Below are 55,304 nucleotides of genomic sequence, written 5' to 3'. Positions count from 1 at the left end.
TGGTGGCGCGCATCGTCGAGGCCGTGCGCCATCCCGAAGCGGACCGCCTGCAGGTCTGCCGGGTCGATGCCGGGCAGGGCGAGCTGCTGCAGATCGTCTGCGGCGCACCGAACGCACGTCCGGGCCTGTTCGCGCCGCTGGCGATGGTCGGTGCGCAGATCGGCGAACTGAAGATCAAGCCGGCCAAGCTGCGGGGTGTCGAGTCCAACGGCATGCTGTGCTCGGCGAAGGAGCTGGGCCTGGACAACGATGCTTCCGGCCTGCTGGAACTGCCCGCGGATGCCCCGGCCGGCCAGACCCTGGTCGACTACCTGGGCCTGCCCGATGCCAGCATCGAGATCAAGCTGACCCCGAACCGTGCCGACTGTTTCAGCGTGCGCGGCATCGCCTACGACGTGGCGGCCGCCACCCGCAGCCAGGTGCTGGACTTCGCTGCAGCACCGGTCGCCGCCGTCGGCAGCCGAGAGCTGTCGATCCGGCTCGACGCCGGCGCCGAGGCGCCGCGTTACCTGGGGCGCGTCATCGAGGGCCTGAACCCTGCGGCGAAGACCCCGCTGTGGATGGCCGAGCGCCTGCGCCGCAGTGGCGTGCGTCCGGTGTCGCTGCTGGTCGACATCACCCAGTACGTGATGCTGGAACTGGGTCAGCCGATGCATGCCTATGACCTGGGCACCCTGCAGGGCAGCATCGCCGTGCGACGCGCACGCGCAGGCGAGAACCTGAAGCTGCTCGATGGCCGCGATGCCGTGCTGGACGACAGTTTCCTGGTCGTGACCGATGCTGATCGCGCGGTGGGCCTGGCGGGTCTGATGGGGGGCTTCGACTCCCGTGTGACCGACGCGACCACCAGCGTGTTCCTGGAGGCTGCGCACTTCGCGCCGGCAGCGATCATGGGCCGTGGCCGCAAGCTGGGCCTGCACACCGATGCCGGCCACCGCTTCGAGCGCGGCGTCGATCCGGCGCTGCCGCGCACCGCCATCGAGTACGCCACCCGCCTGGTGCTGGACCTGGCCGGCGGCACCCCGGCACCGGTCACCGAGGCCGTGCGCGAGGCTGACCTGCCCCGGCCGGCCACCATCGCGCTGCGCCGCGCGCGCATTACCCGCGTGCTCGGCATCACCATCGAGGATGCCGAAGTGGAGCGCATCCTGCGCGCGCTGGGCATGGAGGTGGTCGCCACGGCGGACGGCTGGCAGGTCACCGCACCGAGCCGCCGTTTCGATATCGCCATCGAAGAGGACCTGATCGAAGAGCTGGCCCGCATCCATGGCTACGAGCAGATTCCCACCACCCTGCCGGGCGGTGCCGCGCGCGTGGCGATGCCGAGCGAGACCCGGCTCGACACCCTCAGCGTGCGTCGCCAGCTGATCGCGCGCGACCTGCAGGAAACCCTCAATTTCGCCTTCGTCGACGATGCGCTGCTGACCCAGTGGCAACTGCGCGACGATCTGGTGCCGCTGGCCAATCCACTGTCGGCCGAACTGGCGGTGATGCGCCCGTCGCTGCTGCCGGGCCTGGTGGCCACGCTGGGCCGCAATGCCGCGCGCCAGCTGGGCCGGGTGCGCCTGTTCGAGATCGGCCGCGTGTTCGCCCGCCAGGCCGGGGAGGGCCAGCCGGCGCCGCTGGAAACTCCGCGTGTTGCTGCCGCGGTGTGCGGCGATGCGCAGGCGGTGCAGTGGGGACTGCCTTCCCGCAAGGTCGATTTCCATGACCTGAAGGGTGATCTGGAGTCCCTGGCTGCTGCCAGTGGTGCCTCGCTGGAGTTCCGCCCGTCGAGCCGTGCGCATGGCCACCCGGCGCGCTCGGCCGAGGTGTTCCGCGACGGCGTTGCGATCGGCTGGATCGGCCAGATCCACCCGCGCCTGGCCAAGGCGATGGACATCGAGGCCGATGTCTACGCCTTCGAGCTGGACCTGGAGCCGCTGTCGGCGCGCCGCCTGCCGCGTGCCGGCGAGCTGTCGCGCTTCCCGGCGGTGCGACGCGACCTGGCGTTCCTGGTGCCGGAGCAGGTGGCCTGGAGCGATCTGGCCGCGACGGTCCGCCAGGCCGCCGGCCCGCTCCTGCGCGAGCTGAACCTGTTCGACCGCTATGTGGGCCAGGGGGTCGAGCCGGGATTCAAGAGTCTCGCTATGGGCTTGATTTTGCAGGACAAGTCGCGCACTCTGACGGACCGCGACGTGGATGCGGTGGTGGCCGAGGCGGTCACCGCCATCGAGCGTGAACACCACGCCCGGATCCGCGGCTGAGCGGGCAGCACTCGGGGGTAGCAGGCAATGGCATTGACCAAGGCGGAGATGGCGGAAAAGCTGTTCGACGAAGTCGGTCTGAACAAGCGTGAAGCCAAGGAATTCGTCGACGCGTTTTTCGATGTGCTGCGTGAAGCATTGGAACAGGGACGTCAGGTGAAGCTGTCGGGCTTCGGCAATTTCGACCTGCGGCGCAAGAACCAGCGTCCGGGCCGCAATCCGAAGACCGGCGAGGAAATTCCGATTTCCGCCCGTACGGTGGTCACCTTCCGTCCGGGCCAGAAGCTCAAGGAAAGGGTGGAAGCTTATGCTGGATCCGGGCAGTAACCGCGAACTACCGCCGATCCCGGCCAAGCGCTACTTCACCATCGGTGAGGTGAGCGAGCTGTGCGACGTCAAGCCGCACGTGCTGCGCTACTGGGAAACCGAGTTTCCCAGCCTTGAGCCGGCCAAGCGCCGCGGCAACCGCCGCTACTACCAGCGCCATGACGTGCTGATGGTGCGGCAGATCCGCAGCCTGCTGTACGAACAGGGCTACACGATCGGCGGTGCCCGCCTGCGTCTGGAGGGCCCCGATGCCCGCGAGGAATCGGCGCTGAGCAACCAGATCATCAAGCAGGTGCGGATGGAGCTGGAAGAAGTGCTGCAATTGCTTCGCCGGTGACCCAAATCCCGCGTGATCCGCTATACTTCACGCCCCGCCGCACTGGCGGGAACATCGCAGCATCAGTCGGGGCGTAGCGCAGCCTGGTAGCGCATCTGCCTGGGGGGCAGAGGGTCGTCGGTTCGAATCCGGCCGTCCCGACCACTGTGATGGAACAGAAGGCCCGCGCAGCGATGCGTGGGCTTTTTTGTGGGTGAACCGATGGGCGATGCGGCCGCGTACGCCGGCCCATGCGTGACCGACATCCCGTATCATCGCTGCACATCCGATCGCATCGGTTTCTCCTTCCGTCTCTCTTCCGCGTCCGCTGGCGCAGCATGTGGCTGCGGTCATGGGCGTGCAGCGGGTCCGTGGAGGTGGATGCGCGGACCACGACGACCACAGGGGGTTGCGTTGATCAGCAGTACCGTCATTCATCGCTCGGCTGAGGCAGGTGCCGCCGAGGTGCAGGTCCTGGACACCACGTTCAAGGGCAAGCACGTCTTTGTCAGCTGGGGCCTGCGTGGGCCCGAGTTGACCCGCAGTGCCGACCCGGCCGCAACGGTGGCCGCGCGCCGCGCATTGCAGACCGTTTCCCGGCACAACGAGGGGCCGCGCAGCCCCGAGGTGTTCATCGCCAACCAGTCGGCGGTGGCGATCACGGTCTATCGCTTGTTGACCGAGGCCCGGTCCGGCGATGCGATCTTCTTTCTGTGCGACTCGCAGGCGGTGGTGGATTGGCTGGTCACGGCGCTGGAAGTGCAGGGGGCGGAGTGATCGCGTCCATGCCGGCCGTCTATCCCGCCAGCGCGGCGTCAACCGCTGCCTGGGCGTGCAGGCTGGTGGTGTCGAACAGCGGCACCGCACTGTCCTGCGGACGTACCAGCAGCATGATTTCGGTACAGCCGAGAATGATCGCTTCGGCACCACGCGCCACCAGCCGCGCGATCACGTCTGCGTAGACCTGTCGCGAGCGCTCGCTGACCACGCCGGCGATCAGCTCCTGGTAGATGATGTCGTGGACCTGCTGGCGATCTTCGGCGTCGGGTACCAGCACTTCCAGCCCGAAGCGACCGGCCAGGCGTCCCCGGTAGAAGTCCTGTTCCATTGTGAAAGCAGTACCGAGCAGGCCCACCCTGCGCCAACCGGCCGCCACGATGGCGGTGGCGGTCGGGTCGGCGATGTGCAGCAGCGGCAGCGGGCAGGCTGCTTCGATCTGTGCGGTCAGCGCGTGCATCGTGTTGGTGCAGATCAGCAGTACATCGGCGCCGCCCGCCTGCAACCGCTCTGCCGCATCCACCATGTGCCGCGCAAGCGCATCCCAGTCGCCGTCGTGCTGCAACTGCTTGATCGGAGCGAAATCCACCGACCACATCAGCAGCTGCGCCGAGTGCGCGGCCCCCAGGCGACGGCGCACCTCTTCGTTGATGAGGCGGTAGTACTGCGCCGAACTCTCCCAGCTCATGCCGCCGATCAGGCCCAGGGTCTTCATGTGCCGCTCCAGGTGGGGAGGCGCCATTGCAGCACAGGCGGGCGGCGATGTCGCCGCGACCGCTGACAGGCGCGATAATGCGGCCATCGATGATCGAGGGCAGGGTGATGGGCGAATGCTGTGGCTGCGGCAGGACGATGGACCTGGCGGCGATGCAGGCGCGTCACCGCCGCGTGCTGCGGATCGTGCTGCTGGTCAACCTTGCCACGTTCGCGATGATGGTGCTGGCCGCCTGGTACAGCCATTCTTCGTCACTGCTGTCCGGTGCGCTGGATAATCTGGGCGACGCGGCCACCTATGCGCTCAGCCTCGCGGTGGTGGGTGCGGGCATCGTCGCCAAGGCACGTGTGGCGCTGTTCAAGGGGCTGCTGATCCTTGCCGCAGCGGTGGCCGTGGCGGTGCAGATCGGTTGGCGCCTGCTGCATCCGGAGGTGCCGCTGTTCGCCAGCATGGGCTTGGCCGCCCTGCTCAATCTGGCAGCCAATGCACTGTGCCTGTGGCTGCTCACACCCTATCGCAACGATGACGTCAACCTGGCGTCCGCCTGGGAGTGCTCGCGCAACGATCTGTACGAGGGCTCGGCGGTGCTGCTGGCTGCAGGGCTGGTGGCGCTGTTCGGTGCGGGCTGGCCCGATCTGCTGGTGGCGGCCGCACTGCTGGTGCTGTTTCTGCGGTCGGCGATGCGCGTGCTGGGTACGGCGTGGTCGGAGCTGCGCGCGGCACGGCAGGTTCATGCGTGAGTGGCCGCCTGTAACCGTCGCATCGGCATCGCGCTGTATGTGACGTCGCGGTGAGCCACCGCCTATGCTGGGACGGTTCTCTTTCGTGGATGGCCGAATGTCCCTGCAGACCTGGTGGTGGTTCCTGGCTACGGTGTTCGTGCTGTGTGGCACCCCTGGACCGAACATGCTGCATATCCTCGGACGCAGCGTCGGCCTGGGATTCCGCGCCAGCCTCCCGGCCATGGCCGGCTGCCTGCTGGCCATGCTGGCGGTACTGGCGGCCTCCGCCGCCGGGTTGAGCGCACTGCTGCACTCCTCACCCATGCTGTTTGAAGTGCTGCGCTATCTGGGCGTGGCCTACCTGGCCTGGCTGGGCCTGAAAGCGTGGCGCGACAGCAGCCGGCCGGCAGCGCCGGTGGACGTTGAGGCCCCGGCGACGGTGCTGCCAGCGGACGGAGCCTGGGCGGTATTCCGCGGCGGCCTGCTGGTGGGCCTGAGCAATCCCAAGCTGCTGCTGTTCGCCACGGCGTTCCTGCCGCAGTTCGTCGATCCCGCGCGGGGTCAGGCCGTGCAGTACAGCGTCCTGGTGGCAACCTTCGCCAGCTGCGAGCTGTTCTGGTACGTGATGTATGCCGCCGGTGGCCATGGCCTGCGCCGTTGGCTCGGCCGGCCGTTCGCCCGGCGCTGGTTCGAGCGGCTGGTGGGCAGCGTGTTCCTGGCGTTCGCGGTGGCCCTGCTGCGCTTCCGGCCCCGTTGATCCGTATGCGGCTTCACGCCGCACGCGCGGCTCCCTCACGAGGCTGGCATCGGCTGCGGCCTAGGCTGATCGCACTGTTTTCAGTCCCTGTGGGGAAAGGATCGACATGATCAAGTGGGCCATCATCTTCGCCATCATCGGTGTGATCGCCGGCGTGCTCGGCTTCGGCGGAATCGCGGGTGCCGCGGTGGGTATCGCCAAGTTCCTGTTCTGGGCCGGCATCATCATTGCCGTGGTGCTGTTCCTGCTGGGCATGACCGTCGCGAAGAAGGTCAGCTAGCGGCTGCCTGCGTGGCAGCGCGCGCAGGCGTGCGCTGCCACGCGAGACGCGCAGTCTTCAGTCTTCGATACGTGCGAAACGAGGCTGTGGGCCAAGTGCGCCCGGTACCTGTTCTACGAACATGGCGTACGGTCGCACCCACAATCCGCCTTCGCCATACAGTGCGCGGTACAGCACCATCGGCTGCAGGGTCTCGCTGCTGCGCACGATGTCGATCACTTCATACTCGCCGCCCTTGAAATGGCGATAGCGGCCGCGCGCAAGCGTGGGCAGGGGACTGAGCGCCGTCATGGAGGCGGCACTCATCTGCGCGCCGGCTGTGCCGGCATCGCGCAGTAGGCGTCGATCGCCTCGGCGGTGTTGGCCAGGCCCTGCGCCTGGGCCAGTTCCCAGGGGCGCTCGCAGCGCTGGCTGCGCTCGCACCACTGGTAGCCAGCCGAGCCGATGCAGCCATGGGCATCGCGATCACCGCCGACTACGGGTGCGGAAGTGGCTGCCGCTTCGCGCACGGGCGTCTGTTGCGGTGCCGCGCAGGCGGCCAGGGCCAGCAGCATCGGCGCCAGCATGAGGGCTTTCATCGAGGACACTCCGTGGCCTAAACCACCAGTGTGCGGCGGGCCAGCAGCAGCGGCAAGCACTCAACTCATCGACGCGCGGATCAGTTCCTCGATCAGGACCAGGTAGCAGGCTGCGAAGTAGAACTTCAGCAGCGTCGAGCGCTGCGGCGGTTGGAAGGTGCGCATGTGGAAGGGGCCCCTGTTGGTGACGATAGTGTGAAGCCAAGCTGACTTCGTGACAAGAATCACGAAAGTCATGGGGTGAACGGGCTCAGGGATGTGACGAAGCGCGAATTCCGATCCGCCGGCGGGGATTTTTCGGACAAATCTGATAGGCCCTGCCTGAAGCGCTCGCTAGCCTGAACAGGTATCGGCGCTCTCACCTCATCCCGGCGCCGCGTCCATTCCCTCCGTTGGAGTCGATCATGGTGTTTACCGTCCACTGCAATGCCCAGCACTGGTTCGTGCTGGACCCCGAGGCGCGCACCACCGCCTCGTTCGCCCGCGGCGCCGACGCGTTCGATGTCGCCACCGAACTGGCCCAGGAACATCACCGCCGCACGGGCCAGCACTGCATCGTGCGTGTGGAGGCACTGGGGGGTGCCGTAGATGTACTGCGGATCGGTACCTAGCGGCCGACCCTGCGGCGCAGTCAGCCGCGGTTGAGCTGTTTGAATGGGGAAAGAACCGACGGTACGTTGCCCTCTGTGCGCCGCGCCGCGAATCCCGGATGCTTGCCGCCACGCATTCATCTGGAGATCTCGATGGGCAACGCACTCACCTGGCGCACCCTGGCCTGCGCACTGCTGCCGATGCTGGCCGCCGCCGGGGGCGCGCAGGCGCAGAACTATGGTTATGACGACGATCGCCATGGCGGCCGCGACGGCAGCGGCATCGTGCGATGCGAATCGGTCAAGAACCGCAGCAATGAGTGCCGCCTTGAAGGGCGGCCCCGGCTGATCCGCCAGTTGTCCGGCTCGCCGTGCGTGGAGGGCGAGACCTGGGGCCAGTCACGCTCCGGCGTGTGGGTGACCCGGGGCTGCCGGGCCGAGTTCGTCGGCGAGTCGCGTCGTGGCGGCGGCTGGGGTGGTGGATGGGGCAACGGCAATGGCCGCGGTGGCGAAGTCATCGCCTGTCATTCCAACGGCCATCGACAGGAATACTGTGACACCCGCGTCCGCCGCAGCGTACGCCTGATCCGGCAGGACTCCCGCAGTGCCTGTATCGAGGGCCGGACCTGGGGCTGGGACCGCCGCGGCATCTGGGTCAGTGATGGTTGCCGCGCCCAGTTCCAGGTGAACTGATCCTTCTGGCCATCTGCGTCAAAATCAGAAAAATCTGATATTGCTCACAGTTTGAACGCCGTATCGTCTGCGATCAGGGCACGGGTGGCCTGATCGCATCGGCAATCCGTGCCGGCACTGATGCACGCCTTCCGCCTTCATCGATACGCTGCCTCAAGGAGTGAGCTGCATGTTGATCCGCCTTCAGTGCGAACAGCGCCAATGGCGCGTTCTGCACCCGGATAGACCGGAGCCGATCGAGTTCCGCGACGGCGCCCGGGCCTTTGATTTCGCCCAGGCCCTGGCCAGGCTGCACTTCGTGGACACCGGGCAGCGCGCCGCCGTGCGCGTGGAAGCCAGCGGCGCGTTCGTGGAAGCGATCAGCTACGGTTGAACAGGGACCGCGCGTCGTTCCGCAGCAGGCGCGGGGAAACCGGGCGCCTGCCCGGTTCCACCCGGAACGGTCAGCCTGCCGCGCTCAGCGGCGGAGTGGTGGCAGCCAGCTGCGGCCAGCGCTTGAGCACGGCCGCGCGGATCCCGGCGGCATCGATGCCGGCTTCAGCCAGCAGGTCCTCGCGGCTGGCATGATGCTGGTAGGCATCGGGCAGGCCGAGATGCAGGATCGGTCGCAGCACCGCTTCGGCGTTGAGCAGCTCGGCCACGCCGGAACCGGCGCCACCGGCCACCACGTTGTCTTCGATGGTCACCAGGCCTTCGTGCTGGGCGGCCATTGCCAGCACCAGGTCGCGGTCCAGCGGCTTGATGAAGCGCATGTTGACCACGCTCAGGCCCAACTCGCGGCCGACCTGTTCGGCGGCGGCAACGGTACTGCCGAACGCCAGCAGGGCGATGTGGCTGCCCTGCACGCGCAGCTCGCCCTTGCCGATCGGCAGCGTGGACAGGTCGCTGCCGGCGGCGACGCCGGTACCGCTGCCACGCGGATAACGCACCGCAGCCGGACCGGCGTACTGCAGGCCGGTGCTGAGCATCTGCCTGCACTCTGCCTCGTTCGACGGGGCCATCACCACCATGTTCGGCACGCAGCGCAGGAAGCTCAGGTCGAGGTTGCCGGCATGGGTCGCTCCATCCGGTCCGACCACACCGGCGCGATCAATCGCGAACAGCACGTCGAGGTCCTGGATGGCCACGTCATGCACCAGCTGGTCGTACGCGCGCTGCAGGAAGGTGGAATAGATCGCCACCACCGGCTTGCCGCCCTGGGTGGCCATGCCGGCGGCCAGGGTGACCGCGTGCTGCTCGGCGATCGCCACGTCGAAGTAGCGCTGCGGGTATTCCCTGCTGAAGCGCACCAGGCCGGAGCCTTCGCGCATCGCCGGGGTGATGCCGTACAGGCGTGGCTCCGCGGCGGCAGCGTCGCACAGCCAGTCGCCGAACACGTCGGTGTAGGTCGGCTTCTTGGCGCCGGTCTTGGCCACCAGGCCCTTGTCGGGATCGAACGGGCCCACTGCGTGATAACCGATCTGGTCGCCTTCGGCAGGCTCGTAGCCCTTGCCCTTGGTGGTCATCACGTGCAGCAGCTTGGGGCCCTTGGAGGCGCGCAGCGTCTTCAGCGTGGACAGCAGGGCGGGCAGGTCATGGCCGTCGATCGGGCCGGTGTAGTGGAAGCCCATCTCCTCGAACATCGTGGAGGGCACGAACATGCCTTTCCAGTGCTCTTCCCAGCGCTTCACGAAGCGCGCCGGATTGTTCTTCTTGTCGCCCAGGATCTTCTTGCCGCCTTCGCGCAGTGCATTGAGCGTGCGGCTGCCGGTGGCGCGGCCGAGCATCTTGGTCAGCCCGCCGACGGCCTCGGAGATCGACATGTTATTGTCGTTGAGGATCACCAGCAGATTCGGCTCCGGCTCCATGCCGCCCGCGTGCATCAGCGCCTCGAAGGCCATGCCGGCGGTCATCGCGCCGTCACCGATCACTGCCACGATCTTGCGGTCGTCGCCCTGTGACTGGCGGGCGATGGCCATGCCCAGTGCGGCGGAGATCGAGGTCGAGGAGTGACCGACCCCAAAGGTGTCGAACTCGCTTTCCTCGCGCTTGGGGAACGGCGCCACGCCGTCCTTCTGCTTGACGGTGTGGATCTCGTCACGGCGGCCGGTGAGGATCTTGTGCGGGTAGGTCTGATGGCCCACATCCCAGACCAGCTGGTCATGCGGGGTCTGGTACAGGTAGTGAAGGGCGACGGTGAGTTCGATCACGCCCAGGCCGGCGGCGAAATGTCCGCCGCTCTTGCCCACCGATTCGATGAGGTAGGCGCGCAGTTCGTCGGCGACCGCCCTCAGCTCGGATTCGTCGAACGTGCGCAGGTCATCCGGCGTCTGGATGTGCGCGAGGCGGGGATAGCGGGCAGAGTCGATCATCATGTTCGCACGTGTTCTGAACGACCATTTTCGCCCTCAAACGGGGGTGGGGCAAGCAAACGCCGCCGTCCGTGACAGGACGGTGAGGGTTGCCGGCCGGCAGGTTCAGGTGCTGAGCTTGGAACGCTTGGGCAGCTGCGCTTTCAGGAACGCCATCTGGTCGGCCAGGATGTTGCGGTTGGACAGGATCAGGTGCTCGATCCAGCTGGGCCGGTAGGGCACCGCCAGCAGCGGCATGCCGGCCTGCTGGGGGGTACGGTCACTCTTGCGCGAGTTGCAGTGGAAGCAGGCGGTGACTACGTTTTCCCAGCAGTCCAGCCCGCCCTTGGACAGCGGCATGACGTGGTCGCGGGTCAGCGAGGGACGGTTGAACTGCTGGCCGCAATACAGGCACAGGTGCGAATCGCGGGCGAACAGGGCCGGGTTGGTCAGGTTCGGGGTAGGGTCGATGGCACGGGATCGCGCGTGGCCGCGCGCGGCGATGATCGGATGCAGGTCCAGGCCACTCTGCAGGCCGCTGAACCGGTTGGTTCCGCCGTGGATGTGCAGGCAGGGGTCGCCAAGGGTCCAGGCGACGGCCTCGCGGGCGTAGAGGCAGGCGGCATCCTGCCAGGTGATCCAGTCCAGTACGCGTCCGTGGGCGTCGAGCGAGAGCAGCCGGACCGAACCGGGGCGGTGCAACGTCGTGACGTTGGGCGATGCTTCGACGCCCGGAGCAGAAAGCGGGGCTCCGGCTTCGATCAGACCCAAGCGTGTAGTGTCTGTCTCCATCGGGAGAACAGCTTATACCTGAATGTTGACGATTTGTGTATCGCCCGTCGGCGATACGCAAATCGCAAGATTCAGGTCCGCGCATTCCTCCTGTCTCCCGCGCCGTTGGCGCGCCCCCCTTAACAAAGGGGGGCTTTTCTCCAGAGGGATGATCGAGGGCGGTCAGGCCGGGGTCGGATCCCTTTCCGAAGGAAAGGGCTCTGACCCCTCATCCACGCATGGCGTGGATCTACCGGCGGGATGGGCTCAGGCGCCGAAGCGCTCGTCGTCCATCGCCATCAGCGGCGCGGCACCGGCCTGGATCGCGGCAGCATGGCTGAGCGTACGCGGCAGCACCCGGGCGAAGTAGAAGCGCGCAGTCTCGCGCTTGCCCTGCGCGAATGCCGCGCCGTGCGCACTGGCGTCGGCGGCGGCGACACTGCGTGCCCACCAGTACGCCAGCACCACGTAGCCGGAATAGAACAGGTAGTCGTAGCTGGCCGCACCCAGCTCGTCCGGGTTGCCGGCGGCGCGCTGCAGCACGTCCATGGTCAGCTTGCCCCATTCGGCGGCCTTGGCGCGCAGTGGGCCGATGAACTCGGCCAGCGCTTCGTTGCCCTCGTGTTCCCTGGCGAAGGCCTCGATCTCGGCCAGCATCAGCTTGAGGCCGGCCCCCTGGCTGGAGGCGGTCTTGCGGCCGATCAGGTCCAGGGCCTGGATGCCGGTGGTGCCTTCATACAGCGTGGTGATGCGTGCATCGCGCGCCAGCTGCTCCATGCCGTGTTCGCGGATGTAGCCGTGGCCACCGAAGCACTGCAGGGCGTTGTAGGTGTTCTCGATGCCCCATTCGGTCTGGCAGGCCTTGGAGATCGGGGTCAGGAAGCTCACCAGGGTGTCGGCGCGCTCGCGCTCGGCAGCGTCGTCGGCGCGGTGGGCGATGTCGATCAGGGTGGCCGCGTGCAGGGCCAGCAGGCGGCTGCCTTCCACCAGTGACTTCACCGTCAGCAGCATGCGACGCACGTCCGGATGGACCAGGATCGGGTCGGCCGGCCTGTCCGGGAACTTCGCGCCGCTCAGGGCGCGCGACTGCAGGCGCTCACGGCTGTACTTGAGCGCGTTCTGATAGGCGCGTTCGGACAGGCCGATGCCCTGCAGGCCGACGCCCAGGCGCGCAGTGTTCATCATGGTGAACATTGCCTGCAGGCCCTTGTGCGGCTGGCCGACCAGATAGCCCTGCGCGCCGTCGAAGTTCATCACGCAGGTGACCGAGCCCTTGATGCCCATCTTGTGCTCGATGGAGCCGCAGCGCAGCGCGTTGCGCTCGCCGACGTTGCCCTCGCGGTCGACCTTGAACTTCGGGGTGACGAACAGCGAGATTCCCTTTGCACCCGGCGGCGCGTCGGGCAGCTTGGCCAGCACCAGGTGCACGATGTTGCCGGTCAGGTCGTGCTCGCCGGCAGTGATGAAGATCTTGGTGCCGGTGATCGCGTAGCTGCCATCGGCGTTCGGCTCGGCCTTGGTCTTGAGCAGGCCCAGGTCGGTACCGCAGTGGGGTTCGGTCAGGCACATGGTGCCGGTCCAGCGGCCTTCGATCAGGGGCTTCAGGAAGGCGTCGTGCTGCCACGCTTCGCCGTGCTGCTTGAGCGCTTCAATGGCGCCGTGCGAGAGCAGCGGGAAATTGCCCCACGCCAGATTGGCAGCGTTGATCATTTCATTCAGCGGCACGCCCAGGGTGTGCGGCAGTCCCTGGCCGCCCAGCTCGGGTGCGGCGGTCAGGCCGGTCCAGCCGCCGTCGACGAACTGGTCATAGGCCTGCTTGAAGCCAGGCGGGGTGGTGACTTCGCCGGTGGCCTGGTCGAGCACGCAGCCGATTTCATCGCCCACGCTGTTGAGCGGGGCCAGCACGCTCGCGCTGAAACGGCCGGCTTCCTCCAGCACGGCATCGACCACGTCGGCGGTGGCGTCGGTGAAGCCCAGGCGGGCGAACAGCGGTTCGACCTTGAGCACGTCGTGCAGGGCGAAACGGAGGTCGGAAAGCGGGGCGGTGTAGCTGCTCATCGGATACGTCTCGATCAGGGACAGGGAGAACGGCGCGGTGCGCCGCGATGGAAAGCGGTGTTCAGCGCAGCACGCCCGGCAGGCCCGGCGCCTGGTTCAACGTGCTGCGGCTGCTGACGTCGAAGCTGCGCTGCTTCTTTTCCTGCGGCGTGGCTGTCACCGAACCTTTCAGGCCATAGGCCAGGGTGCGGTTGCCGGCCAGCGCATCGGCCACCACCAGGCGTGCGGCCGAGCTGGGCACCAGGTCGACCGTGATGACGTCGGCGGAGGTGCCGCCGATGGAGATGCCGGGACGGGCCTGCAGGGTGCCGGCTTCGCTGTCGCCGACGCTCAGCGCCAGGGACACATCGTCGAACGTCATCGGCATCGAGCTGTAGTTCTGCAGGCGCAGCGCCACGGTCCAGTTGCCGTCGGCGCGGACGGTCAGCTGCTGCAGGCTGGCGGCCGGTTCCGAGACGCGCTTGACGATGCCGTCGCTGCAGGCGGCGAGGGCGAGGGTGCACAGGACGATCAAGACGGTACGGAAACGGTGCAACATGGGCGCAAGTCCTCTGAAGGGGGTGCGTTGGCGTAAGCATACTACGGCGTATGGTTCAGTGGATCGCCTGTGGCGACCCGCCGCAGAGGGTAGCGCGTGAAGATGGCGGCCGGGCACGCACAGCGCCGGAGCGGGCGCGTTGCGCGCAGCCGGAGGGCGGCTCAGTCGGCCGGTGCGTCGCGTATCGGCGCCATCAGGCGCAGCGGCGCCAGGTCGTAGCCCATCGCCTCGGCCTTGGCCTTCAGCTGTTCGAACCGTGCGCGGTCCATCTCCGGCAGGCGCGACAGGATCCACAGATACTTGCGGTCAGGGCCGCCGACCATCGCCCACTGGTAGTCCGGATCCAGCGCCAGCACCCAGTAGTCGGCCCAGACCAGCGGCACCCAGCTCAGCCAGTCGGGGACGAAGCGCACCTGCAACTGACCGGGATGTCCGGCCACGGGCCGGGCCACGCCTTCAGCCACCACGCGTTCGCCGTCGCCATTGCGGCAGGCATTGGTGACGCTGATGCGGCCATCGCGGCGCAATGCATAGTGTGCGGTGATGTCGCCGACGCAGCGCTTCTGGAACGACACGGGCAGGTGGGCGATCTCGTGCCACTGGCCGGCATAGCGGTCGATGTCCAGTGCATCGACGGCACGCACGGGTTCGCTGGCGGTCGCGGACAGCGAAGCCAGCAGCAGGCAGGCGAACAGGGCAGGGCGCAGATGCATCGGCAGACTCCGGCAGGACACTGGAGCGTAGGGGGCGTGCTGCGTGCCGGTGTGAATGTTTCGTCAACCGCCTGCATGGCGCGCCGGAAACAAAAAAAGACCCGCATTTCTGCAGGTCTTCAAGCATGGTGGCCGAGGACGGAATCGAACCGCCGACACGGGGATTTTCAATCCCCTGCTCTACCAACTGAGCTACTCGGCCAGATTGTGCGGCGGACCGCGATCGACAGCGGTGGCCGGAAAAAAAAGACCTGCATTTCTGCAGGCCTTCGAACGTGGTGGCCGAGGACGGAATCGAACCGCCGACACGGGGATTTTCAATCCCCTGCTCTACCAACTGAGCTACTCGGCCACGTGTTTCGTTGCAGCGACGTCGCTGCCAAGGACGCGCATATTACGGAGGTCGGCTGTCTTCGGCAAGCATTTTGGAAAAAAACCTTCACATTGCCGTCTGCGCGGGCGCAAGTGGTTGATCCTGCGTCGTGCCGAGGTGGCGGCGCCGGTCGATGGCGGACGAGGCGGGTGGTCGCGGCGGCGGCGAGGGCCGTCGCCTGCAGCGGAAATCAGCGGGCCGCCCGCATCGGCAAACATGCAGGGGCAAGGCATGCGGCCGCGGTTGCATCAGGCAGGCGATGGAACGCTGTTTTCGCCGCCGCACGCGCCGATCGTCGCGGCGTATTGTCGCCCCTCCTGTCCAATGCTGTCCGCAGCAGAGTCCATCCCATGGCTGATCAACCGACCACCACCCGCATCGTCCTCGCCTCGCGGCCGCAGGGTGCACCGATCGCTGCCAATTTCCGCCTGGAGCAGTCGCCGCTGCCGGCGCCGACAGCAGGACAGGTGCTGCTGCGCAACCGCTATCTGTCGCTGGATCCGTATATGCGCGGGCGCATGGACGAGGGACCTTCCTATGCGCCTCCCGTTGCCGTGGGTGCGGTGATGGAAGGGCAGACCGTCGCCGAAGTGCTGCAGTCGAATGCGGCGGGAATCGCGGTGGGCGAGTTGTTCCTGGCGCCGGGTGGATGGCAGACCCATGCGGTGCTGGATGCGCAGGTGCTGGGGCGTCGGCTGGACCCGGCGGGCCTGCCGCTGAGCACGGCACTCGGCGTGTATGGCATGCCGGGATTCACCGCGTATTCCAGCCTGCATGAAATCGCCCGGCTGCAGCCGGGCGAGACGCTGGTGGTCGCCGCTGCGACCGGGCCGGTGGGGGCAACCGTCGCCCAGCTGGCCAAACTGCAGGGTGCCCGCGTGGTCGCCATTGCCGGTGGCGATGGCAAGCGTGCCTACCTGCAATCGCTTGGCGTGGATGTGGCGCTGGACCATCGCGCGGCTGATTTCGCCGCGCAGCTGCGCGCCGCCGTGCCGGACGGCATCGACGTCTACTTCGAGAATGTCGGCGGCCACGTACTCGACGCGGTGCTGCCACTGCTCAACGATTTCGCCCGCATTCCGGTCTGCGGCACCATCGCCACCTACAACGCGCGCGGCGTCGAGCATCCCGGGCCCGATCGCCTGCCGGCATTGTTCAGCCAGATCCTGCGGCAGCGGCTGACGGTGCGCGGCTTCATCGTGCACGACTTCAGCCACCTGTGGCCGCAGTTCGAGCGCGAGATGGCGCACTGGCTGCGGGAAGGGCGCATCCAGTACCGCGAGGACGTGGTCGAAGGGCTGCAGAACGCACCGGATGCCTTCTTCGGGCTGCTGCAGGGGCGCAACTTCGGCAAGCTGGTGGTGAAGCTGGACTGAGCCCTCGCCGGTGTCCGCAGGGCATGGCCCGGCGCTGCCACGGCGCGAGAGCCGGCCACGGTCGGCATCCACCGGTCCTGATGGGGCGGCATCAGCCGTTGGCGGCGTTCTCCCGGCGCAGCAGTTCGCGCTTGCGGGCCACACCCCAGGCATAGCCGGACAGATCGCCATCGCGGCGCACCACGCGATGGCATGGCACTGCCACCGCCAGTGGATTGCTGGCGCAGGCACGCGCGACCGCGCGGCTGGAGCGCGGTGCGCCGATGCGCGCGGCAATGTCGGCATACGATGCGGTCTGCCCTTGGGGAATCTGCTGCAGCGCCTGCCAGACGCGCTGCTGGAAGGCTGTGCCGCGGATGTCCAGTGGCAGTGTCGCGCCACGTGCCGGATCCTCGACCAGGCCGATCACCTGCGCCACCAGCTGCTCGTAGCCGCTGTCGGCGCCGACCAGCTCAGCCTGGCGGAAGCGTTGCTGCAACGACTGCAGCAGCGCTTCCGGATCGTCGCCGAGCAGGATCGCCACCACGCCGATGCTGCTGCTGGCCACCAGTACGCTGCCCAGCGAGCTTTCGGCGATGGCGAAATGGATCACCTCACCGCGTCCACCGCTGCGCCATTGCCGGGGCGTCATTCCCAGCAGGCGCGGCGCGTTCTCGTAGAAGCGGCCGCTGGAGCCGAAGCCGGCGTCGTGGAAGGCATCGGTGATGCGCGCCTGCTGTTGCAGTCCTGTGCGCAGCCGATCGGCACGCAGGGCCGCCGCATACTGCTTCGGGGTCAATCCGGTGGCCTGCTTGAACAGGCGATGCAGCCGGGTGGGGCTGCAGCCCGCCAGTTCGGCAAGCTCCTGCAGCGAGGGTTCGTCGAGACGGGCCTGCAGGTGGCGGCAGACGCGTTCGACGCGGGCATCGGTGGTTGCGATGGCAGTGTCCATGCGTCGATTCTGGCACGTGCCCCGCTGGCGGAAACTCCGTTTCCTGCACGCGCCGGCAGGGCCCGGAAACGGAGTGTCAACGGGGCAGGGGCGCGACATCGTAGGGTCCACTTCACTGCCTGGACCCCGAACATGCGCCTGCACGACAAGATCGCCCTCATCACCGGTGCCAGCGCCGGCATCGGCCGCGCCTGCGCGCTGCGTTTCGCCGCCGAGGGCGCAAGGCTGGTGCTCAACGCGCGGCAGCCGGAGCCGTTGCAGGCGCTGGCCGATCAGATCCGTGCTGCCGGCGGCGAGGCGGTGGTGCATGCCGCCGATGTCGCCGGGCCGGACACTGCACAGGTGCTGGTCGACCTGGCGAAGCGGGCCTTCGGAGGCCTGGACATCGCGATCAACAATGCCGGGATGCTGGGGCCGGGCGTGCCCGCTGCGGAGTTTCCGGTGGACGCCTGGAGGCAGGTGATGGCCACCAACCTCGATGCAGCCTTCCACGCCGCGCGTGCGCAGTTGCCAGCCCTGCTGGCGCGGGGCGGCGGCTCGCTGGTGTTCGTCGGCACCATCGTCGGCCATACCGTCGGCTTGCCCGGCATGGCCGCCTACGCCTCGAGCAAGGCCGGGCTGATCGGCCTGAGCCAGGTGATCGCCGCCGAGTACGGCGCACGGGGCGTGCGTTGCAACGTGCTGCTGCCCGGCGGCACCGACACCGAGATGGGCCGGCAGGCTGCGCCAGACGAGGATGCGCTGGACTTCGTACGGTCGCTGCATGCGGTCAAGCGCCTGGCCGGGCCGGAAGAGATCGCCAACGCTGCGCTGTTCCTGGCCAGCGATGAAGGCAGCTTCGTGACCGGCAGTGCGATGCGCGTGGACGGCGGGATATCCATCAATCGCACCTGAGCGGACGGCCGGCGGCTGCACATGGCGTTCGCGCCGGACTGACCCGTTCGTTACCCGGCGACCTCTAGCGTGGCACCAGCGCCGGCCTCCGCCGGCGGCGGAGCCACGCATGAGCAGACACGAAAAGGACACGCCCGATCCACGCCAGGGGGTGCAGGAAAGCCGCCAGGACCGGAAGCAGGACGACGTCGCCAAGCAGCGTCCGGGACAGCGCGACCAGCAGGTGCGTGACGCCCACTCGCGCGGTCCACGGCGCAAGGATGGCGGGCAGGAGCCTGCCTGAAGCGTCATTTCTTCAGGCGCCGTCGGCCCGGGCCAGCCGCTGCCCGATGCCGGGTGTGTCGCCACCGGGATCGGTCGGGCGCAGGTCGCGCGTCTCATCGGCCCGGTAGCCAGGGGCGTGCAACGAAAAAGGCCGGACCCTGGGTGTCAGGAGTTCCGGCCTTTTTCATGCCCTGGCGGGCATGTGGGTTGGCGATATAGATGCCGTTGACGCAGAAGAATCAATGCTTGGGCTCATAGGCATGATCGCAGTATGCGTAGCGGGCCTTCGGCTTGCACGCCACCTCTGGCGCTTCTGGTCTTTCGTCTTTATGTGCCAAACGACGGCCCAAGGCACTTCGTCTATAACTCAGAGGTTGTATATCAAGCTGTATGATGTCAGGAACTCCATCTGTGATCTTGTTAGCGGTTATGGCCGCTCGGCCGCCTTCAACCAATCGGCCACGCCGTTGACTCCCAGCAAAAGTAGTGTGTCTTGTGCGACAACCACACGTTGCAGCATCGCGCCACCGTCAGACTCTTCTCGTTCTTCTGCTTCTGCAAAGAGACGGGTCATTAGCTGGGTAAGACTATCCTCATGGTCATATAGATATGGTTTGCAATGGCTGACATACGCTAAATAAATTTCAGTTGCAGCCAAGGCTTGTTCGGGATCACGTTGCGATGTCGCATTTAGCCATTCGTGAAAACCGAAGAGGCGATGGTGTTTTTTCTCTATATCGTTATCGCTTCTGAATAAATCAAAACAACGTCGAATCAGCCCTATCGGAACAGAGATCGTCCCTGGCTTGTCGAAAAGATGCCCCATCTGTTCAGCAATCGCTTCGGCATGAGTGGTGCCGGAATTTAAGCCCGTATCTAACCCTAGAAGGCACTGTTCCCGGTGCTGCTGGATGTTTTCAAGGTTTGTCCAAACAGTGGCAACTCCCTGCCAAGCCTCCGTTTTATCCAGTGCTTTCAGTCCTTCCAGTAGGTCGGCAAGATCCATTTTTTGGTCCATGGTCGCCAGTGCTGAAATGCGTCCCCATGTTTCTAGGTCCTTTTCACTGCCCTCATCACGGAGACGCGCCAGCAAAGGCTTCACCACTTCAAAATGACTGTGGTAGGCGTAATAAAGGCAGGGCTCCGCGACTTCCCAAAGCCTCTCCGAATCTTTCATGGCTAGGTAAAACAAATCCCAGCCCAGATCAAAATCTTTGCTCTGCAAGTATGGTAGGCGGCGCAAGATCAGCGAGCGAATCGCAGGGTGTTCGTCACTAGCAAAACGGCGCAAGGTAGGTATCAGTAGTTTAGGGAATTCAATGTCGCGCTCACCTAAATTATTCGCCAGGATCATCAAGGCTTCGGCAACACCCCCCTTTGCCATATTGATGCCTATGGAGATCAGCTCGAGGTTATCTCCCTTGATCGGATCTTCTTCATGAAGGTCTCCAAATCCTATGGCAAGAAAAATCAACCGCTCAGCACTTTTCGGGTCGTATATGACGTTCGAACAGGCTTCCAGCGCTTGGGCTGCGGAGCGTTTGTGCCTCCAATGCGCGGGGTGCCTTTCCAGCTCATCAAGAATCAGTCCTGCCAAGAAAGAGGCATCTGGCTCATCAATAGGCTCCCATGTGCTATTGGCTTGCAAGTTTCCATAACGATGAGCGAGATGAGTGGCAACGCCGCCTAGGATGTCATCCCGAAATTGCTCAGGAATATCTATCCAATAACTATTCAAAAAGTCAAGGAATCGCGTGGGGTGGCGGGACGAGGCTTCTCGTAGTTGCCAGCCAACCTCGCGTTCACCGCCAACAAGAAAATCATCGAAACAACTTTCATATCCGGAATAATGTGACAATAAGCACGACACTGCGGCATTGCCTGAATTGAGGAAGACCTCATATGAAAACGGCGCCCTTACTATTCCGCCACGTGAGCATATATACGGCTGCCGAATCAGCGTGCCAGCCTTCTTCTCATATGCCTCCAACATTTCCTGTGCTTCCGGCGAGCGTTGGTAGCAAGGGATCGCGACGATAAGTTCAGCTCGTTTTTTTAGTGTCCAGAAATGGCTAGGCTCATCGGAAGACTCTTCACCCCAGAGGGTCAAGATGTTCGCCATCACATCATCTTGCACTTGGGCGTCGAGCAGGGGGAATGCCGACTGAATCAGCGTTCCCAATTCGTAGGAAAGCTCAAACTCCAGCAAATTCTTGTCGCACAACATGCGACCTATTAGATCGATGTTGGCTTCAGACGATGCATTGCAAGCGAGGGTGGTGAAGTAAATTAATGCCCCTTCGCGATTGGAGTATAGGCGTTCGCGGTTATTTAGCCGCCAGCCCGAATTTATTTTCGCATGGTGAATGATGGCCGCCTCAAGCGCGTCAAGCAAGACATCCATGCTGCCTGCATGTCGCATATCTTTCTGGCTGTGCACATCATCGTATGATGTTTCCCTCAAAAACCCATATCGGTAACTGATGCGGGTTTCGCCATAGCGCGATGCGCGAACATTGCTCCAGTGCTCAATTGATTCCAAGGCTAAATCCAGCAACGCGGTCGACTGTTTCATGCGTTGACGGATGAAGTTTTCCTCCCGGTCTCCGAACTCATGAGGTTTGCAACGCAATTTGTTATCAAACCTGAACTCAAGTAGGTCATCGTCGCTAACGCCATCTGCGATATAACGCCAAAGTAGAGAGTCATCCGCTACGCCTGCCGCCACACAGCGCGCGATGGCTCTGCCAAGAGAGCTGTGCTCAGAGCGTGGCAGATCGAGTAGCCGCTCAAGCAGCGGAACAAGCAGCGCAGTATTGTCAGACTTGATTTCGGATAGATGAAATCCAAGTTGCTCTGCAATGCCATTTCTGTCCAGCCAATCCAGGGATAGCGCCTCCGTCCATAATGCCAGAACGCCTGCAGCATCTGCATTTCCCCATCGCGCTATTCGATGAATATGCCTTGCCATCCCTTCGGCATCCCGTGCATTCCTCAAGTCGGGAACCAGATGCCTTAACCAGAAATGGTGCCACTCAATTGCCCCAGCGCCATAGATAACCTGAAAAACGTCACGGTGCTTTTCGCGTAAGTCGCGTATTAATGGCCAGTCATCGTCCTGTGGATTCTGCTCTGAGAATGATTCCGCAACCAAGCGCTTGATGTGAAAGGCTGCGCTGCCTGTTAATACGGCACGTATCTGCTTCCTAAATTCGCGACGCTCGCCCAGTGCCAGTTGGCCAACAAAACTGCGGATGCTAGGACGGACGAAAGGGACGGGCGGCAGCCCCTGAAGAAACCCATTAAGCGTGACACCACTGCGGACCGCTCCACTGATGACCAATACGTCCAGCAAGGTTTGATGCCCGAACGTCAGTTTCCCGTCCTGAGTTTCTTGTATCACATTGAGACTGCAAAGCCTCCGGAGAATTTCCTGCGATGCGCCGAAACGTTGATGCGGCACAGCCAGGCTGCGTGAACTCAGCATATCCGAGGCAATGGCTTCTATCGCTTGAATTGCCGCATCCCCCAGTGCGTTGTTGGCCCGCACGATAGTATCGAGATAGCGTTGCGCCAAGGCCTGACTGGTCACCACATTGAAGCTGCCATCGCGTTGTGCAAGCTCGACGAACAGCGCGAGTTCGCGTGGATTTTTTATGAGCTCGCGAGTAACTGTATCGATGGAGTTCGTTGCAATTCCAAGCCTATCAAGCAGCGGCGCAATTTCAGTATCCCAGTCCAACTGCTGACACTTCAATTCGCAATCCCATTTTCTTTCGGCAATTCGACGGTCGTAATGTCTGTCAAAATCTCGGCAAGCAGTAACCACCGTGACATTTGGAACTAACAACAAACGATCCATCTGCGCCAAAAAGTAGGTCAGTACACGATGGTCGCGAGCAATGGAAAGCACATCCAGCGAGTCAATGACCACAATTACATGCGTGGTTTCAGCCAGACGGGCTGCCTTTTCAACCCATTGCTCGGGCAAACCTTGTGATTGTCGATCTTGCGTCGTAACTAGGTCGGCGAACTCACGCGATTGAATGAAGAGTGGCGCAATGTCTGAACGGGATTCAGCTAGTTGCTCCAAAGCATCTTGCAGCTCAAGCATCACGCAGGTTTTTCCAGAGCCGGGCAGTCCGGTGAGTAAAATGGCCTGCTTCTTCGCGTCGATTGCGGTAAGCAGCTCGTTCACGGTCGGGCTGGAAATCCGCTGCCCCGCAATATCTCTCCGCCATGATCTGCCAATAGCGGAGGTTCCGGAAAACGACAACCGTACCTCGACAAGATCCATGGGAGCAACCAACATTGCTCCAGCCTTATGAAGAATGGCTTTGAGATCGTCTTTGGTTAATCGGTGCCGGGTGGCGGATGTGCTGTCACCCCCCATGCGCGCTCCGAGTTGATCGAGGCGTCCCCAGAGGGCATTGAATGCGGCATCCAGATTGCTCGCCATGTTACGCAAGCGCTCGCGTAGCAGGTCGACCATGCGTTCCAGTTCATCGCTGGTCACAAATTTTGTGCGGCGCAGGAATTCGTAGGAAGAAAGACCGGGTGCGGACTTAATAAGGCTTGCCTTCAAAGCCGCGTCTGTTACTTGGTGGTCCTTGCCTAAACTCGCTTGATAACTAATTTCATTATCCTGAGTTGAGCTATGTTCTCTCAATTTGGCGAGGTCGCCAAAGTTGTTGCGCGAATAGAAAAGCACCTCGGAATTCTGGACGGTCCCTAGCAAGTTGGCTGCTTTGTCTAGCTCGTCCGCAAGGTCAGCTATAGACCAAGCCTTGAAATTGGTCTGATTCTTCTTGCACTGACATGCAATCAGAGTGCCGTCGGCTTTGCCGACCACTACATCGTCCACTGAATAGGTTGTCGAGTCGATCTCAAGCCACAGATACTCTGGATCGGATAAGATTGTTAATGCCCAGTCAAATGCCACCATTGTCTGGTAACCGTCGCCTCGGTTGGAGCGTATTCCCGCGATACTCATTTGCTGACTCCGAGGGCCTGCCGCTGTGTAGTTCTTCGCTCAAAAGAAAGAATCTTGCTCGCAGTGGGGGTCTTCAATGTGCTCAAGTAGTTCGCCCATTCCTGCATCATCCTGCGGCGCTCCTCCAGATATTGCACTTGGTTGTAGATCCCGCGCGCACCCGAGCATTTTGTCATTCGGCGCGGATTCGATTGCATCAGGATTCCAATAGCCCACTTCATTGTGTAGCGTGCTTGCCATGTGTCGAAAGCCGTGGATGGTGCTTTCGTCCTTCTCATTGCCACAGCGTTGTGCCGCTACAAGGATGGCATTGCCGGACATGTGCCTGCGCGGGTCGCGCCCGCCCGGGAACACGAACTCGCCGCGTCCGATAAAAGGATGCAGCTCGCGCAGGATTTCAACCGCTTGCGAGGAAAGAGTGGCGATATGGGGGCGCTTGGTTGTGGCTACGAAGTAGCGCCATCGGCCCACATCCAATTCCAACTCGATGCGCCTCATGCGGACAAGTTCGCCGGGAGGGCGGAGAGCAGTGGAGCTAGGCGCAGCGCGCTCCGGACAATTGGTCTGCTGGTACTGCTGTCGATCTTCCTAAGGAGGGCGGTCGCAGCTGCCGGGATCGTCGCGGCGGCGAATGGCATGGGGCGCCACGGCGTCAGCGCGCCCTTTAGGGCCCCTGTCGAATCTCCGTCGGCCCGCCTTGGCCTCACAGCATAACGGAAGACCGCGCCGCGGGTCTCTAGGGCGCGATGGGCGGTCTCGATAGCTCCGCGTTGCTCGATCCGCGCCAAGTGCTTCAATAGCTCGGGAGCCGTGATGGCCCCAACTGGCAAATTACCGATCGAAGTGAAGATGTCACTTTCCAGAGGGAGGATGATCTTATCCACATCCGGTCGTAACAGTATGTACGGTCCGTTGCCATCGCGCAGCTTCTGCGGCTTGCCCGTAGGTTTTGCCTTGCAGATGGCGGTATCGGTGAGAGGCATCGGGCGGCTCCTTGACGGTAACAGGCTAAGGGAGTGCCCTGGCTACCGCCAAATCTACCGCCACTTACCGCCGGATTCGGCTGGTCTGGGCTGGACTGTGCTGGATACGAAAAAGGCCGGAAAGCCTGTATTTTCAGGTCTTTCCAGCCTTGGTCGCACCGTCTAGGACGGAAATATGGTGGAGCCAAGGAGGATCGAACTCCTGACCTCGTCATTGCGAACGACGCGCTCTCCCAGCTGAGCTATGGCCCCGTAGTGCGCTGTCATTGTATCGCTGGCGGTCGGCCTTGCCAAGCGACGCGCCCGGCCGTGGCCATAGGCGACTGTGCCGAGTCCGCCGGCTTTCGTGCGATTCCGTTGCGCGAAACGAAATCGTAACAATTTGGAGGATAATCCCCAGTCTGCGCAGCAGTTCCCTTTCTCGCCGCCCGGCCCGCGCAGGCCGCCCGGACGTCTCCTCAGAGCTTTCGATGCCTTCCCATACCGATTCCCGCCGTCTGTCGGGCATGTCGTCTTCCCTCGTTTCCTTCCGTCGCCATCCGCTCGCGCTGGCCTGCGCAGGCCTGGCGCTGGTCGGCAGCTTCGGCGCCGCGGCGCAGGACAGTGCGCCGACCCCCACCGGGCTGGATACCATCACCGTGACCGCCGAACACCGTGAGCAGAACCTGCAGGAGGTGCCGGTGTCGGTGGGCGTCGTGCAGGGCGAGCGCATGCGCGACTTCACCGCCGGCGGCGACGACACCCTGCTGGCGCTGTCCGGCCGCGTGCCGAGCCTGTATGCGGAAACCACCACCGGTCGTATCTTCCCGCGCTTCTACATCCGCGGGCTGGGCAACATCGATTTCTATCTGGGTGCTTCCCAGCCGGTGTCGATCATCCAGGATGACGTGGTGCTGGAGCACGTGGTGCTCAAGTCCAATCCGGTCTACGACGTGGACCAGGTGGAAGTGCTGCGCGGCCCGCAGGGTTCGCTGTTCGGCCGCAACACCACGGCCGGCATCGTCAAGTTCGACACGCTCAAGCCGACGCAGGACTACACCGGCCGCGTCAGCGCCAGCTACGCCAGTTACAACAGCGTGTCGATCGATGGCGGCTTTGGCGGTCCGATCAACGATATCGCCTCGTTCCGCGTGTCGGCCCTGTACCAGCATCGCGACGACTATGTCGACAACACCTACAGCGGCCCGAGTGCGGATGGCACCGTCAGCCCGAAGAAGAACGCCATGGGCGGTTTCGATGACCGCAACGTCCGCGCCCAGCTGCTGCTGACGCCGAGCGAGCAGTTCTCGATCCTGGCCTCGGCACACGCGCGCGATTACGAAGGCACCTCGACCCTGTTCCTGCGCGGTGCGCTGACCAAGGGTTCCAACCGCACCGACGTGCCGCGCGACCAGGTCGCCTACGACGAAGCCGACAACAACCCGCAGGCCTACAAGACCTACGGTGGCTCGGTGAAGGCGCGCTACGACTTCGGCGCGATCGACTTCACTTCGATCACCGCGTATGAAACCACCTCCGGTTACAGCCGTGGCGATACCGATGGCGGTGCTGCGGTGAACTACCCGGTCAACGGCGTGCCCAATGGCTACGGCCAGTCGATGGGCCGGATCCGCGACCTGGACCAGTGGACCCAGGAATTCCGTCTGGCCAGCCATGACGACAGCGCGTTGCAGTGGCAGGCCGGCGCGTTCTATTTCAACGGCAGCGACACCACCGACTTCTACCAGCGTGCCTGGTTCCTGCAGGGCGCTGCGCGCAATCCGAACAACTGGGTACGCCTGCGCAACAAGAACACCTCCTGGGCCGGTTTTGGCCAGCTCAGCTACGCCTTCACCGACAGGTTCACGGTGACCGCCGGCCTGCGCCAGACCCGCGACGAGAAGCACACCCGGCTGCTGAAGACCGCCGACACCGCTGCCGGGGTGGTGACCTACAAGGGCCGCACCGACGTCAGGATGTCCGATACCACGCCCAGCTGGGACCTGAGTGCGATGTACCAGATCACGCCGGACGTCAGCGTCTATGCGAAGGTGGCGCGCGGCTTCCGTGGGCCCACCATCCAGGGCCGTTCGGCGGTGTTCAATGCCGACTTCACCACCGCCGACTCGGAGACCATCCTGTCCTGGGAGGCCGGCGTGAAGAGCAGCCTGTGGGACAACCGCCTGCGCCTGAACGCCACCGCGTTTACCTACACCGTCAACGATATCCAGCTCAACGGTAACGATTCGGACGGCAACGGCGTGCTGTTCAACGCAGACAAGGCCAAGGCGTATGGTTTCGAAGCAGACATGGAACTGCGTCCGGTTCCCAACCTGACCCTGAGCGCCGGTGTCAGCCTGCTGCACAGCGAAATCAAGGACAAGCGCGTGTACGCGCAGGTCTGCGGCCTGAATGGCCAGGTGGTGTGCACCGTGGATGATCCGACCATCAAGGTGGGTGCGAACACCTTCGCGCAGATCGACGGCAACCCGTTGCCGAACGCACCGAAGTACAACGTCAACCTGGCCGCACGCTACGATTTCCCGGTCAGCGACGCGGCCACGATGTTCGTGTCCACCGACTGGAACAAGCAGGGCTATACCAGCTTCGTGCTGTATGACAGCAAGGAGTTCAACTCCAAGGGGGACTTCGAGGGCGGCCTGAAGATCGGTTACTCCGGCAACTACGGTGCCTATGAAGTCGCGCTGTTCGCACGCAACATCACCAACGAGAAGAATCTCAAGGGCGTGATCGAGAACTACATGGCCGCGGTGTACAACGAGCCGCGTACCGTGGGTGTGTCGCTGAACATGAACTGGTAATCGAACGGTTGCGGGAAGGGGCGGCCCGGTGATCCTGGCCGCCCCTTCCCGTTGCTGCAGCGCGTTGTCAGCGCACCGGCAACAATGGCTGCAGGCGCGATTCCAGCGCCTGCTGGCGCCATCCGGCCAGCGCCGACGGCCACTGGCGGTGCTCGAGGTAGCTTTCCAGGTGCTTGCGCGAGGCCAGTACGCCGTCCGCCAGGCCCAGTTCACGGCTGCATTCGGCCACGGCGTCCTGCATTTTCTTCAGCGTCTTCTTGCTGCTGTCGGTGGGCTGGGTTGCCAGCGGCGCGTCCTGCTCGTCGGCCAGCGGAGTGTCCAGGGCCTGCCACACGGCGGCTGTCAGCTTGCGCGGCGCCTTCGGGAACGGCTCGAACAGCTTGGCGAGCGCGTCGACATCGGCCGGTGGCGAGCGCGCCAGCAGGGCGGCAAGTTCGTTGTCCAGGATCCAGCTGCGCGGCCGGTCGCTCTGGCGTGCCTGCACATCGCGCCAGCGCAGCAGGCGCAGCAGGCGTCGCTGTGCCTCGGCATCGAGGAACTGGGCCGAGCGCATGGACAGGTGCGGCCAGCGGTCCTCATCGTTGGCGACGCTGGCCAACAGGCGTTCAGCGTCGTCGTGCAGCCACTGCTGGCGTCCCATCGCCTGCAGTCTCGCGTCGATCGCGTCATGCAGCGCGAACAGGTGCTCGACGTCATCGGCGGCATACTGCAGCTGCGACTCGGAGAGCGGGCGGCGCATCCAGTCCGAGCGGGTCTCGCCCTTGGCCAGGGTCACGCCGGTGATCTCCTGCACCAGCTTCTGGTAGCCCATGCCGGCACCGATGCCGGCCAGCGCCGCGCCGATCTGGGTATCGAACAGCGGTCGTGGCAGCACGCCGCAGGTCCATTTGAAGGCCACCAGATCCTCGCTGGCGCTGTGCATCACCTTGATGATCGACGTATCGGTCAGCCAGGGGGCCAGTGCTTCGGGCATGCCGGGAATCAGCGGATCGATCAGCAGGATGTCCTCGCCGACCGCCATCTGCACCAGCGCCAGTTGCGGCCAGAAGGTGCGTTCACGGATGAATTCGGTGTCCAGACCGATGCGGGTGGGACGCTGCTGGTAGTACGCATCCAGCTCGGCGGGGGTGGTGATCCAGATTGCCACGGGTCAGGGCCTGCTACTCGGGTTTGCTCAGGCAGGGGAGAATAGCCTAACGTCGGTCCGCGTCCGTGCCGAAGGAGGCTCTGCTTGCGTTTTCCGCTGTCGTCCGCGCTGTGCGCCAGCCTGGCCCTGGCTCTGGTCGCCTGCACCCCGTCACCGCCGATACCGGCAGGCAAGGCCGGCGAGGGTTCCGGCCAGGCGGCATCGCCGCCGGCGCCGGAGGATCGGCCGGCGGTGCAGGGCAGCGTGACCATCGCCGGTCAGGATGCCGCCGAAGACGTGCAGCAGTGGACGCCGCCCCGTGTCGATCGGGAGGGGCGCAGCCTGGCGCAGCTGCGCAGGGCCGCCGAGCAGGCGTTTGCCCAGGATCGGCTGTACGAGGATGGCGATGCCGCCATCCCGCTGTGGCTGGCGGTGCAGGAGGAGGTGCCTGACGACCGCCAGGCCCGTGCTGGTCTGCAGCGTGCCCGCCAGCGCCTGCTGCAGCAGACCGATGCCTTGCTGGTGCGGCCGCTGCAGCAGCGCGAGGCGCTGGCCGAAGCGGGACGCCAGGCGCTGGTGTTGCTGACCCTGGCCCCTGACGATGAAAAGGTGCGTGCCCTGCAGGCGCGGGTGGAGATCGCGCAACGCGTGGTGGCCTACAACCGGGCCGGCGAGGAGGACCTGCGCGCGGACCGGATCGGCGAGGACGGTGACGGCGCGATCGGCAGTTTCCGCGAGGCGTTGGCGCTTGACGAGGGCAACCGCCGCGCACGCCAGGGCCTTGCTGCGGCGGAGAGCGGCCTGATCCGGCGTGCCGAGGAGGCCGCCCGCCGCCGTGACTTCGCCAGTGCCGGCACCTGGCTGGCCGAAGCCAGCAAAGTCCGTGATTCCTCGCCGACCATCGCCGACGCCTTCGAGCGCATCGAGCAGATCCGGGCCAACACCCTGGCGCAGCTGCGCGACGAGGGCCTGCGCGACCTGGCGACGCCGCAGGGCCTGAAACCTGCACGCGAGAAGCTGGCCGAAGCACTGCGCATCGCGCTGCCCGGCGACGCGGTCGTGGCGCAGCTGCGCGAGCGCATCGATCTGGCAACGCATTACGGCAGTTTCCGTCCCGGCCAGGTGTTCAGCGACGCGATGCGCGATGGCGGGCGTGGCCCGCAGATGGTGGTGGTGCCGCATGGCGGCTTCCAGATGGGCGCAGGGGATGCCGAGCCCGGCGCCACCGATGCCGAGCGCCCTTCGCATTACGTGCGGTTTGACCGCGGTTTCGCGATGGCCATCACCGAGGTGACCGTCAGCGATTTCGAGCGCTACGTCAAAGCCACCAATGCCCGCCCACGCGCGACCCGTCGCGGTCATTCGGTGGTCTATGACGAGCGCAGCGGCAACTTCATCCGCCGCAGCGGTGTCGACTGGCGCTCGGATTACGACGGCGCGCGCGCGCTGGGCAATGCGCCAGTGATGCATGTGAGCGTGCGCGACGCGGAAAACTATGCCGCGTGGCTGTCCGAGCAGACCGGCTACAGCTACCGGCTGCCCAGCGAGGCCGAGTTCGAGTATGCGCTGCGCGCCGGCAGCAGCGGCCGTTATCCCTGGGGGGATACAGGCACGCCCCCGCCGGGCAGCGGCAACTTCACCGGCAGCAAGGATGTCTCGCCGTCTGGCCGGCATTGGCACAACGCGTTCATCGGCTATGGCGATGGCTGGTGGGGCCCGGCGCCGGTGGCGAACTTCCGGGCCAACGCGTTCGGCCTGCACGACATGGCCGGCAATCTCAGCGAATGGGTGGCCGACTGCTGGCATTCCAGCTACCGGCGTGCGCCCTCCGACGGCGTGGCCTGGTTCAACCCGGGTTGCCGGGCGCGGGTGATCCGCGGAGGCAACTGGGCGAACTCTCCCGAGCAGACCCGGGCGGCCTGGCGGCAGTCGCAGGACTCGGACACCACCAACGCCCGCATCGGGTTCCGCCTGGTACGCGGCATCTGAGCGGCCGGCTTCACCCGGCGCGGGCTCCGGCACACTAAGATTGCGCCGTGCCCGCCGGCCGGCGGGGCCAGCCGGAAGAACACCGCATGCGCAACGACCCATTTTCCCGCTCGCCGCAGGGCCCGCAGCGGCGTGGCCTGTTCGGCAACATCCGCTGGTGGGTACTGCTGCTGGCGGCGGGTTACGCGGCCTTTTACTGGTTTTCGAACCGGACGGTCGATCCCTATACCGGCGAGAAGGTCATGATCGACAGCAGCCTGGATGCCCAGCAGGAAACCGCGCTGGGCCTGCAGGCCTACCAGCAGATCCTGGCGCAGGAGCGGCCACTGGACCCGAACGCGCAGATCTCGCGTGACGTGCGTGCGATTGCCGAGCGGTTGATCGCCAAGGTCGATGTGGTGGAGACCGCATTGGCGCGGGAGCATGGCGTGGAGCCGGCCCATTTCGCGCGCAGCTTCCAGTGGGAGGTGAACGTGATCCCCTCCGAGCAGGCCAACGCCTTCTGCCTGCCGGGCGGGAAGATGGCGGTCTATACCGGTCTGGTGCCGGTGGCGCGGACCAAGGATGCGATGGCGGTGGTGATGGGGCATGAGATCGCCCATGCGCTGCTGCGCCATGGAGCGCAGCGCATGGCACAGCAGAAGCTGACCCAGATCGGGCAGATGGCCGGGGCTGCCAGTGGCATGGATGCGCAGCAGCAGCAGATGGTGATGTCGGCGATGGGTTATGGCTATCTGCTGCCCTACGCACGCAGCCACGAGACCCAGGCCGATGAGGTGGGGCTGATGCTGGCTGCGGCTGCCTGTTTCGATCCGCGCGAAGCGGTGCCGCTGTGGCAGCGGATGGGCCAGGCCAGTGGTGGTCAGTCGCCGCCGGAGTTTGCCTCCACCCATCCCAACCCGGGAACCCGGATCCAGAATCTGCAGGCCCTGATGCCGAAGGCGCTGGAGTACCGGAAGCAGTTCTGCGAGGCGGCCAGGTAGGAAGGCGCACGCCGGGCTGCGCCTTGGCCCCCGCTTACCTGACCGAGGTGACCTGCACGTCGATGACGCCGTCGCCCACGCGTGCCTGCAGTGCGTCGCCGGGCTGGACCTGTTCAACCTGTCGTACCAGTGCACCATCATCGGCACGGGTCACGATGCTGTAACCGCGTGCCACCGTGGCCAATGGGCTGACCGCCTCCAGGGACCGGGCCAGGCCGCGCAGGCGCAGCGCATCGCGTTGCAGCAGCCGCTGCATCGCTGCATGGGGGCGTCCGCGCAGGGCCGACAGGCGACGCTGCATCGCGTCCAGCTGGCGCTGCGGATGATGGCCACGCAGCACCGCGGCGGCATGGCGCAGGCGCGCGGCACGGCGCTCCTGCTGCTGGTTGAAGGCCGCGTGCAGCCGCCGGCCCAGCTCCAGCTGGCGGCGCCGCAACAGGTCCAGCCGGGCCTGCGGACTCTGCGCATTCAATCGCAACAGCGCACGGTCGGCGCGCTGCATGGCCTGTCCTACCGCGTGGCGCTGCAGCTGTGCCAGCCGCGCGGCATTGCGGCGCAGGCGCAGGGCCAGGTCACGCTGGTCGGGGACCAGCAGCTCGGCCGCCACCGAAGGTGTCGGCGCGCGCAGGTCGGCGGCAAAATCACTCAGGCTGAAGTCGGTCTCGTGGCCGACGGCCGACACGACCGGCGTATCGCTGGCGGCGATCGCGCGCGCCAGCGCTTCGTCGTTGAACGCCCATAGATCTTCCAGTGAACCGCCGCCGCGGGTCAGCAGGATCACGTCGTAGCGACCACTGGCATCGGCTGCCTGCAGCAGGCGGGTGATCTGCGCGGCGGCGCTGGAGCCCTGCACCAGGGTCGGCAGCAGGTCCACCTCCAGCAGCGGGAAACGACGGCCCAGTACGCTCAGCACATCGCGCACGGCGGCGCCGGTCGGCGAGGTGATCACCGCCATCCGCCGCACATGCGCGGGCAGCGCCCGCTTGCGTGCAGGATCGAACAGGCCTTCGGCGTCCAAGCGCGCCTTCAGCTCCTCGAACGCCCGCCGCAGCGCGCCTTCACCGGCTTCCTCCATGTGGTCGAGCACCATCTGGTACTCGCCGCGTGCGTCGTACAGGGTCACCCGGCCACGCACCAGCACGCGCATGCCCTCGCGCGGTACGAACTTCAGGTACTGCGCCTTCATCCGGAACATCGCCGCACGCAGCTGTGCCCGTGCGTCCTTCAGGGTGAAGTACAGGTGCCCGGACGCAGGGCGGGCCACGCTGCCCAGTTCGGCTTCGACCCAGATCGCCGGGAAGCTGCCTTCCAGCAGGTCGCGTGCCAGCGTGTTGAGCTGGCTGGGAGTGAGAATGTCGTTGTTGCGTGGCTGCATGGGTACGGCGCGCTGCGGGTCGAGCGGGCACTCAGGATCGCACGTTGGCGCGCGCCGGGCACGCCCGGCTCAGGTCGTGCGGTGCTGTGCCAGTGCCCACTGCACGTGCTCGCGCACCAGCGGCGAGGCATCATCGATGCGGGTCTGCAGTGCGGCCAGGGTCTGCGGTGCTGTCGGCGCGTTGCCCAGTGCCACGGCGATGTTGCGCAGCCAGCGCTCATGGCCGCTGCGACGGATCGGGCTGCCTTCGGTGCGGCGCAGGAATTCCGCCTCGTCCCAGGCGAACAGCTGATCCAGGCGCGCGGTGTCCAGGTTGTTGCGTGCGCGGAAATCGGCTTCATCGGTGCGCTTGGCAAACTTGTTCCACGGGCAGACCAGCTGGCAGTCGTCGCAGCCATAGATGCGATTGCCGATCAGCGGCCGCATGTCCTCGGGGATCGCGCCCTCATGCTCGATGGTCAGATAGGAAATGCAGCGGCGCGCATCCAGCCGCTGCGGGCCGGTGATGGCGCGCGTGGGGCAGATGTCGATGCAGCGCGTGCAGGTGCCGCAGTGCGCAGTGGCGGGCGCGTCGACCGGCAACGGCAGGTCGATGTAGATCTCGCCGATGAAGAACCATGAGCCCCCCTGGCGATCGATCAGGCAGGTGTGCTTGCCGATCCAGCCGAGCCCGGCGTTGCGGGCCAGGGCCCGTTCCAGCACCGGTGCCGAATCGACGAAAACGCGGTAGCCCAGTGGAGCGACTTCATCGTTGATCCGCGCAGCGAGCTTCTGCAGGCGGTTGCGCATCAGCTTGTGGTAGTCGCGCCCCAGCGCGTAGCGCGCCACGTAGGCGCGGCCGGGATCGGCCAGGGTCGCCCAGGCTTCGGTATCGTCGCGGTGGCTGTAGTCCATGCCCACGGAAATGACCCGCACCGTGCCCGGCAGCAGTTCGGCCGGGCGTGCGCGCAGCGTGCCGTGGCGTGCCATCCAGTCCATGGTGCCGTACAGGCCCTGACCCAGCCAATCGGCCAGGTGTGCCTCGTCTTCGCCCAGCTCGATGCCGGCAATGCCGCAGCGCTGGAAACCGTGTGCGCGGGCCAGTTCGCGGATGCGCTGCACGGCCTGGACCGGGTCGGCTGGGGCAGGGGCGGGGACGGAGGACATGTGCACCAGTATAAAATCCCGGCATGCCCGATCTCTCTCTTCTGTTCGACACCGCTGCTGCGCGCGCGCTGGACGCCCGCGCGTCGGCGCTTGCCGGTGATGGTGACTGGAGCCTGATGGCGCAGGCTGGCCTGGCGGGCTGGCAGTGCCTGCTGCAGCAATGGCCGGATGCCCGCAGTCTGTATGTGGTGGCTGGCGCCGGTAACAACGGCGGCGATGGCTACGTACTGGCGACCCATGCGCTGCAGGCGGGCCGCCAGGTGCAGGTGATCACCCTGCCGGGCAGGCTGCCCGCCACGCCGCTGGCGCAGCAGGCAGCGGCGGAATTCGCTGCCGCCGGCGGCAGCAGCATCGAATTCGACGGCCAGCTGCCGGTCGCCGACGTCGGCGTGGATGCGCTGTTCGGTCTCGGCCTGGATCGGGCCCCGGCCGGCATGGCGCAGGCGCTGATCGAAGCACTCAACGCCTCTCCGGCGCCGGTGCTGGCACTGGATGTACCCAGCGGTGTCGATGCCGATCAGGGCGGCGTGCCCGGCGTTGCGGTGCGCGCGGCGGTCACCCTGCAGTTCATTGTCTGCCACCGGGGCCTGTACACCGGCGACGCGCTGGATCATGTCGGCCAGCGTCGGCTGGCGCCGTTGGACCTGCCGCAGGCGGCGCGGGAAGGCATCGCGGCCAGCGCGGAACGCTGGGTCGGCGACCGTCTGCGGGCGCTGCTGCCGCCGCGCCGGGCCAATACCCACAAGGGCGAGTCCGGGCATGTGCTGTGTGTGGGCGGCAACCACGGCAGTGGTGGCGCAGCGGTGATGGCGGCCGAGGCCGCACTGCGTGCCGGTGCCGGACTGCTCAGTGTCGGCACCCGTCGTGAGCATGTGGGGGCGATGCTTGCGCGCCTGCCCGAGGCGATGGCGCATGCGCTGGAAGATGGCGCGGCGTTGCCTGCGCTGCTGGACCGCGCACGGGTGGTTGCGATCGGGCCGGGCCTTGGCCAGGACGACTGGGCGCGTGCGCTGCATGCCAGCGTGCTCGCCTGCGGGCGTCCGCTGGTGATCGACGCCGATGCCCTGAATCTGCTGGCGCAGAACCCGCACGCGGTGCCTGATGCCATCCTGACGCCGCATCCGGGAGAGGCTGCACGCCTGCTGGGCTGCAGTACCGCCGAGGTACAGGCCGATCGCTTCGGCAGCGCGCAGGCGCTGGTCGAGCGCTATCACGCCACGGTGGTGCTGAAGGGTGCCGGCAGTGTAGTCGCGGCACCTGCGCGGCTGCCGCGGCTGATCGCGGCCGGCAATCCGGGCATGGCGGTCGGCGGCATGGGAGATCTGCTGACCGGCGTCATTGCTGGACTGCGCGCGCAGGGATTGGACGCATTCGATGCCGCAGCAGGCGGCGCCCTGCTGCACGCGCTTGCCGGCGACGCCGCTGCCATCGACGGCGCGCGTGGTCTGCTTCCCACCGACCTGCTGGCGCCCCTGCGGCGGCTGGCCAATCCGGAACGCTCCCCATGAACGAATTCTTCCTTGCCGACAGCGATGCCACCGAACGTCTCGGGCAATGGCTGGCGGCCACGCGACCGCCGCAGGCGTTGATCGAGCTGCGCGGCGACCTCGGCGCCGGCAAATCCACCACCGCGCGTGCGCTGCTGCGTGCGCTGGGCGTGCAGGGTGCGATCCGCAGCCCAACCTACACCCTGGTCGAGCGCTATCCGCTGGCCAGTGGTGGCGAGGCGTGGCATCTGGACCTGTACCGCATCGGCCAGGCCGGGGAACTGGATTTCCTGGGCCTGGACGAGGGCAGTGCGGTGCTGTGGCTGGTCGAGTGGCCGGAACGGGGGGCGGGCGCATTGCCGCCGACGGACCTGGTCGTGGCGCTGGAGATCGAGGGCCAGGGGCGCCGGGCGCGTCTCAGTGGGCTCAGCGACGCCGGCCGGGAATGGCTGCAGCGGTTGGCCGAAGGTGGAGACTTGCGGCCTGTTTCTGTCGCCTGACGAGAACAAAGATCGGCAGGTTACGGATTATTAAGGAAAAAGGTATTGCATTCCGTTCAGCGCGGTGATTGAATCCTGAGCCATGCGTCTGGGGAACCGTCTCATCGCCATCTGTGCCGCCGTCGGACTGGGTCTGGCGAGCCTCAGCGCGTGGGCGGGTGAAGTCCGCCAGGTACAGCTGAATACAGGCTCCACCGGCACCCGCGCGGAAATCTCTCTGGTCGGCAGTGGCGGCTACAAAACGCTGTCGCTGGCCAACCCGAACCGGCTGGTGGTCGATTTCCCGGACTCCACTGCCGTGCGCAACCTGAAGATGCCGGCCGCGCAGGGCGTGGTGACGGCAGTGCGCACCGGACAACCGGTTCCGGGCACCTTCCGTGTTGTTTTCGATCTTGCGGAGTCCGTGGCGCCGTTCCGCCCGCAGATGCAGCGCGAAGGAGAGGCGTCGAAGCTGGTGATCGAATGGCCGGGTGACAGCCCGGGCGTGGCCGCTGCGGCGCCGGCTCCGGTTGCCACGACCACGCAGACGACGGCACCCAGCATGCAGACGCGCAGCGACGCCGCCCGCGCTACCGCGTTGTTGACCGCGCAGGTGCAGCAGCAGGCCAGTGCCACGGCTGCCGCCCCGGCCGCGCCCACGCCGGCGCCGTCCACCGCGCCCGTGCAGGTGGCCGCTGCGGGCACCAGCGCCAGCAGCACCCCGGCGGCATCGTCGCCCGCGGCGATCCTGGCCGGCCAGCGCACCGCGGCGGTGGTGAGCAATCCGCCAGCCCCGGCACCGGTACCGGCATCGCCGCCGCCCGAACCGCCGCGTCCGGCGATGCCCAGCGACGCTTCGCGCATCCGTATGCAGCCTGGCATGCGGCACCTGGTGGTGGCGATCGATCCCGGCCACGGCGGACAGGATCCGGGCGCGATCGGACCCACCGGCAAGCGCGAGAAAGACGTTACCCTAGCGGTGGCGCGTGAGCTGGCCCGTCAGGTCAATGCCACGCCGGGCCTGAAAGCCTATCTGACCCGCGACAGCGACGTGTTCATCCCGCTGCCGATGCGCGCACAGAAGGCCCGCGCGAACAAGGCTGACATCTTCATCTCGATTCATGCGGACGCCGCCGAGAACCGCTCGGCGACCGGTTCATCGGTGTACGTGCTGTCCACCAAGGGTGCCTCGTCGCAGCGTGCGCGCTGGCTGGCGGACAAGGAAAACGCCGCCGATCTGGTCGGTGGTGTGCGCCTGCAGCAGACTGAAGGCACGCTGGCCAACGTTCTGCTCGATCTGGCGCAGAGCGGTTACATGAAAGCGTCCGAAGATGCGGCCGGTCATGTGCTGGGTGGACTGAAGCGGATCGGCAACAACCACAAGCCAAACATCGAGCGGGCCAACTTCGCGGTGCTGCGCACCTCGGACATGCCGGCGATGCTGGTGGAAACCGCCTTCATCTCCAATCCGGACGAGGAGCGCCGCCTGATCGACCCGGGCTACCAGCGCAAGATCGCCGGTGCGGTGCTCGATGGCGTGCACACGTTCTTCAGCCGGCAGCCGCCGCCGGGGACGCTCTACGCGGCCCGCGCACAGGCCGAGATCGACGCGGCTGCCACCATGGCCGGCGGCAGCAAGTAGGCCGCACCCTGTTGGACCGGCCATGCCTGGGGCGTGGCGCATCATCGGCATCGCACAGGTGATCCGGCTCGACTCTCCACGCGGTACCTCCGCTATCATCGGCGCATGAAGTCTGCTGCCTACCTTGCCCCATGAGCGCGCCCGGCCCGCGCCCGATCCGGCCTTTGCCGGACATCCTGATCAACCAGATCGCCGCCGGCGAGGTGGTCGAGCGCCCCGCGTCGGTGGTCAAGGAGCTGGTCGAGAATGCGATCGATGCCGGCGCCAGCCGTGTCGACATCGACCTGGAAGAAGGCGGCGTGCGCCTGATCCGCATCCGCGACAACGGCAGTGGCATCGCAGCGGAGCAGCTGCCATTGGCCGTCTCGCGGCACGCCACCAGCAAGATCGCCAACCTGGACGATCTGGAGTCGGTGGCCACGCTCGGGTTCCGCGGCGAAGCGCTGCCATCGATCGCGTCGGTCAGTCGTTTCACCCTGGCGTCGCGCCGCGCAGATGACGAGCACGGTTCCGCGCTGCAGATCGATGGCGGCAAGATCGGCGAGGTCACGCCGCGCGCGCACGCACCGGGTACCACGGTGGAAGTGCGCGAGCTGTTCTACAACGTGCCCGCGCGACGCAAGTTCCTGCGCGCCGAGCGCACCGAACTGGGGCACATCGAAGAATGGCTGCGCTCGCTGGCGCTGGCGCGGCCGGACGTCGAGCTGCGGGTTTCGCACAATGGCAAGGCATCACGCCGCTACAAGCCGGGTGACCTGTATTCGGACGCGCGCCTGTCCGAGACACTGGGCGATGATTTCGCGCTGCAGGCGGTGCGCGTGGACCACAGCGGCGCGGGCCTGCGCCTGCACGGCTGGATCGCGCAGCCGCATTATTCGCGGGCCAGTACCGACCAGCAGTACCTGTACGTCAACGGCCGTTCGGTGCGCGACCGCAGCGTTGCCCACGCGGTGAAGATGGCCTACGGCGATGTGCTGTTCCATGGCCGGCAACCGGCCTACGTGCTGTTCCTGGAACTCGACCCCACGCGCGTCGACGTCAACGTGCATCCGGCCAAGCACGAAGTGCGTTTCCGTGATGCGCGGCTGGTCCATGATTTCGTCTATCGCACGTTGAAGGACGCGCTGGCCGATACCCGAGCCGGCGTGTCGGCGCAGGAGATCGGTGCAGGTGCCGGGCAGGCAGCGGAAGCGGGGGCAGCAGCGGCGTCATCGACCGTGGGCGCGTCCGGATTCGGTCTGGTCCGTGGTCCTGCTCCGGGGGCGGGCGGCGGTGGCGGATATCAGGGATGGCGCCCGCAGCAGCCGCTGGGCCTGCAGGTTGCCGATGCGCCGGCCGCCTACGCCGCGCTCTATGCCACGCCTGCTGCAGGCGAAGGCGGCACCGCGCAGCCTGCGATGCCGAGCGGAAACGGCCTGCCGGACACCCGTGCAGACGCGGGCGTGCCGCCCCTGGGGTATGCGATCGCGCAGCTGCATGGCATCTACATCCTGGCCGAGAATGCCGAAGGCCTGATCGTGGTCGACATGCACGCGGCGCACGAACGCATCGGCTACGAGCGGCTGAAGAACGCGCACGATGGTATCGGCCTGCAGTCGCAGCCGTTGCTCGTGCCGATCACGCTGGCGGTGGGCGAACGCGAAGCGGACACCGCAGAGAGCGAGGCCGCGACGCTGGCCTCGCTTGGTTTCGAGGTGACGCGGGCCGGCCCGGGCTCGCTGCATGTGCGCAGCATTCCCGCGCTGCTGGCCCACGCCGAGCCGGAGGGGCTGCTGCGCGATGTGCTGACCGACCTGCGTGAGCACGGCCAGAGCCGCCGCGTAGCGAGCGCGCGCGATGAACTGCTGTCGACCATGGCCTGCCATGGCGCTGTGCGAGCCAATCGCCGGCTGACGGTGCCGGAAATGAACGCCCTGCTGCGCGACATGGAGATCACCGAGCGATCCGGCCAGTGCAACCACGGCCGGCCGACCTGGGCCCGTTTTTCGCTGGCGGAGATCGACCGCTGGTTCCTGCGCGGACGTTGAGGGGAGCATCGATGGCGTATCGGGGAATGGGCGGCCTGCTGGCTGTCTTGTTGCTGGCAGCCTGCAGTCCGGCGCCGCCGCCGGCGCCTGCGGTGGTGGAAGACCCGGCATACGCCGCAGCGCAGCAGCAATGGCGCGTGGCGCGTTATCAGGATCTGACGCGGCCTGATGGCTGGACAGCGCTGGTCGGGCTGCACTGGCTGCAGAACAGCTCGCACTTCGTTGGCAGCGGTGCCACCAATGGCGTCCGCCTGGCAGTGGGGCCGGACAAGCTCGGCCTGCTGCGGCGCGAGGGCCGGCAATGGTGGTTCACGCCGGAAGCCGGGGCGGAGCTCACTCACAATGGCCAGCCGGTGAGGGGGCGCATCCGCATGGATACCGACAAGGATCCGCAGCCCACCCTGCTTGCCTTCGACGGTGGCAAGGGCCAGCTCAGCCTGATCCGGCGTGGTCCGCGCGATGCGCTGAGGGTCAAGCATGCCGATGCGCCTGCACGCCGGGATTTCGTCGGCCTGCAGTACTGGCCGGGAGGTCCCGACTGGCAGGTGCAGGCGCGCTTCGTTGCGCACGCACCGGGCAAGACCTTGCCGATCGTCGACATCACCGGACTGACCACCGACATGCCCAATGCCGGTGCCGTCGAGTTCGAGCGTGATGGCCGGACCTGGCGGCTGGAGGCGATCGGTGCCCCCGGCGAGCCCCTGTTCCTGATTTTCGCGGACCGCACCAGCGGTCGCGGCAGCTATCCCGCTGGCCGCTATCTGGATACCGGCGCCCCCGGCACCGATGGCCGCGTGCTCATCGATTTCAACCACGCCTACAACCCGCCCTGCGCGTTCACGCCCTACGCGACCTGCCCGTTGGCGCCGCCGGAGAACCGGCTGGACCTTCGCGTGGACGCGGGTGAAAAGGCCTACCACCTGCCTGAAGGAGAAGGCTGACATGATGATCAGACACCTGTTACACGCCGCCCTGTTGCTGCTGGCCTGCGCGGTGGCGCCACTGGCGCAGGCGCGCAATGCCCCGGCCGCTGAAGGTGCGTCGGTCAAGCCGCCGGTACCGCTGCTGTGGAAGGTCACCGGCCCCGGCGATTCACGGCTGTCTCTGCTGGGCTCGTTCCATCTGTTGAAGCCGCAGGACTATCCGCTGTCGGCCGACGTGGAGCAGGCCTTCGGGGCCTCGCAGCGCGTGTTGTTCGAACTCTCGCCGGAAGACATGCAGTCGCCGCAGCTGGCCAGCCGCATGGTGCAGGCCGCCGTGCGCACCGACGGCAGCGAACTGAAGCGTGATCTCGATGCAGCGACCTGGCAGAAGCTGCAGGCCTTCGCCGCCGTGAACAAGCTGCCGCTGGCGCAGATGCAGGGCATGAAACCCTGGTTTGTCGGCCTGAGCATTTCAGTGGGGCAGATGCAGAAGATGGGCCTGGACCCGGCCCTCGGTCTGGACCGTCACTTCATGGAGCGCGCACAGGCGACCGGGCGCAGCACCGGTGGTCTGGAGGACATCGATACGCAGATCGGCATGCTTGATGGGATGTCGGTGCAGGAGCAGCGGCAGATGCTGTCCGAAGCCCTCGATCAGGCCGACAAGGGTGATGAACAGGCGCGCATGCTGCACGACGCATGGCGCCGCGGTGACGAGCGCCTGCTGTGGACGAAAATGGCTGCCGAGATGCGCCAGCAGTATCCGCAGCTGTATCAGCGCATCAATACCGGCCGCAATGATGCCTGGGTGCCGAAGCTGGTGCCCTATCTGCAGGCGGGGCAGGGTGGCACGCTGGTGGTGGTTGGCACGCTGCATCTGCTCGGCAGCGATGGCGTGGTCGAGAAGCTCAGGGCGAAGGGCTACAAGGTCGAGCGCGTCTGCACGGCGTGCAAGGCGAAGCGCTGACGTCTGCCTGCGGATGACCCGCAGACGAAAACGGCGCGCCAGTGGCGCGCCGTTTTCATGTCAGTCCCTGTCGTAGCTCAGCGGCGGGTCTTGCCGCCGGTGCCGGTGCCCGGTTCGTTCGGCTTGCTGCCGGTTCCGGTTCCCGTGCCGGTTCCGCCGGGGCGGGGGCCGCCGAAGCCGGTGCCCATGCTGCGCTGGAATTCCTGCCACAGCTCCAGGTTGCGTTCGGTCAGCTGGTTCATCATCGCCCACGGCGTCTGGCCCAGCAGGTTGCCCATCTGCTGGCGGAACTGCTGCTGCTGGTCCAGGAACACCTGCATGCTGCGTTCCAGGTAGTTGCCCATGAATCCCTGCAGGGAGTCGCCGTAGAAGCGGATCAGCTGGCTCAGCAACTGGGTGGAGAGCATCGGCTCGCCGTCCTGCTCCTGGTCGGCGATGATCTGCAGCAGGACCGAACGGGTAAGGTCGTCGCCGCTCTTGGCGTCGCGGACCTCGAAGTCTTCACCGTCCAGTATCAGCTGGCGGACGTCCTCGATGGTGATGTAGCTGGAAATCTCGGTGTCGTAGAGACGGCGGTTCGGATACTTCTTGATGATGCGGGTCGCAGCCATGAAGCGGTCACTCGTCACAGTAGACGCGCAGCATGGCGCAGTGCAGCAGCCGTTGCAACCGCCCCAACCCCCGCCAGGCTTGGCTTTCACGGCGGATCATGTTGCGCAACAAGGGTTTGCGTGCTGCGCAGCATGACCGCAGGCAGGTGCGGTCCGGCACGTGACCGGCCGCCCCCCGCGCGGCTCACCAGCCCATGTGGTGGCCGCCGTTGATGTCCAGGTTGCTGCCGGTGATCCATGAGGCCTCCTCGGCCACCAGGAAGGACACGCCGTAGGCGATCTCCTCCGGCTTGCCCAGGCGCCCGGTCGGAATGTCGGCGATGATCTTGGCCCGCACTTCCTCCGGCACGGCCATGACCATGTCCGTGGCGACATAGCCCGGCGAAATGGTATTGACGGTGATGCCGAAGCCCGCGTTCTCGCGCGCCAGTGAGATGGTGAAGCCGTGCATGCCGGCCTTGGCGGCGGCGTAGTTGGCCTGGCCGTACTGGCCCTTCAGACCGTTGATCGAGCTGATCTGGATGACCCGGCCCCAGCCGCGGCGACGCATGCCTTCGATGACCGGGCGGGTGACGTTGAACACCGAATTGAGGTTGGTGTTGATCACGTCATGCCACTGGTCCGCACGCATCCGGTGGAAGGTCGTATCGCGGGTGATGCCGGCGTTGTTGACCAGGATCTCCACCGGGCCCAGTTCGTTTTCGACGGCGCGCACCATCGCTTCGGCACTGTCCGGATCGGACACGTCGCCGGCGAAGATGGACACGCTGTAGCCGCGTTCGGTCATCGCCTGTTGCCAGGCGCGGGCCTTGGCTTCATCACGATAGTTGGTGGCGACCCGGTGGCCCTGGTCGGCCAGGCGTTGGCAGATGGCGGTGCCGATGCCGCCGGTTCCGCCGGTGACCAGTGCGACGCGAGATGTCATGGAATGCAGTCCGGGTTTCAGGTGGGGGAAGGGGGATTCTGCAACATCGGCGCGGAAAGTGCGCCCGTCGGCAACAGGATGTCCGTGCGTGGCAGGCGGGCCGGATCGAATGCCTGCCGGGCCGCCGCGAGCAGGTCGTGCAGATCGTCGTGACCCTCGAGTGCGGCGGGCGACTGGCCGAGCAGGCCCCACAACTGACGCAGCACCGGCACCGGGCGGGCGCTGTCGACCGGCAGCGCGGCCAGCGACTTGGACAGCTTGTGCCCGGGCGCGTCCAGCAGCAGGGGCAGGTGCCAGTATCGCGGCACTGCCAGTCCGAGTGCCTGCTGCAGCAGGATCTGCCGCGCGGTGGAGTCGAGCAGGTCGGCGCCGCGCACCACGTCGGTGACGCCCTGCGCGGCATCGTCGACCACCACCGCCAGCTGGTAGGCCCAGCACCCGTCGGCGCGGCGCAGCACGAAATCACCCACCTCGGCGTGGACGTCCTGCACCTGACGGCCGCGCAGGCCATCGTCGAACTGCACCACGCTGCCGGCCGGTACGCGGAAGCGGACGGCAGGGTCCGGTCGGGGCTGCCGCGCGACGCAGCGATGGTGGATGCCCCCCCGGGCTGCCAGTTCGCTGCGGCTGCAGTGGCAGATGAAGGCCAGCCCGCTGGCCAGCAGCCTGTCCAGAGCCTGCTGGTAAGCATCGCCACGTTCGCTCTGCCACAGCACCGGACCATCGTGGGCCAGGCCGAATGCCGCCAGTGCCTGCAACTGCGAGTGCGCAGCCCCGGGCACGGTGCGTGGGGGATCGATGTCCTCGATGCGCAGCCGCCACAGGCCATGGTGATGGCGCGCGAGCAGCCAGCTGCCGAATGCAGCCAGCAGGGAGCCGGGGTGTAGCAGGCCGGTAGGCGAGGGCGCGAAGCGGCCGCAGGAAAGGGGGGAGGTCATGCTGGCTGAATCGTCGGTCAGGTTGGTGCTTGAATTCAAGCTGACCGCACCGCAAATTGGCGGATATCGACCCCTTCCGAGCCGGAATTTCCCATGTTTACCCGCATCGCACTCTTTCTAGCCACCAACTTTGCAGTGCTGATCCTGGCCGGCATCGTGATGTCGCTGCTGGGGGTCAATCCGAACCAGATGAGCGGCCTGCTGGTGATGGCTGCGATTTTCGGCTTCGGCGGTTCCTTCATCTCGCTGCTGTTGTCCAAGTGGATGGCCAAGCGCTCCACCGGCGCGGTGGTGATCACCGAGCCACGCAACCAGACCGAGCGCTGGCTGCTGGCCACCGTCGAGCGCCAGGCCAAGGCGGCCGGCATCGGGATGCCCGAAGTGGCGGTCTACGATGGCCCGGAGATCAACGCGTTCGCCACCGGCGCCAACCGCAACAACGCGCTGGTGGCGGTGTCCACCGGTCTGCTGCAGAACATGAGCGAAGACGAGGCCGAAGCCGTACTGGGCCACGAGATCGCCCACGTGGCGAATGGTGACATGATCACCATGGCGCTGCTGCAGGGTGTGCTGAACACCTTCGTGATCGTGCTGGCGCGCGTGGTCGGCGGCGTCATCGACAGCGCGCTGTCGGGCAACCGCGAAGGCGGCGGCCGCGGGTTCGCCTACTACATCATCGTGTTCGTGCTGGAGATGGTGTTCGGCCTGTTCGCGACCATGATCTCGATGTGGTTCTCGCGCCATCGTGAGTTCCGCGCCGATGCCGGTGGCGCCTCGCTGGCGGGTCGCCAGAAGATGATCGCCGCGCTGGAGCGCCTGCAGCTCAACCACGGCCAGAGCACGCTGCCGACCCAGATCGCCGCCTTCGGCATCGCCGGTTCGACCGCGAAGAAGCTGTTCATGAGCCATCCGCCGCTGGAAGAGCGCATCGCCGCGCTGCGGGCCTCGACGGTGGTGTAAGCCTCCGGTTGCAACGCACTGCTACAGGAACGCCCGGCCCCGTGCCGGGCGTTTCTGTTTGCGCGTCGGCAGCATCGACGCGTGCCCGCAGGATCGTTTCCGCGACTGCGGAGGGGTGTCACTTTCAAGGTCGAAGGCGAAGCGGCCGCTTCGCTCGCCGGGCATGGCCCGGCGCTACCCGTCATCGTCGTGCAGCTGTGGTTCTTGACCTTGGGTCCGCCTTGAGCGAGCCGAGCACCGCAGGTCCGGCGAGGGCGAAGAGGTGCGGGTGTCTGAGCGCAGCGAGTTCCCGCACCGTCCCTCGACGGACCGAGGAGCGCAGGGAACCGGCGTGCACAGCACGTCGGCTCGCGTCCTGGCGGCGTGTTTCTTTGGTTACTTTCTTTGCACGAGCAAAGAAAGTGACAAGCACGATCACTGCGGATACGAAAACGGCACCTTCACAGGTGCCGTCTCCATGAACCGCTTTACAGGGAAGCTCAGAACTTCGCGTCGAACTCGGCTGCATAGCCCGTGTTGACCAGCACCTTCTGCAGCGACTCGGCCACCTTCAGGTTGCCCGCCACCACCTGCTGGGTTTCCGGACCGCGGTTGTCCATGCGTGCAAGCGGCGCTCCCTTGAAATCGCACACCTTGCCACCGGCCTCGCGCACCAGCAGCACGCCGGCCGCGATGTCCCAGGCCTTCACCCCGGCCTCGAAGTAGGCGTCGGCGCGACCGCAGGCGACGTAGGCCAGGTCCAGCGCAGCGGAACCGGTACGGCGGATGTCCTCGGCCTGCACCAGCAGGGCATCGACCGCCTTCAACTGGGCGCCGGCACGGGCGCGCTCGCGCGGAGCGAAGCCGGTCTGGATCATGGTGCCGCCCAGGTCCTTGCGATCCGCCACGCGGATGCGACGGTCGTTCAGCACGGCGCCCGCGCCACGGCTGGCGGTGAACAGCTCGTTGCGCAGCGGATCGAAGATGACCGCGTCGGTCGGCTCGCCGTTCTCGACCAGGGCGATCGATACACAGTAGTGGGGCACGCCGCGCAGGTAGTTGCTGGTGCCGTCCAGCGGATCGATGACCCACATGTGGCGATGTTCGCCCTGCACGCCGCCTTCCTCGCCAAACACGCCGTACTCGGGATATGCGCGCTTGAGCTCCTTGACGATGACCTTTTCCGCATCCGCATCGACTTCGCTGGCGTAGTCCATCCGCCCCTTCTGCACCACGTTCAGTGCCTCGAGCTTGTTGATGTTGCGCAACAGGACGTTGCCGGCGAGGCGGGCGGCCTTGACCATGACGGTGACGGCGGGTTTCTGCATGGCGTGGGCTCCCGGAAAGGCAGAAGGGTAGGACTGGCGGGGGAAAAGAGCGGGTCCGGCGCAGTGGCCGGCCGCACAGTTTACCATTGGTCATCGTCCAGCTCGACCTTTTCCCTGTTCATGTCCCAGTTCCCCGCCGCCACCCGCCTCCGATTCGTCCTGGTCGGAACCCAGCATCCCGGCAACATGGGCGCCGCCGCCCGCGCCCTGAAGACCATGGGCCTGGCCCGCCTGGTACTGGTGGCCCCGGAAAAACCGCTGGACGAGGAGGCATTCCGCCGCTCGGCCGGCGCCGAGGACGTGCTCGGCGATGCGCCCGTGGTGGCCACCCTGGCCGAGGCCGTCGCCGACTGCCGTCTGGTGCTGGGGTGTACGGCCCGCGCGCGTCGGGTCCAACTGGAGGAGTACCTGCCCGCCGACGCAGCGGCCCGTGCGGTCGCCAAGGCAGGTGACGGCGCCGAGGTGGCGCTGGTATTTGGCCGGGAACGGACCGGCCTGACCAACGAGGAGCTGCAGCTGTGCCACGCGGCGGTGCACATTCCGTCCGATCCGGCGTTCAGTTCGCTCAACCTCGCCGCCGCCGTGCAGGTGCTGGCCTACGAGGTGCGCATGCAGCTGCTCGGCGCCCAGCCTGCCGTTGGCGCCGAACCGGGCTTTCGTGAGCAGGTGGCCAGCCACGAACAGATGGAGAGCTTCTTCGCCCAGCTTGGCGACACCCTGGACGAGATCGATTTCCACAAGGGCCGTGCGCCGGAGTCGGCGATGCGCAAGCTGCGCCGCCTGTTCCTGCGCAGCGAGCCGAGCGAGCAGGAAGTGCGGTTGCTGCGCGGCATCCTGGCCGATGCCCAGCGCATGGCTCGTCTGGCCAAGCCGGGCAGTCACAACGGCTGACGACGTTCTCATTTTTTCGGGTAGTCTGTCCGGATACCCAGGGGGGGATGAAACCGGTGTCGGGTCTGCGAACGGCAATGCAGGGGGCGCTGCTGAGCCTGGCCATGGTCCTGCTGGCCGGAACGGTGCGCGCTGCGCCGGATCCGGTGCTGGTGCTGGGCCGGATCAGCGACGATCCCAAGGCCCATTACCAGCAGCTGCAGCCGCTGCTGGACTACGTGGTGGCACGCATGCACGACGTCGGCATCCAGGAGGGGAGGATACTGATGGCGCGTGATCCGCAGCAGATGGCCAGCTATCTGCGGCGGGGGCAGGTCGACTGGGTCACGGAAACCGCCGGAACCGCAGTGGCGTTGGGGCAGCGCAGCGGTGCGCGGCCGTTGCTGCTGACCGAGCGCAATGGCGTGCGTGAGTACCAGACCGTATTCTTCGTGCGCCGCGACAGCCCGTTCCAGCGGCTGGAGGACCTGCGGGGCCACCGCCTTGCGCTGCAGAACACCGCATCCACCAGCGCCTACCTGGTGCCGGTGATGACGTTGCTGGGCCACGGGTTGTCCCCACAGATCCTCGCGGGTACGTGGGACGCTCCGGGCACGGACAGCGTCGGCTATGTGTTCGCCCGTAGCGAGCTGAACATCGCCACCTACGTGCACAAGGGCGTGGCCGATGCGGGCGCGGTGAGCAGCGTGGACTGGAACGATGAGCGGCGCATGCCGCGGGCGTTCCGGCGCGACTTCCGCGAACTGTTGCGCACGGAGCCCTATCCTCGCGCCGTGGAGGTGGTGCGCGCCGACCTGGATGCACGCGTCCGTGATCGCCTGCAGGAGGTCCTGCTGCAGGCGGCCAGTGATCCGCAGGCACAGGCAGCGCTGCACCGTTTTTTTGGTACTTCCGGTTTCCACCGCGTCGACGCGCATGCGCAGCAGCGGCTGGATGAATTGAAACAAGGATTGACGCGCGTGCGGATGGAAGTGGAATGAAGTGGCTCGGCTCGGGAATGCAGGCGCGGTTCCTGCTCGCGATGGGCGGGGCGATGCTTGTGGTGGTGGCGATCCTGGCGGTGCTGCTGGGGCGGCAGGCGGCGATGCAGAGCGAGGTGCGCAACCTCAGCGGCGGCGTCATCCATGAACTGTTCGACCGCAGCGTGCGCAGCCGCGGCGAAGCGATTGCCCGTGAGCTTTCCGATGCGCTGGCCAACCCGCTGTACTACCACGATCTGGACCAGGTCGGCGCACTGGTGCGCAGCACGTCGCGGCAGCCCGTGGTGCGCTATGTGCTGGTGTTCGACGAACGTGGCCGGCTGGTGCACGACGGTTCGGTGGAGGTCGCCGCCTTCGGTCAGCCGATGGGAGACCCCCTTGCACCGGGCGCGATCGCCGCGCGGACGCTGGTGGTGCAGCAGTCGCCAAAGGTGCTCGACAACACGATGCCGATCATGGTCGGCAACCAGCGCATCGGCGGCGTCCGCGTCGGCATGGCGCTGGACGAAGTGCAGCAGCGCGAGCAGGCCGCCAACGCAACGCTGGGCGAGCGCCTGCAGCAGGTCGGCAGCCGTCATCTGGGCTGGCTGCTGCTGATGCTCGGCCTGCTGGTGGTGATCGGCGTGGCGGTGATCTTCTACGTGCAGCGCACCCTGGTCGCGCCGATCCGCGACCTGGCGGTGGCGGCCCGTCGCATCGAAGCCGGCGACTACCAGGCGCCGCTGCTGGAGAATACCCGCGACGACGAGGTCGGCGAGCTGGTGCGGGGATTCGCCCGCATGCGTGATGCCATCGCCCGCCACGACCGCGAGGTGCGGCACATGGCCTACACCGACGCACTGACCGGCCTGACCAACCGCTTGGCGTTCCGCGAAGCCCTGGACCACCGGCTGATGGCCGCGCGTGCGTCCAAGCAGCGGCTGGGCCTGTTGTTTGCGGACATCGACGATTTCAAGCGGGTCAACGATACCCTCGGGCATGAAGCGGGCGACGAAGCACTGCTGCAGTTTGCCCAGCGGATCGGCCGCGCCGTCGCCGAGGCCGGGGGCGATGAGGCGCTGCTGGCCCGTTTTGGCGGCGACGAGTTCGTGATCCTGGTCGGCGACGGCGATGTCGCTGCCAATGCGCGGCTGCTGGCCGAGGTGCTGGTGCGCGAACTGGGCAAGCCGCTGGTGGTACAGGGCAGGGAGCTGTTCCTGGGCACCTCCATCGGCGTGACCCTGTTCCCGGACGATGCCGCAGACGCGACCACACTGCTGAAGAACGGCGACATCGCCATGTACCAGGCGAAGATGGCCGGCAAGAATTGCTACCGGTATTACAGCCGGGCGATGGACCATGCGGTCGAGCGCCGCGTGCACATGGAACAGGAACTGCGCGGCGCCTGGGAGCGCGGCGAGCTGCGCCTGGCCTACCAGCCGATCTTCCGCACCCGCGACCGGCGGATGGTCGGCGTCGAGGTACTGCTGCGCTGGCAGCACCCCACTCTGGGCACGATCCCGCCGTCGGTGTTCATCGAAGTGGCCGAGCAGAGCGGGCTGATCGAGGTGATCGGGCCGAAGGTGCTGCGCGCGGCCTGCATGGAAGCGTCGCAGTGGCCGCGCAGTGCGGGCGGCGATGATCTGTTCGTGTCGGTGAACGTGTCGCCCCGGCAGCTGCGTGGCGGCGAGCTGCCGTCACTGGTCGCACAGTGCCTGCATGAGTCGGGGCTGCCGGCTTCGCGCCTGCATCTGGAACTGACCGAGACCGCGGTGATCGGTGATGAGATGGTGGCCGCGCAGTTGCTGGACAAGCTGCATCGCACCGGCGTCAAGGTGTGGCTGGACGACTTCGGCACCGGCTTCTCGGGCTTGAGCCACCTGCGCCAGGTGCCCGTGGACGGCGTGAAGATCGACAAGAGTTTCATTGCCGACATGCAGCGTGATCCGGACGACCTGGCGCTGACCACGGCGATCATCGCCATGGCCCACGCGCTGGGCATCACGGTGGTTGCCGAGGGCATCGAGCAGCAGGCGCAATTCGAGCTGCTGGCCCAGCGCGGCTGCGATCTTGGCCAGGGCTACTGGCTGAGCCACCCGGTCACCGCGACCGAAGTGGTGCGGATGATCGAGTCCGGCGTCTGAATCCTGGTTCAGGGGTCAGATCCCTTTCTGCAGGAAACGGCTCTGACCCCGGCGGGATCGCTACAGCGGGCGCTTGCTCGGGTCGCCGGGGAGTTCCCGCACCAGCTTGGGAACCAGGTAGCCGGACAGGCGCGCGGTCAGGCCGGCGATCAGCTCCCTGGCGCGGGTGTCATCCACCTCGAAGTGGGCCACGCCCTCGACCCGGTCCAGCTGGTGCAGGTAATAGGGCAGCACGCCGGCGGCAAAGCTGCGTTCGCTCAGTTCCTGCAGCGCCTGCACGCTGTCGTTGACGCCACGCAGCAGCACTGCCTGGTTCAGGAGCTGGGCGCCGGTGCCACGCAGGCGCGCCATTGCCGCGTCCACGCTGGCATCGAACTCATTGCGATGGTTGGCATGGACCACGATCGCCAGCGGCCACGGCAGGCTGCCCAGCCAGGCCAGCAGCTCGTCATCGACCCGTTCCGGCAGCACGATCGGCAGCCGGGTGTGGATGCGCAGGCGACGGATGTGCGGAATCCGCCGCAGCGCGTCGGTCAGTTCGACCAGCTTGTGGGTGGCCAGCGACAGCGGGTCCCCCCCGGACAGGATCACTTCGTCGATATCCGGATCGGCGGCGATGGCGTCCACCGCTTCCCACCAGCCGCCCTTGGCGGCATTCTCAGCGGCGTAGTCGAAGTGCCGGCGGAAACAGTAGCGGCAATTGATTGCACAGCTGCCGGTGGCGATCAGCAGCGCCCGGCCCCGGTACTTCTGGATGACCCCGGTCGCCTTCCTGGCCGCACCATCGCCTACCGCGTCGAAGCTGAACCCGGGAACGACCTGCATCTCGTCATTGACCGGCAGCACCTGGCGCAGCAGCGGGTCGGCCGCATCGCCCTTGCGCATGCGGGCCACGAACCCCTCCGGTACGCGCAGCGCGAACTGGGCCATGGCCGCCTCGGACACGCCCAGTGCGACCGGGTCCAGCTCCAGCCGCGCCAGCAGTGCGTGCGGGTCGCGCAGCGCCTGGCGCCAGAGTTCCTGCCAGCGTGCGGGTGCACCCGGCGACGACGGGCGGGGAAAGGCGGAAAGCTGCATGGAGAGGGGGCCTGCGGTTATCATGGGGGCAGAAAAACAGTCGCCCACCGGCATCCGGTGGGCTTTCCATTCTACCGGCTCGCCGCACCCGCGGCGGTTTTGCCATTTGAGGAGCTTGAGCATGGCCACTGTGGGCATGAATGACGTCAAGAACGGGATGAAGATCCTGGTCAACAATGAACCGGCGGTCATCACCGATACCGAATACGTCAAGCCGGGCAAGGGCCAGGCGTTCACCCGCGTCAAGTACCGCTTCATCCGTTCGGGCCGCGTGGTCGAACTGACCATGAAGGCGACCGACGACCTGGAAGTGGCCGACGTGGTCGACACCGACATGAACTACATGTACAGCGATGGCGAGTACTGGCACTTCATGGATCCGGAGACCTTCGAGCAGGTCCAGGCCGACAAGGCCGGCATGGGCGGCGCCGAAAAGTGGCTGAAGGGCGAGGAAGCCTGCATCGTGACCCTGTTCAACGGTGCGCCGATCTTCGTGCAGCCGCCGAACTTCGTCGAGCTGAAGATCACCGAAACCGATCCGGGCGTCCGCGGTGACACCTCCGGCGGTGGCGGCAAGCCGGCCACGCTGGAAACCGGTGCCGTGGTCCGCGTGCCGCTGTTCGTCAACCAGGATGAAGTCATCCGGGTCGACACCCGTTCGGGCGAGTACTCCTCGCGCGTGAAGTAATCCGGCGCAGCCGGATGACCTGTGAGCCGGGCCCAGGCCCGGCTTTCCGGGCATCGCCCGGCGCTACCGCCTCCCGTGAGGTTCTCCCCCCAGCCAAGTGAGCCTGCATGAGCGACAGCCCGCACCTCCCCGAAGCCTGCGACCTGCTCATCGAAGCCGGCTACGTCGTTCCGATCGAACCGCATGCCGTGGTGCTGGAAGACCATGCCGTAGCCGTGCGTGGCGGCGAGATCGTGGCCGTGCTGCCGCGTGCCGAAGCGCGGGCGCGCTTCCGTGCCGCGCAGGTGGTCAGCCGTCCGGACGCCGCGCTGATGCCGGGCCTGGTCAACGCGCACACGCACAACCCGATGACCCTGCTGCGCGGCGTTGCGGATGACCTGCCGCTGATGACCTGGCTGCAGGAGCACATCTGGCCGGTGGAAGCGGCGGTGATCGGCCCCGAGTTCGTCGCCGACGGCACCACGCTGGCGATTGCCGAGATGCTGCGCGGCGGCACCACCTGCGCCAACGAGAACTACTTCTTCGGCGACGTGCAGGCGGCGGTCTACAAGAAGCATGGTTTCCGCGCGCTGGTGGGGGCGGTCATCATCGATTTCCCGACCGCCTGGGCGAAGAGCGACGACGAGTACTTCGCCAAGGCCGGGGAACTGCACGACCAGTGGCGCAACGACAGTCTGATCGGCGTCGCGTTCGCACCACATGCGCCTTACACGGTCAGCGATGCCAATTTCGAGCGGGTGCGGATGCTGTCCGACCAGCTCGACATGCAGGTGCACCTGCATACCCATGAGACCGCGCAGGAAGTCAGCGACTCGATCAGGCTGCATGGCCAGCGTCCGCTGGCGCGACTCGATCGCCTCGGCCTGGTCAATGACCGGTTGATCGCGGTGCACATGACCCAGCTGACCGACGCGGAGATCCACCTGTGCGCCGAGCGTGGCGTCAGCGTGGTGCACTGCCCGGAATCGAACCTGAAACTGGCCTCCGGTTTCTGCCCCGCCTGCGCCCTGCAGCGCGCAGGCGTGAACCTGGCCATCGGTACCGATGGCTGTGCCAGCAACAACGACCTGGACATGTTCAGCGAGAACCGCACCGCGGCGATCCTGGCCAAGGCTGTCGCCAACGACGCCACTGCGCTGGACGCGGCCACCACGTTGCGCGCTTCCACGCTCGGTGGTGCCCGTGCGCTGGGCTTCGGCGAGCGGATCGGCTCGATCGAGGTGGGCAAGCAGGCCGATCTGGTCTGCGTGGACCTGTCCGCGCTGGAAACCCAGCCGCTGCACAACGTGCTTTCGCAACTGGTGTACGCCACCGGCCGGCAGCAGGTGAGCGACGTCTGGATTGCCGGCAAGCCCAAGCTGGTGCAGCGCGAGCTGGTCGGCATGGACCTGCCGGGCATCATCGCCAACGCGCGCCAGTGGCGCGAGCGCATCCGCCATATCCGCGCCTGAACCCCGGCGCTGCAAGGATTCCCCATGACTGCCCCCCATGCTTCCTCCAATTTCGATCAGGCCGAGCTGGACAAGTTCGCCGCACTGGCCAACCGCTGGTGGGACGCCGATGGTCCGCAGAAGCCGCTGCATGCACTGAACCCGGTGCGCCTGAAGTACGTGGCCGACCGCGTGCCGCTGCGCGGCGCACGCGTGCTCGACATCGGCTGCGGTGGCGGCCTGCTGAGCGAAGCACTGGCCCAGGCCGGCGCCGATGTCACCGCCATCGATCTGGCCCCGGAGCTGGTCAAGGTCGCGCGGCTGCACGCACTGGAAAGTGGTGCCAAGGTCGACTACCGGGTGCAGGCCGCCGAGGACCTGGCCGCTGAACAGCCGGGCAGCTTCGATGTGGTGACCTGCATGGAGATGCTCGAGCACGTGCCGGACCCCGGCGCGATCATCGAGGCCTGCAGGCGGCTGCTGAAGCCGGGGGGGCACCTGTTCCTGTCGACCATCAACCGCACGGCCGCCGCATTCGCGGTGGCCATTGTCGGTGCCGAATACGTGGCGCGCCTGTTGCCGAAGGGCACCCACCACTACCAGGAATTCATCAGGCCGGCCGAACTGGCACGCTGGTTGCGCGAGGCTGATCTGCAGCTGGCTGATGTCAGCGGCATGGCATACGAGCCGTGGCGCAACCGTGCCCGCCTCAGCACCCGCACCGACATCAACTACCTGGCCTACGCGGTCAAGCCGGCATGACCGCCACGCACTTCCCGCGCGCGGTGCTGTTCGACCTGGACGGCACCCTGCTGGACAGTGCGCCGGACTTCGTTGCCACCTGCGACGCCATGCTGGCCGAACGTGGACGCGCGCCGATCGATCCGGCGCAGCTGCGCCCGGTGGTGTCCAAGGGCGCGCGGGCGATGATCGCGGCGGCCTTCCCGGACCTGGATGCGCATGCGCGCGACGCGCTGATCCCGGAGTTCCTGCAGCGCTATGAAGCGTTGATCGGCCAGCACGCGGTGCTGTTCGATGGCGTCGCCGGCATGCTCGCCGCGCTCGATGCTGCTGGAACGGTATGGGGCATCGTCACCAACAAGCCCGAGTACCTGGCGCGGTTGATCCTGCCGCAGCACGGTTGGCAGCAGCGCTGCGCCGTGCTGGTCGGCGGCGACAGCCTGGCCGAGCGCAAGCCGCACCCGCTGCCTCTGCTGCACGCTGCGCAGGCGATCGGTGTCGCGGCAAGCGACTGCGTGTATGTCGGCGACGACGAGCGCGACATCATCGCGGCGCGCGCCGCGGCCATGCCATCGGTGGCAGCGCTGTGGGGCTACCGCCTGCACAGCGACGACCCGTTGGCCTGGCAGGCCGATGTACTGGTCGAGAACGCCGCACTTCTGCAACTGGCCAGCCTGTGGCCAACCCGGCCGGCACGCCCGGCCCACCCGTAAGGACGATCGTAGTGAGCAGCACCGCGCTGGAAAGCTTCCTCGACAAATGGCGCAGCCGTTGGCCGGAATGGTCGGTGGCCGCGCCGTTCGTGGCCGAATCGCACCGTGAGTTGGCCGTAGCGTGGTTCGCGCTGCTGCAGGAATTCGACGACATGCTCAATACCAGCGGCGATCCGTTGCCGGCCGATGCCAAGCTGGCATGGTGGGGCGAGGAGCTGCGCAGCTGGGAAGGACAGCGTTCGCGCCATCCGTTGGGTCGTGTGCTGGAACCGGTGCGTGCGCCGTGGGCGCGGTTGGCGGAAACGCTGCCGGATCTGGTGGAGGCACGCACCGTCGCGCCGGATGCGGCCAGTGCCGAAGCCGCGCTGGCCCGCTACGCTGAAGCAGTCGCGGCCGTGGAAGTGGTGTTGTTCGATGACAGGCCGCGGACCGGTGCGGGCCGGGCCGTGCAGTTGCAGACGCTGGCCCAGCGCCTGCAGGACGCAGGCGTGGCCGGCGTGCCGCGCAGCCTGCTGGACGAGGACACCCGCTCCGCCGCGCAGCGCTGGGCGCAGCACCTGTTGAAGGGGTGGGGCACGCGCGTGCCAGGCCCGCGCCCGCGCCGCGTGTGGTCCAGCCTGGCCCGTGCACGCCTGACGGCCCAGGCGGCCGGCAAGCCGATCGAGGCCACCCCGCTGCGCACCCTGTTGCGGGTGTGGTGGGCCGCACGCGGCTGATTCCGTTGCCGCTGCGCTCGCCGGGCGTGGCCCG

51 protein-coding genes and 4 tRNA genes (1 of these 55 running past the window's edge) are annotated in these 55,304 nt (G+C 66.3%); 32 read left to right on the top strand and 23 right to left on the bottom strand.

Annotated elements, in window-relative coordinates:
- The 5 genes from pheT to N7367_RS09370 form a co-directional block, all read left to right on the top strand.
- A protein-coding gene (gene pheT / locus N7367_RS09390; protein ID WP_279942247.1) for a phenylalanine--tRNA ligase subunit beta crosses the window boundary here: on the top strand, positions 1 to 2,246 show its 3' portion. The gene continues 136 nt to the left of window position 1, outside the view; 2,246 of the gene's 2,382 nt are visible here — the last part of the coding sequence; the start codon falls outside the window, past its left edge; its stop codon occupies positions 2,244 to 2,246.
- Positions 2,247 to 2,273: 27 nt separating this feature from the next.
- Positions 2,274 to 2,573 carry an integration host factor subunit alpha gene (locus N7367_RS09385; protein WP_005410432.1) on the top strand — a complete coding sequence of 100 codons (300 nt, stop codon included), beginning with the start codon at positions 2,274 to 2,276 and terminating at the stop codon, positions 2,571 to 2,573.
- Positions 2,554 to 2,910 (top strand): MerR family transcriptional regulator, encoded by a 357-nt coding sequence (locus N7367_RS09380; RefSeq protein WP_053518690.1) that lies wholly within the window; start codon positions 2,554 to 2,556, stop codon positions 2,908 to 2,910. The genes N7367_RS09385 and N7367_RS09380 overlap by 20 nt, the downstream gene beginning before the upstream one ends.
- A 67-nt stretch (positions 2,911 to 2,977) precedes the next feature.
- Positions 2,978 to 3,054: transfer RNA gene (locus tag N7367_RS09375), tRNA-Pro, on the top strand.
- Between the two features lie 216 nt (positions 3,055 to 3,270).
- Entirely contained in the window at positions 3,271 to 3,666 is a 396-nt protein-coding gene (locus N7367_RS09370) for a hypothetical protein (RefSeq protein ID WP_065181907.1), read from the top strand.
- Between the two features lie 19 nt (positions 3,667 to 3,685).
- Here the strand turns inward: N7367_RS09370 and N7367_RS09365 are convergent, their stop codons facing one another.
- On the bottom strand, positions 3,686 to 4,381 hold the full coding sequence (locus N7367_RS09365; RefSeq protein ID WP_053518692.1) for an aspartate/glutamate racemase family protein: 696 nt from the start codon (positions 4,379 to 4,381) through the stop codon (positions 3,686 to 3,688).
- 107 nt (positions 4,382 to 4,488) lie between these two features.
- On the opposite strand from N7367_RS09365, the gene N7367_RS09360 reads away from it, so the two are divergent.
- The 3 genes from N7367_RS09360 to N7367_RS09350 all read left to right on the top strand — a co-directional run bounded on the left by N7367_RS09360 (position 4,489) and on the right by N7367_RS09350 (position 6,140).
- On the top strand, positions 4,489 to 5,121 hold the full coding sequence (locus N7367_RS09360) for a cation transporter (protein ID WP_080375309.1): 633 nt from the start codon (positions 4,489 to 4,491) through the stop codon (positions 5,119 to 5,121).
- A 97-nt stretch (positions 5,122 to 5,218) separates the two neighbouring features.
- The gene (locus N7367_RS09355) at positions 5,219 to 5,860 is read left to right on the top strand and encodes a LysE family translocator (RefSeq protein WP_065175529.1); all 642 of its coding nucleotides are present in this window, start codon (positions 5,219 to 5,221) and stop codon (positions 5,858 to 5,860) included.
- A 106-nt stretch (positions 5,861 to 5,966) separates the two neighbouring features.
- A complete protein-coding gene (locus N7367_RS09350) occupies positions 5,967 to 6,140 on the top strand; it encodes a DUF1328 domain-containing protein (protein ID WP_006380555.1) in 174 nt (57 codons plus the stop codon).
- 57 nt (positions 6,141 to 6,197) lie between these two features.
- Here N7367_RS09350 and N7367_RS09345 read toward each other — a convergent pair whose 3' ends face one another.
- Together N7367_RS09345 and N7367_RS09340 are read right to left on the bottom strand one after the other, a co-directional pair.
- Positions 6,198 to 6,431 carry a DUF1653 domain-containing protein gene (locus N7367_RS09345; RefSeq protein WP_053518695.1) on the bottom strand — a complete coding sequence of 78 codons (234 nt, stop codon included), beginning with the start codon at positions 6,429 to 6,431 and terminating at the stop codon, positions 6,198 to 6,200.
- An 11-nt stretch (positions 6,432 to 6,442) separates the two neighbouring features.
- Entirely contained in the window at positions 6,443 to 6,718 is a 276-nt protein-coding gene (locus N7367_RS09340; protein ID WP_053518696.1) for a hypothetical protein, read from the bottom strand.
- 404 nt (positions 6,719 to 7,122) lie between these two features.
- Here N7367_RS09340 and N7367_RS09335 point away from each other — a divergent pair, with 404 nt between their 5' ends.
- The 3 genes from N7367_RS09335 (at position 7,123) to N7367_RS09325 (ending at position 8,374) form a co-directional block, all read left to right on the top strand.
- Positions 7,123 to 7,329: a hypothetical protein gene (locus N7367_RS09335; RefSeq protein WP_279942246.1), complete on the top strand. Its 207-nt coding sequence runs from the start codon at positions 7,123 to 7,125 to the stop codon at positions 7,327 to 7,329.
- A 132-nt stretch (positions 7,330 to 7,461) separates the two neighbouring features.
- A complete protein-coding gene (locus N7367_RS09330; RefSeq protein WP_111186452.1) occupies positions 7,462 to 8,001 on the top strand; it encodes a DUF3011 domain-containing protein in 540 nt (179 codons plus the stop codon).
- 169 nt (positions 8,002 to 8,170) lie between these two features.
- Entirely contained in the window at positions 8,171 to 8,374 is a 204-nt protein-coding gene (locus tag N7367_RS09325; RefSeq protein ID WP_053518700.1) for a hypothetical protein, read from the top strand.
- A gap of 70 nt (positions 8,375 to 8,444) precedes the next feature.
- Here the strand turns inward: N7367_RS09325 and dxs are convergent, their stop codons facing one another.
- From dxs to N7367_RS09290, 7 genes are all read right to left on the bottom strand, one after another.
- The gene (gene dxs / locus N7367_RS09320) at positions 8,445 to 10,352 is read right to left on the bottom strand and encodes a 1-deoxy-D-xylulose-5-phosphate synthase (RefSeq protein ID WP_065175547.1); all 1,908 of its coding nucleotides are present in this window, start codon (positions 10,350 to 10,352) and stop codon (positions 8,445 to 8,447) included.
- 105 nt (positions 10,353 to 10,457) lie between these two features.
- Positions 10,458 to 11,123 carry an HNH endonuclease gene (locus tag N7367_RS09315; RefSeq protein WP_053518701.1) on the bottom strand — a complete coding sequence of 222 codons (666 nt, stop codon included), beginning with the start codon at positions 11,121 to 11,123 and terminating at the stop codon, positions 10,458 to 10,460.
- Between the two features lie 246 nt (positions 11,124 to 11,369).
- Positions 11,370 to 13,160 (bottom strand): acyl-CoA dehydrogenase C-terminal domain-containing protein, encoded by a 1,791-nt coding sequence (locus tag N7367_RS09310; RefSeq protein WP_053518703.1) that lies wholly within the window; start codon positions 13,158 to 13,160, stop codon positions 11,370 to 11,372.
- Between the two features lie 61 nt (positions 13,161 to 13,221).
- On the bottom strand, positions 13,222 to 13,698 hold the full coding sequence (locus tag N7367_RS09305; protein WP_065181910.1) for an LEA type 2 family protein: 477 nt from the start codon (positions 13,696 to 13,698) through the stop codon (positions 13,222 to 13,224).
- 161 nt (positions 13,699 to 13,859) lie between these two features.
- Positions 13,860 to 14,411 (bottom strand): lipocalin family protein, encoded by a 552-nt coding sequence (locus N7367_RS09300; RefSeq protein ID WP_053518705.1) that lies wholly within the window; start codon positions 14,409 to 14,411, stop codon positions 13,860 to 13,862.
- Between the two features lie 126 nt (positions 14,412 to 14,537).
- Positions 14,538 to 14,613: transfer RNA gene (locus N7367_RS09295), tRNA-Phe, on the bottom strand.
- A gap of 74 nt (positions 14,614 to 14,687) precedes the next feature.
- Positions 14,688 to 14,763 (bottom strand) — tRNA-Phe (locus tag N7367_RS09290).
- Positions 14,764 to 15,134: 371 nt separating this feature from the next.
- Here N7367_RS09290 and N7367_RS09285 point away from each other — a divergent pair.
- On the top strand, positions 15,135 to 16,160 hold the full coding sequence (locus N7367_RS09285; protein WP_279942245.1) for an NADP-dependent oxidoreductase: 1,026 nt from the start codon (positions 15,135 to 15,137) through the stop codon (positions 16,158 to 16,160).
- Positions 16,161 to 16,251: 91 nt separating this feature from the next.
- Here the strand turns inward: N7367_RS09285 and N7367_RS09280 are convergent, their stop codons facing one another.
- Positions 16,252 to 17,091: a methylated-DNA--[protein]-cysteine S-methyltransferase gene (locus N7367_RS09280; protein ID WP_065175524.1), complete on the bottom strand. Its 840-nt coding sequence runs from the start codon at positions 17,089 to 17,091 to the stop codon at positions 16,252 to 16,254.
- A 132-nt stretch (positions 17,092 to 17,223) separates the two neighbouring features.
- Between N7367_RS09280 and N7367_RS09275 the strand changes: the two genes are divergently transcribed.
- Both N7367_RS09275 and N7367_RS09270 read left to right on the top strand, forming a co-directional pair.
- The gene (locus N7367_RS09275; RefSeq protein ID WP_111186449.1) at positions 17,224 to 17,985 is read left to right on the top strand and encodes an SDR family oxidoreductase; all 762 of its coding nucleotides are present in this window, start codon (positions 17,224 to 17,226) and stop codon (positions 17,983 to 17,985) included.
- Between the two features lie 109 nt (positions 17,986 to 18,094).
- Positions 18,095 to 18,268 (top strand): hypothetical protein, encoded by a 174-nt coding sequence (locus N7367_RS09270; protein WP_180875536.1) that lies wholly within the window; start codon positions 18,095 to 18,097, stop codon positions 18,266 to 18,268.
- A gap of 408 nt (positions 18,269 to 18,676) precedes the next feature.
- Here N7367_RS09270 and N7367_RS09265 read toward each other — a convergent pair whose 3' ends face one another.
- The 4 genes from N7367_RS09265 to N7367_RS09250 form a co-directional block, all read right to left on the bottom strand.
- Positions 18,677 to 23,242 carry an AAA family ATPase gene (locus tag N7367_RS09265; RefSeq protein ID WP_279942244.1) on the bottom strand — a complete coding sequence of 1,522 codons (4,566 nt, stop codon included), beginning with the start codon at positions 23,240 to 23,242 and terminating at the stop codon, positions 18,677 to 18,679.
- 39 nt (positions 23,243 to 23,281) lie between these two features.
- Entirely contained in the window at positions 23,282 to 23,740 is a 459-nt protein-coding gene (locus N7367_RS09260; protein WP_279942243.1) for a hypothetical protein, read from the bottom strand.
- Entirely contained in the window at positions 23,737 to 24,225 is a 489-nt protein-coding gene (locus N7367_RS09255) for a hypothetical protein (protein ID WP_277380900.1), read from the bottom strand. Before N7367_RS09255 ends, N7367_RS09260 begins: the two co-directional genes overlap by 4 nt.
- Before the next feature lie 176 nt (positions 24,226 to 24,401).
- Positions 24,402 to 24,477 (bottom strand) — tRNA-Ala (locus N7367_RS09250).
- A gap of 254 nt (positions 24,478 to 24,731) precedes the next feature.
- On the opposite strand from N7367_RS09250, the gene N7367_RS09245 reads away from it, so the two are divergent.
- Positions 24,732 to 27,026 (top strand): TonB-dependent receptor, encoded by a 2,295-nt coding sequence (locus N7367_RS09245; protein ID WP_315974026.1) that lies wholly within the window; start codon positions 24,732 to 24,734, stop codon positions 27,024 to 27,026.
- Positions 27,027 to 27,093: 67 nt separating this feature from the next.
- Here N7367_RS09245 and rnd read toward each other — a convergent pair whose 3' ends face one another.
- Positions 27,094 to 28,173: a ribonuclease D gene (rnd, locus tag N7367_RS09240; protein ID WP_053520336.1), complete on the bottom strand. Its 1,080-nt coding sequence runs from the start codon at positions 28,171 to 28,173 to the stop codon at positions 27,094 to 27,096.
- 84 nt (positions 28,174 to 28,257) lie between these two features.
- On the opposite strand from rnd, the gene N7367_RS09235 reads away from it, so the two are divergent.
- Both N7367_RS09235 and N7367_RS09230 read left to right on the top strand, forming a co-directional pair.
- Complete coding sequence (locus N7367_RS09235) at positions 28,258 to 30,141, top strand: SUMF1/EgtB/PvdO family nonheme iron enzyme (protein WP_279942241.1); 1,884 nt, start codon at positions 28,258 to 28,260, stop codon at positions 30,139 to 30,141.
- Between the two features lie 86 nt (positions 30,142 to 30,227).
- The gene (locus N7367_RS09230; RefSeq protein ID WP_053520218.1) at positions 30,228 to 31,124 is read left to right on the top strand and encodes a M48 family metallopeptidase; all 897 of its coding nucleotides are present in this window, start codon (positions 30,228 to 30,230) and stop codon (positions 31,122 to 31,124) included.
- A 34-nt stretch (positions 31,125 to 31,158) separates the two neighbouring features.
- Here the strand turns inward: N7367_RS09230 and xseA are convergent, their stop codons facing one another.
- Positions 31,159 to 32,499, bottom strand: coding sequence for an exodeoxyribonuclease VII large subunit (gene xseA, locus N7367_RS09225; RefSeq protein WP_279942240.1), 1,341 nt, complete (start codon positions 32,497 to 32,499; stop codon positions 31,159 to 31,161).
- 69 nt (positions 32,500 to 32,568) lie between these two features.
- Complete coding sequence (gene queG, locus N7367_RS09220) at positions 32,569 to 33,645, bottom strand: tRNA epoxyqueuosine(34) reductase QueG (RefSeq protein ID WP_279942239.1); 1,077 nt, start codon at positions 33,643 to 33,645, stop codon at positions 32,569 to 32,571.
- A gap of 23 nt (positions 33,646 to 33,668) precedes the next feature.
- Between queG and N7367_RS09215 the strand changes: the two genes are divergently transcribed.
- From N7367_RS09215 to N7367_RS09190, 6 genes are all read left to right on the top strand, one after another.
- Positions 33,669 to 35,153 (top strand): NAD(P)H-hydrate dehydratase, encoded by a 1,485-nt coding sequence (locus N7367_RS09215; RefSeq protein ID WP_279942238.1) that lies wholly within the window; start codon positions 33,669 to 33,671, stop codon positions 35,151 to 35,153.
- The gene (tsaE, locus tag N7367_RS09210) at positions 35,150 to 35,632 is read left to right on the top strand and encodes a tRNA (adenosine(37)-N6)-threonylcarbamoyltransferase complex ATPase subunit type 1 TsaE (RefSeq protein WP_111186443.1); all 483 of its coding nucleotides are present in this window, start codon (positions 35,150 to 35,152) and stop codon (positions 35,630 to 35,632) included. Before N7367_RS09215 ends, tsaE begins: the two co-directional genes overlap by 4 nt.
- Positions 35,633 to 35,714: 82 nt before the next feature.
- Positions 35,715 to 37,253, top strand: a complete 1,539-nt coding sequence (locus N7367_RS09205; protein WP_279942237.1) for an N-acetylmuramoyl-L-alanine amidase — start codon at positions 35,715 to 35,717, stop codon at positions 37,251 to 37,253.
- Positions 37,254 to 37,384: 131 nt separating this feature from the next.
- Complete coding sequence (gene mutL / locus N7367_RS09200) at positions 37,385 to 39,280, top strand: DNA mismatch repair endonuclease MutL (protein WP_279942236.1); 1,896 nt, start codon at positions 37,385 to 37,387, stop codon at positions 39,278 to 39,280.
- An 11-nt stretch (positions 39,281 to 39,291) separates the two neighbouring features.
- Positions 39,292 to 40,221 (top strand): DUF1684 domain-containing protein, encoded by a 930-nt coding sequence (locus N7367_RS09195; protein WP_279942235.1) that lies wholly within the window; start codon positions 39,292 to 39,294, stop codon positions 40,219 to 40,221.
- A 1-nt stretch (position 40,222) separates the two neighbouring features.
- Positions 40,223 to 41,170, top strand: a complete 948-nt coding sequence (locus N7367_RS09190) for a TraB/GumN family protein (protein WP_279942234.1) — start codon at positions 40,223 to 40,225, stop codon at positions 41,168 to 41,170.
- 77 nt (positions 41,171 to 41,247) lie between these two features.
- Here the strand turns inward: N7367_RS09190 and phaR are convergent, their stop codons facing one another.
- The 3 genes from phaR to gluQRS form a co-directional block, all read right to left on the bottom strand.
- Positions 41,248 to 41,781: a polyhydroxyalkanoate synthesis repressor PhaR gene (phaR, locus tag N7367_RS09185; protein ID WP_053520096.1), complete on the bottom strand. Its 534-nt coding sequence runs from the start codon at positions 41,779 to 41,781 to the stop codon at positions 41,248 to 41,250.
- 184 nt (positions 41,782 to 41,965) lie between these two features.
- Complete coding sequence (phbB, locus tag N7367_RS09180) at positions 41,966 to 42,706, bottom strand: acetoacetyl-CoA reductase (protein ID WP_065175510.1); 741 nt, start codon at positions 42,704 to 42,706, stop codon at positions 41,966 to 41,968.
- 17 nt (positions 42,707 to 42,723) lie between these two features.
- Positions 42,724 to 43,644 carry a tRNA glutamyl-Q(34) synthetase GluQRS gene (gene gluQRS / locus N7367_RS09175; protein ID WP_279942233.1) on the bottom strand — a complete coding sequence of 307 codons (921 nt, stop codon included), beginning with the start codon at positions 43,642 to 43,644 and terminating at the stop codon, positions 42,724 to 42,726.
- Between the two features lie 93 nt (positions 43,645 to 43,737).
- On the opposite strand from gluQRS, the gene htpX reads away from it, so the two are divergent.
- On the top strand, positions 43,738 to 44,604 hold the full coding sequence (gene htpX, locus N7367_RS09170; protein WP_053520093.1) for a protease HtpX: 867 nt from the start codon (positions 43,738 to 43,740) through the stop codon (positions 44,602 to 44,604).
- 479 nt (positions 44,605 to 45,083) lie between these two features.
- Here the strand turns inward: htpX and N7367_RS09165 are convergent, their stop codons facing one another.
- Complete coding sequence (locus tag N7367_RS09165; protein WP_053520092.1) at positions 45,084 to 45,911, bottom strand: inositol monophosphatase family protein; 828 nt, start codon at positions 45,909 to 45,911, stop codon at positions 45,084 to 45,086.
- 120 nt (positions 45,912 to 46,031) lie between these two features.
- Between N7367_RS09165 and N7367_RS09160 the strand changes: the two genes are divergently transcribed.
- From N7367_RS09160 to N7367_RS09150, 3 genes are read left to right on the top strand one after another with little or no spacing between them, the layout of a single operon-like run.
- Positions 46,032 to 46,802: an RNA methyltransferase gene (locus tag N7367_RS09160; RefSeq protein WP_279942232.1), complete on the top strand. Its 771-nt coding sequence runs from the start codon at positions 46,032 to 46,034 to the stop codon at positions 46,800 to 46,802.
- Between the two features lie 47 nt (positions 46,803 to 46,849).
- Positions 46,850 to 47,782: a phosphate/phosphite/phosphonate ABC transporter substrate-binding protein gene (locus N7367_RS09155; protein WP_164150581.1), complete on the top strand. Its 933-nt coding sequence runs from the start codon at positions 46,850 to 46,852 to the stop codon at positions 47,780 to 47,782.
- Positions 47,779 to 49,905 carry an EAL domain-containing protein gene (locus N7367_RS09150; protein ID WP_053520089.1) on the top strand — a complete coding sequence of 709 codons (2,127 nt, stop codon included), beginning with the start codon at positions 47,779 to 47,781 and terminating at the stop codon, positions 49,903 to 49,905. Before N7367_RS09155 ends, N7367_RS09150 begins: the two co-directional genes overlap by 4 nt.
- A 60-nt stretch (positions 49,906 to 49,965) precedes the next feature.
- On the opposite strand, the gene epmB is transcribed toward N7367_RS09150, so the two are convergent.
- Positions 49,966 to 50,982, bottom strand: a complete 1,017-nt coding sequence (gene epmB, locus N7367_RS09145; RefSeq protein WP_279942231.1) for an EF-P beta-lysylation protein EpmB — start codon at positions 50,980 to 50,982, stop codon at positions 49,966 to 49,968.
- 121 nt (positions 50,983 to 51,103) lie between these two features.
- Here epmB and efp point away from each other — a divergent pair, with 121 nt between their 5' ends.
- The 5 genes from efp (at position 51,104) to N7367_RS09120 (ending at position 55,270) form a co-directional block, all read left to right on the top strand.
- On the top strand, positions 51,104 to 51,670 hold the full coding sequence (gene efp, locus N7367_RS09140; protein WP_053520087.1) for an elongation factor P: 567 nt from the start codon (positions 51,104 to 51,106) through the stop codon (positions 51,668 to 51,670).
- Positions 51,671 to 51,777: 107 nt separating this feature from the next.
- Entirely contained in the window at positions 51,778 to 53,121 is a 1,344-nt protein-coding gene (locus N7367_RS09135; protein ID WP_053520086.1) for a TRZ/ATZ family hydrolase, read from the top strand.
- 24 nt (positions 53,122 to 53,145) lie between these two features.
- Complete coding sequence (ubiG, locus tag N7367_RS09130) at positions 53,146 to 53,862, top strand: bifunctional 2-polyprenyl-6-hydroxyphenol methylase/3-demethylubiquinol 3-O-methyltransferase UbiG (RefSeq protein WP_065175506.1); 717 nt, start codon at positions 53,146 to 53,148, stop codon at positions 53,860 to 53,862.
- Entirely contained in the window at positions 53,859 to 54,554 is a 696-nt protein-coding gene (locus N7367_RS09125; protein ID WP_279942230.1) for a phosphoglycolate phosphatase, read from the top strand. Before ubiG ends, N7367_RS09125 begins: the two co-directional genes overlap by 4 nt.
- Before the next feature lie 11 nt (positions 54,555 to 54,565).
- Entirely contained in the window at positions 54,566 to 55,270 is a 705-nt protein-coding gene (locus N7367_RS09120; RefSeq protein WP_111186434.1) for a squalene/phytoene synthase family protein, read from the top strand.
- Positions 55,271 to 55,304: the final 34 nt, after the last annotated feature.

This window comes from Stenotrophomonas sp. GD04145 (assembly GCF_029835135.1).
In the GTDB taxonomy this organism is placed as follows: domain Bacteria; phylum Pseudomonadota; class Gammaproteobacteria; order Xanthomonadales; family Xanthomonadaceae; genus Stenotrophomonas; species Stenotrophomonas maltophilia_P.
The sequence above is the reverse complement of the archived record's forward strand: the minus strand, read 5'-3'. Positions and strand labels throughout refer to the sequence as shown.

Bases quoted from the DNA above. Each gene is read 5' to 3' on its own strand.
- N7367_RS09385 (WP_005410432.1), top strand. From the start codon at position 2,274: ATGGCATTGACCAAGGCGGAGATGGCGGAAAAGCTGTTCGACGAAGTC.
- N7367_RS09380 (WP_053518690.1), top strand. From the start codon at position 2,554: ATGCTGGATCCGGGCAGTAACCGCGAACTACCGCCGATCCCGGCCAAG.
- N7367_RS09370 (WP_065181907.1), top strand. From the start codon at position 3,271: ATGCGCGGACCACGACGACCACAGGGGGTTGCGTTGATCAGCAGTACC.
- N7367_RS09365 (WP_053518692.1), bottom strand. From the start codon at position 4,381: ATGAAGACCCTGGGCCTGATCGGCGGCATGAGCTGGGAGAGTTCGGCG.
- N7367_RS09360 (WP_080375309.1), top strand. From the start codon at position 4,489: ATGGGCGAATGCTGTGGCTGCGGCAGGACGATGGACCTGGCGGCGATG.
- N7367_RS09355 (WP_065175529.1), top strand. From the start codon at position 5,219: ATGTCCCTGCAGACCTGGTGGTGGTTCCTGGCTACGGTGTTCGTGCTG.
- N7367_RS09350 (WP_006380555.1), top strand. From the start codon at position 5,967: ATGATCAAGTGGGCCATCATCTTCGCCATCATCGGTGTGATCGCCGGC.
- N7367_RS09345 (WP_053518695.1), bottom strand. From the start codon at position 6,431: ATGACGGCGCTCAGTCCCCTGCCCACGCTTGCGCGCGGCCGCTATCGC.
- N7367_RS09340 (WP_053518696.1), bottom strand. From the start codon at position 6,718: ATGAAAGCCCTCATGCTGGCGCCGATGCTGCTGGCCCTGGCCGCCTGC.
- N7367_RS09335 (WP_279942246.1), top strand. From the start codon at position 7,123: ATGGTGTTTACCGTCCACTGCAATGCCCAGCACTGGTTCGTGCTGGAC.
- N7367_RS09330 (WP_111186452.1), top strand. From the start codon at position 7,462: ATGGGCAACGCACTCACCTGGCGCACCCTGGCCTGCGCACTGCTGCCG.
- N7367_RS09325 (WP_053518700.1), top strand. From the start codon at position 8,171: ATGTTGATCCGCCTTCAGTGCGAACAGCGCCAATGGCGCGTTCTGCAC.
- dxs (WP_065175547.1), bottom strand. From the start codon at position 10,352: ATGATCGACTCTGCCCGCTATCCCCGCCTCGCGCACATCCAGACGCCG.
- N7367_RS09315 (WP_053518701.1), bottom strand. From the start codon at position 11,123: ATGGAGACAGACACTACACGCTTGGGTCTGATCGAAGCCGGAGCCCCG.
- N7367_RS09310 (WP_053518703.1), bottom strand. From the start codon at position 13,160: ATGAGCAGCTACACCGCCCCGCTTTCCGACCTCCGTTTCGCCCTGCAC.
- N7367_RS09305 (WP_065181910.1), bottom strand. From the start codon at position 13,698: ATGTTGCACCGTTTCCGTACCGTCTTGATCGTCCTGTGCACCCTCGCC.
- N7367_RS09300 (WP_053518705.1), bottom strand. From the start codon at position 14,411: ATGCATCTGCGCCCTGCCCTGTTCGCCTGCCTGCTGCTGGCTTCGCTG.
- N7367_RS09285 (WP_279942245.1), top strand. From the start codon at position 15,135: ATGGCTGATCAACCGACCACCACCCGCATCGTCCTCGCCTCGCGGCCG.
- N7367_RS09280 (WP_065175524.1), bottom strand. From the start codon at position 17,091: ATGGACACTGCCATCGCAACCACCGATGCCCGCGTCGAACGCGTCTGC.
- N7367_RS09275 (WP_111186449.1), top strand. From the start codon at position 17,224: ATGCGCCTGCACGACAAGATCGCCCTCATCACCGGTGCCAGCGCCGGC.
- N7367_RS09270 (WP_180875536.1), top strand. From the start codon at position 18,095: ATGAGCAGACACGAAAAGGACACGCCCGATCCACGCCAGGGGGTGCAG.
- N7367_RS09265 (WP_279942244.1), bottom strand. From the start codon at position 23,242: ATGAGTATCGCGGGAATACGCTCCAACCGAGGCGACGGTTACCAGACA.
- N7367_RS09260 (WP_279942243.1), bottom strand. From the start codon at position 23,740: ATGAGGCGCATCGAGTTGGAATTGGATGTGGGCCGATGGCGCTACTTC.
- N7367_RS09255 (WP_277380900.1), bottom strand. From the start codon at position 24,225: ATGCCTCTCACCGATACCGCCATCTGCAAGGCAAAACCTACGGGCAAG.
- N7367_RS09245 (WP_315974026.1), top strand. From the start codon at position 24,732: ATGTCGTCTTCCCTCGTTTCCTTCCGTCGCCATCCGCTCGCGCTGGCC.
- N7367_RS09230 (WP_053520218.1), top strand. From the start codon at position 30,228: ATGCGCAACGACCCATTTTCCCGCTCGCCGCAGGGCCCGCAGCGGCGT.
- xseA (WP_279942240.1), bottom strand. From the start codon at position 32,499: ATGCAGCCACGCAACAACGACATTCTCACTCCCAGCCAGCTCAACACG.
- queG (WP_279942239.1), bottom strand. From the start codon at position 33,645: ATGTCCTCCGTCCCCGCCCCTGCCCCAGCCGACCCGGTCCAGGCCGTG.
- N7367_RS09215 (WP_279942238.1), top strand. From the start codon at position 33,669: ATGCCCGATCTCTCTCTTCTGTTCGACACCGCTGCTGCGCGCGCGCTG.
- tsaE (WP_111186443.1), top strand. From the start codon at position 35,150: ATGAACGAATTCTTCCTTGCCGACAGCGATGCCACCGAACGTCTCGGG.
- N7367_RS09205 (WP_279942237.1), top strand. From the start codon at position 35,715: ATGCGTCTGGGGAACCGTCTCATCGCCATCTGTGCCGCCGTCGGACTG.
- mutL (WP_279942236.1), top strand. From the start codon at position 37,385: ATGAGCGCGCCCGGCCCGCGCCCGATCCGGCCTTTGCCGGACATCCTG.
- N7367_RS09195 (WP_279942235.1), top strand. From the start codon at position 39,292: ATGGCGTATCGGGGAATGGGCGGCCTGCTGGCTGTCTTGTTGCTGGCA.
- N7367_RS09190 (WP_279942234.1), top strand. From the start codon at position 40,223: ATGATGATCAGACACCTGTTACACGCCGCCCTGTTGCTGCTGGCCTGC.
- phaR (WP_053520096.1), bottom strand. From the start codon at position 41,781: ATGGCTGCGACCCGCATCATCAAGAAGTATCCGAACCGCCGTCTCTAC.
- phbB (WP_065175510.1), bottom strand. From the start codon at position 42,706: ATGACATCTCGCGTCGCACTGGTCACCGGCGGAACCGGCGGCATCGGC.
- gluQRS (WP_279942233.1), bottom strand. From the start codon at position 43,644: ATGACCTCCCCCCTTTCCTGCGGCCGCTTCGCGCCCTCGCCTACCGGC.
- htpX (WP_053520093.1), top strand. From the start codon at position 43,738: ATGTTTACCCGCATCGCACTCTTTCTAGCCACCAACTTTGCAGTGCTG.
- N7367_RS09165 (WP_053520092.1), bottom strand. From the start codon at position 45,911: ATGCAGAAACCCGCCGTCACCGTCATGGTCAAGGCCGCCCGCCTCGCC.
- N7367_RS09160 (WP_279942232.1), top strand. From the start codon at position 46,032: ATGTCCCAGTTCCCCGCCGCCACCCGCCTCCGATTCGTCCTGGTCGGA.
- N7367_RS09155 (WP_164150581.1), top strand. From the start codon at position 46,850: ATGAAACCGGTGTCGGGTCTGCGAACGGCAATGCAGGGGGCGCTGCTG.
- N7367_RS09150 (WP_053520089.1), top strand. From the start codon at position 47,779: ATGAAGTGGCTCGGCTCGGGAATGCAGGCGCGGTTCCTGCTCGCGATG.
- epmB (WP_279942231.1), bottom strand. From the start codon at position 50,982: ATGCAGCTTTCCGCCTTTCCCCGCCCGTCGTCGCCGGGTGCACCCGCA.
- efp (WP_053520087.1), top strand. From the start codon at position 51,104: ATGGCCACTGTGGGCATGAATGACGTCAAGAACGGGATGAAGATCCTG.
- N7367_RS09135 (WP_053520086.1), top strand. From the start codon at position 51,778: ATGAGCGACAGCCCGCACCTCCCCGAAGCCTGCGACCTGCTCATCGAA.
- ubiG (WP_065175506.1), top strand. From the start codon at position 53,146: ATGACTGCCCCCCATGCTTCCTCCAATTTCGATCAGGCCGAGCTGGAC.
- N7367_RS09125 (WP_279942230.1), top strand. From the start codon at position 53,859: ATGACCGCCACGCACTTCCCGCGCGCGGTGCTGTTCGACCTGGACGGC.